Source organism: Mycobacterium sp. UNC410CL29Cvi84 (assembly GCF_000686745.1).
Classification (GTDB): Bacteria; Actinomycetota; Actinomycetes; order Mycobacteriales; family Mycobacteriaceae; genus Mycobacterium; species Mycobacterium mucogenicum_B.
The window spans coordinates 1-55,389 of sequence record NZ_JMLM01000022.1 but is presented as its reverse complement, the minus strand read 5'-3'; the positions used below and the strand labels follow the sequence as shown (position 1 = coordinate 55,389).

56 protein-coding genes and 1 pseudogene are annotated in these 55,389 nt (G+C 64.8%); 31 read left to right on the top strand and 26 right to left on the bottom strand.

The genetic code is table 11. From position 1 onward, the window contains the following. Positions 1-213 precede the first annotated feature (213 nt). From BR47_RS0124745 to BR47_RS0124730, 4 genes are all read left to right on the top strand, one after another. Positions 214-639, top strand: coding sequence for an MmpS family transport accessory protein (locus tag BR47_RS0124745; protein ID WP_029121126.1), 426 nt, complete (start codon positions 214-216; stop codon positions 637-639). Further along, complete coding sequence (locus BR47_RS0124740; RefSeq protein ID WP_029121125.1) at positions 636-3,539, top strand: MMPL/RND family transporter; 2,904 nt, start codon at positions 636-638, stop codon at positions 3,537-3,539. The genes BR47_RS0124745 and BR47_RS0124740 overlap by 4 nt, the downstream gene beginning before the upstream one ends. A 217-nt stretch (positions 3,540-3,756) precedes the next feature. Further along, positions 3,757-4,488 (top strand): cutinase family protein, encoded by a 732-nt coding sequence (locus tag BR47_RS0124735; protein ID WP_029121124.1) that lies wholly within the window; start codon positions 3,757-3,759, stop codon positions 4,486-4,488. Between the two features lie 125 nt (positions 4,489-4,613). After that, positions 4,614-5,285 (top strand): HAD family hydrolase, encoded by a 672-nt coding sequence (locus BR47_RS0124730; protein WP_020104310.1) that lies wholly within the window; start codon positions 4,614-4,616, stop codon positions 5,283-5,285. Positions 5,286-5,318: 33 nt separating this feature from the next. On the opposite strand, the gene BR47_RS0124725 is transcribed toward BR47_RS0124730, so the two are convergent. Beyond that, positions 5,319-6,476 carry a T6SS phospholipase effector Tle1-like catalytic domain-containing protein gene (locus BR47_RS0124725; protein ID WP_020104309.1) on the bottom strand — a complete coding sequence of 386 codons (1,158 nt, stop codon included), beginning with the start codon at positions 6,474-6,476 and terminating at the stop codon, positions 5,319-5,321. A gap of 53 nt (positions 6,477-6,529) precedes the next feature. Between BR47_RS0124725 and BR47_RS33320 the strand changes: the two genes are divergently transcribed. Both BR47_RS33320 and BR47_RS0124720 read left to right on the top strand, forming a co-directional pair. After that, positions 6,530-6,826 (top strand): hypothetical protein, encoded by a 297-nt coding sequence (locus BR47_RS33320; protein WP_141772303.1) that lies wholly within the window; start codon positions 6,530-6,532, stop codon positions 6,824-6,826. Between the two features lie 241 nt (positions 6,827-7,067). Further along, complete coding sequence (locus BR47_RS0124720; protein WP_138158495.1) at positions 7,068-7,931, top strand: hypothetical protein; 864 nt, start codon at positions 7,068-7,070, stop codon at positions 7,929-7,931. 89 nt (positions 7,932-8,020) lie between these two features. Here the strand turns inward: BR47_RS0124720 and BR47_RS0124715 are convergent, their stop codons facing one another. Next, on the bottom strand, positions 8,021-8,509 hold the full coding sequence (locus tag BR47_RS0124715) for a MarR family winged helix-turn-helix transcriptional regulator (protein ID WP_020104307.1): 489 nt from the start codon (positions 8,507-8,509) through the stop codon (positions 8,021-8,023). Positions 8,510-8,729: 220 nt separating this feature from the next. Between BR47_RS0124715 and BR47_RS0124710 the strand changes: the two genes are divergently transcribed. Beyond that, positions 8,730-9,146: a DUF5313 domain-containing protein gene (locus BR47_RS0124710; protein ID WP_020104306.1), complete on the top strand. Its 417-nt coding sequence runs from the start codon at positions 8,730-8,732 to the stop codon at positions 9,144-9,146. 20 nt (positions 9,147-9,166) lie between these two features. Here BR47_RS0124710 and BR47_RS0124705 read toward each other — a convergent pair whose 3' ends face one another. Continuing rightward, on the bottom strand, positions 9,167-9,727 hold the full coding sequence (locus tag BR47_RS0124705) for a TetR/AcrR family transcriptional regulator (RefSeq protein WP_029121123.1): 561 nt from the start codon (positions 9,725-9,727) through the stop codon (positions 9,167-9,169). A 92-nt stretch (positions 9,728-9,819) separates the two neighbouring features. Here BR47_RS0124705 and BR47_RS0124700 point away from each other — a divergent pair, with 92 nt between their 5' ends. Beyond that, a complete protein-coding gene (locus tag BR47_RS0124700; protein WP_020104304.1) occupies positions 9,820-10,281 on the top strand; it encodes a nuclear transport factor 2 family protein in 462 nt (153 codons plus the stop codon). Between the two features lie 120 nt (positions 10,282-10,401). Here the strand turns inward: BR47_RS0124700 and BR47_RS0124695 are convergent, their stop codons facing one another. From BR47_RS0124695 to BR47_RS0124670, 6 genes are read right to left on the bottom strand one after another with little or no spacing between them, the layout of a single operon-like run. Then, on the bottom strand, positions 10,402-11,490 hold the full coding sequence (locus BR47_RS0124695; protein WP_029121122.1) for an NADH:flavin oxidoreductase/NADH oxidase: 1,089 nt from the start codon (positions 11,488-11,490) through the stop codon (positions 10,402-10,404). Then, a complete protein-coding gene (locus BR47_RS0124690) occupies positions 11,490-12,458 on the bottom strand; it encodes an amidohydrolase family protein (RefSeq protein WP_029121121.1) in 969 nt (322 codons plus the stop codon). The genes BR47_RS0124695 and BR47_RS0124690 overlap by 1 nt, the downstream gene beginning before the upstream one ends. Next, entirely contained in the window at positions 12,455-12,892 is a 438-nt protein-coding gene (locus tag BR47_RS0124685) for a cupin domain-containing protein (protein WP_029121120.1), read from the bottom strand. The genes BR47_RS0124690 and BR47_RS0124685 overlap by 4 nt, the downstream gene beginning before the upstream one ends. 28 nt (positions 12,893-12,920) lie before the next feature. Then, a complete protein-coding gene (locus BR47_RS0124680) occupies positions 12,921-14,111 on the bottom strand; it encodes an FAD binding domain-containing protein (RefSeq protein ID WP_029121119.1) in 1,191 nt (396 codons plus the stop codon). Further along, positions 14,108-15,463 (bottom strand): MFS transporter, encoded by a 1,356-nt coding sequence (locus BR47_RS0124675; RefSeq protein ID WP_020104299.1) that lies wholly within the window; start codon positions 15,461-15,463, stop codon positions 14,108-14,110. Before BR47_RS0124675 ends, BR47_RS0124680 begins: the two co-directional genes overlap by 4 nt. Positions 15,464-15,491: 28 nt before the next feature. Continuing rightward, complete coding sequence (locus tag BR47_RS0124670; protein ID WP_020104298.1) at positions 15,492-16,985, bottom strand: aldehyde dehydrogenase; 1,494 nt, start codon at positions 16,983-16,985, stop codon at positions 15,492-15,494. Between the two features lie 106 nt (positions 16,986-17,091). Between BR47_RS0124670 and BR47_RS0124665 the strand changes: the two genes are divergently transcribed. The 3 genes from BR47_RS0124665 to BR47_RS0124655 all read left to right on the top strand — a co-directional run bounded on the left by BR47_RS0124665 (position 17,092) and on the right by BR47_RS0124655 (position 20,144). Beyond that, positions 17,092-18,891 (top strand): helix-turn-helix domain-containing protein, encoded by a 1,800-nt coding sequence (locus BR47_RS0124665; protein ID WP_029121118.1) that lies wholly within the window; start codon positions 17,092-17,094, stop codon positions 18,889-18,891. A gap of 145 nt (positions 18,892-19,036) precedes the next feature. After that, positions 19,037-19,363 (top strand): DUF732 domain-containing protein, encoded by a 327-nt coding sequence (locus tag BR47_RS0124660; protein WP_029121117.1) that lies wholly within the window; start codon positions 19,037-19,039, stop codon positions 19,361-19,363. A gap of 94 nt (positions 19,364-19,457) precedes the next feature. Further along, on the top strand, positions 19,458-20,144 hold the full coding sequence (locus BR47_RS0124655) for a hypothetical protein (protein ID WP_029121116.1): 687 nt from the start codon (positions 19,458-19,460) through the stop codon (positions 20,142-20,144). Positions 20,145-20,258: 114 nt separating this feature from the next. Here the strand turns inward: BR47_RS0124655 and mbp1 (BR47_RS0124650) are convergent, their stop codons facing one another. The 3 genes from mbp1 (BR47_RS0124650) to BR47_RS33315 form a co-directional block, all read right to left on the bottom strand. Then, positions 20,259-20,507 (bottom strand): microaggregate-binding protein 1, encoded by a 249-nt coding sequence (mbp1, locus tag BR47_RS0124650; RefSeq protein WP_020104294.1) that lies wholly within the window; start codon positions 20,505-20,507, stop codon positions 20,259-20,261. A 148-nt stretch (positions 20,508-20,655) separates the two neighbouring features. Next, positions 20,656-21,882, bottom strand: a complete 1,227-nt coding sequence (locus tag BR47_RS0124645; RefSeq protein WP_020104293.1) for an AI-2E family transporter — start codon at positions 21,880-21,882, stop codon at positions 20,656-20,658. 38 nt (positions 21,883-21,920) lie between these two features. Beyond that, on the bottom strand, positions 21,921-22,076 hold the full coding sequence (locus tag BR47_RS33315; protein ID WP_020104292.1) for a hypothetical protein: 156 nt from the start codon (positions 22,074-22,076) through the stop codon (positions 21,921-21,923). A 170-nt stretch (positions 22,077-22,246) separates the two neighbouring features. Here BR47_RS33315 and glgX point away from each other — a divergent pair, with 170 nt between their 5' ends. The 3 genes from glgX to BR47_RS0124625 all read left to right on the top strand — a co-directional run bounded on the left by glgX (position 22,247) and on the right by BR47_RS0124625 (position 25,893). Next, the gene (glgX, locus tag BR47_RS0124635) at positions 22,247-24,400 is read left to right on the top strand and encodes a glycogen debranching protein GlgX (RefSeq protein ID WP_029121115.1); all 2,154 of its coding nucleotides are present in this window, start codon (positions 22,247-22,249) and stop codon (positions 24,398-24,400) included. Between the two features lie 95 nt (positions 24,401-24,495). Continuing rightward, a complete protein-coding gene (locus BR47_RS0124630) occupies positions 24,496-25,248 on the top strand; it encodes a TetR/AcrR family transcriptional regulator (RefSeq protein ID WP_029105882.1) in 753 nt (250 codons plus the stop codon). A 198-nt stretch (positions 25,249-25,446) separates the two neighbouring features. Beyond that, a complete protein-coding gene (locus BR47_RS0124625; protein ID WP_020104289.1) occupies positions 25,447-25,893 on the top strand; it encodes a response regulator in 447 nt (148 codons plus the stop codon). Positions 25,894-25,918: 25 nt separating this feature from the next. On the opposite strand, the gene BR47_RS0124620 is transcribed toward BR47_RS0124625, so the two are convergent. Together BR47_RS0124620 and mbp1 (BR47_RS0124615) are read right to left on the bottom strand one after the other, a co-directional pair. Further along, positions 25,919-26,590 (bottom strand): hypothetical protein, encoded by a 672-nt coding sequence (locus BR47_RS0124620; RefSeq protein WP_029121114.1) that lies wholly within the window; start codon positions 26,588-26,590, stop codon positions 25,919-25,921. Between the two features lie 237 nt (positions 26,591-26,827). Beyond that, a complete protein-coding gene (gene mbp1, locus BR47_RS0124615; RefSeq protein WP_020104287.1) occupies positions 26,828-27,073 on the bottom strand; it encodes a microaggregate-binding protein 1 in 246 nt (81 codons plus the stop codon). A 269-nt stretch (positions 27,074-27,342) separates the two neighbouring features. On the opposite strand from mbp1 (BR47_RS0124615), the gene BR47_RS33600 reads away from it, so the two are divergent. The 6 genes from BR47_RS33600 to BR47_RS0124585 all read left to right on the top strand — a co-directional run bounded on the left by BR47_RS33600 (position 27,343) and on the right by BR47_RS0124585 (position 32,317). Next, complete coding sequence (locus BR47_RS33600; protein WP_090562983.1) at positions 27,343-27,498, top strand: hypothetical protein; 156 nt, start codon at positions 27,343-27,345, stop codon at positions 27,496-27,498. A gap of 275 nt (positions 27,499-27,773) precedes the next feature. After that, positions 27,774-28,193: an ATP-binding protein gene (locus BR47_RS0124605; RefSeq protein WP_029121113.1), complete on the top strand. Its 420-nt coding sequence runs from the start codon at positions 27,774-27,776 to the stop codon at positions 28,191-28,193. Next, positions 28,190-28,939 (top strand): SigB/SigF/SigG family RNA polymerase sigma factor, encoded by a 750-nt coding sequence (locus BR47_RS0124600; protein ID WP_020104284.1) that lies wholly within the window; start codon positions 28,190-28,192, stop codon positions 28,937-28,939. The genes BR47_RS0124605 and BR47_RS0124600 overlap by 4 nt, the downstream gene beginning before the upstream one ends. Before the next feature lie 167 nt (positions 28,940-29,106). Beyond that, positions 29,107-30,300, top strand: a complete 1,194-nt coding sequence (locus tag BR47_RS0124595; protein WP_036427727.1) for a PP2C family protein-serine/threonine phosphatase — start codon at positions 29,107-29,109, stop codon at positions 30,298-30,300. Further along, positions 30,297-31,874 carry a sensor histidine kinase gene (locus tag BR47_RS0124590; protein ID WP_029121111.1) on the top strand — a complete coding sequence of 526 codons (1,578 nt, stop codon included), beginning with the start codon at positions 30,297-30,299 and terminating at the stop codon, positions 31,872-31,874. The genes BR47_RS0124595 and BR47_RS0124590 overlap by 4 nt, the downstream gene beginning before the upstream one ends. Beyond that, positions 31,871-32,317: a response regulator gene (locus BR47_RS0124585; RefSeq protein ID WP_020104281.1), complete on the top strand. Its 447-nt coding sequence runs from the start codon at positions 31,871-31,873 to the stop codon at positions 32,315-32,317. Before BR47_RS0124590 ends, BR47_RS0124585 begins: the two co-directional genes overlap by 4 nt. A gap of 2 nt (positions 32,318-32,319) precedes the next feature. Here the strand turns inward: BR47_RS0124585 and BR47_RS0124580 are convergent, their stop codons facing one another. Both BR47_RS0124580 and BR47_RS0124575 read right to left on the bottom strand, forming a co-directional pair. Then, the gene (locus BR47_RS0124580; protein WP_029121110.1) at positions 32,320-32,778 is read right to left on the bottom strand and encodes an ATP-binding protein; all 459 of its coding nucleotides are present in this window, start codon (positions 32,776-32,778) and stop codon (positions 32,320-32,322) included. 41 nt (positions 32,779-32,819) lie between these two features. Beyond that, positions 32,820-33,203: an STAS domain-containing protein gene (locus BR47_RS0124575; protein ID WP_020104279.1), complete on the bottom strand. Its 384-nt coding sequence runs from the start codon at positions 33,201-33,203 to the stop codon at positions 32,820-32,822. Between the two features lie 469 nt (positions 33,204-33,672). Between BR47_RS0124575 and BR47_RS31335 the strand changes: the two genes are divergently transcribed. Together BR47_RS31335 and BR47_RS0124565 are read left to right on the top strand one after the other, a co-directional pair. After that, the gene (locus BR47_RS31335) at positions 33,673-34,185 is read left to right on the top strand and encodes a DUF1707 domain-containing protein (RefSeq protein ID WP_081633577.1); all 513 of its coding nucleotides are present in this window, start codon (positions 33,673-33,675) and stop codon (positions 34,183-34,185) included. Between the two features lie 277 nt (positions 34,186-34,462). Next, positions 34,463-35,461, top strand: a complete 999-nt coding sequence (locus tag BR47_RS0124565) for an alpha/beta hydrolase (protein ID WP_051634984.1) — start codon at positions 34,463-34,465, stop codon at positions 35,459-35,461. 27 nt (positions 35,462-35,488) lie between these two features. Here BR47_RS0124565 and BR47_RS0124560 read toward each other — a convergent pair whose 3' ends face one another. From BR47_RS0124560 to BR47_RS0124550, 3 genes are all read right to left on the bottom strand, one after another. Then, positions 35,489-35,917: a hypothetical protein gene (locus BR47_RS0124560; RefSeq protein ID WP_020104276.1), complete on the bottom strand. Its 429-nt coding sequence runs from the start codon at positions 35,915-35,917 to the stop codon at positions 35,489-35,491. 67 nt (positions 35,918-35,984) lie between these two features. Continuing rightward, a complete protein-coding gene (locus BR47_RS0124555; RefSeq protein WP_177127429.1) occupies positions 35,985-37,268 on the bottom strand; it encodes a PucR family transcriptional regulator in 1,284 nt (427 codons plus the stop codon). Between the two features lie 121 nt (positions 37,269-37,389). Next, entirely contained in the window at positions 37,390-38,775 is a 1,386-nt protein-coding gene (locus tag BR47_RS0124550) for a TIGR00366 family protein (RefSeq protein WP_029121107.1), read from the bottom strand. Between the two features lie 347 nt (positions 38,776-39,122). On the opposite strand from BR47_RS0124550, the gene adhP reads away from it, so the two are divergent. Beyond that, complete coding sequence (adhP, locus tag BR47_RS0124545) at positions 39,123-40,190, top strand: alcohol dehydrogenase AdhP (RefSeq protein WP_036421726.1); 1,068 nt, start codon at positions 39,123-39,125, stop codon at positions 40,188-40,190. Positions 40,191-40,252: 62 nt separating this feature from the next. Here adhP and BR47_RS0124540 read toward each other — a convergent pair whose 3' ends face one another. Genes BR47_RS0124540 through BR47_RS0124530 form a run of 3 tightly spaced genes read right to left on the bottom strand, consistent with a single transcriptional unit; the run spans position 40,253 to position 43,481 of the window. After that, complete coding sequence (locus BR47_RS0124540; protein WP_020104203.1) at positions 40,253-40,909, bottom strand: MadR family response regulator transcription factor; 657 nt, start codon at positions 40,907-40,909, stop codon at positions 40,253-40,255. Next, positions 40,906-42,288: a MadS family sensor histidine kinase gene (locus BR47_RS0124535; protein WP_029121106.1), complete on the bottom strand. Its 1,383-nt coding sequence runs from the start codon at positions 42,286-42,288 to the stop codon at positions 40,906-40,908. Before BR47_RS0124535 ends, BR47_RS0124540 begins: the two co-directional genes overlap by 4 nt. Next, positions 42,285-43,481, bottom strand: coding sequence for an iron-containing alcohol dehydrogenase (locus tag BR47_RS0124530; protein WP_029105855.1), 1,197 nt, complete (start codon positions 43,479-43,481; stop codon positions 42,285-42,287). Before BR47_RS0124530 ends, BR47_RS0124535 begins: the two co-directional genes overlap by 4 nt. A gap of 197 nt (positions 43,482-43,678) precedes the next feature. Here BR47_RS0124530 and BR47_RS0124525 point away from each other — a divergent pair, with 197 nt between their 5' ends. Further along, a complete protein-coding gene (locus BR47_RS0124525; protein ID WP_029121105.1) occupies positions 43,679-44,056 on the top strand; it encodes a DUF2784 domain-containing protein in 378 nt (125 codons plus the stop codon). A 108-nt stretch (positions 44,057-44,164) separates the two neighbouring features. On the opposite strand, the gene BR47_RS32790 is transcribed toward BR47_RS0124525, so the two are convergent. Together BR47_RS32790 and BR47_RS0124520 are read right to left on the bottom strand one after the other, a co-directional pair. Continuing rightward, the gene (locus BR47_RS32790; RefSeq protein WP_231506770.1) at positions 44,165-44,614 is read right to left on the bottom strand and encodes an AMP-binding protein; all 450 of its coding nucleotides are present in this window, start codon (positions 44,612-44,614) and stop codon (positions 44,165-44,167) included. Further along, positions 44,614-45,480, bottom strand: a complete 867-nt coding sequence (locus tag BR47_RS0124520) for a fumarylacetoacetate hydrolase family protein (protein WP_029121104.1) — start codon at positions 45,478-45,480, stop codon at positions 44,614-44,616. The genes BR47_RS32790 and BR47_RS0124520 overlap by 1 nt, the downstream gene beginning before the upstream one ends. A gap of 95 nt (positions 45,481-45,575) precedes the next feature. Between BR47_RS0124520 and BR47_RS0124515 the strand changes: the two genes are divergently transcribed. From BR47_RS0124515 to BR47_RS0124500, 4 genes are all read left to right on the top strand, one after another. After that, positions 45,576-46,151 carry a TetR/AcrR family transcriptional regulator gene (locus BR47_RS0124515; RefSeq protein ID WP_081831387.1) on the top strand — a complete coding sequence of 192 codons (576 nt, stop codon included), beginning with the start codon at positions 45,576-45,578 and terminating at the stop codon, positions 46,149-46,151. 164 nt (positions 46,152-46,315) lie between these two features. Continuing rightward, positions 46,316-46,828, top strand: a complete 513-nt coding sequence (locus BR47_RS0124510; protein WP_029121102.1) for a VOC family protein — start codon at positions 46,316-46,318, stop codon at positions 46,826-46,828. A gap of 14 nt (positions 46,829-46,842) precedes the next feature. Then, positions 46,843-48,489 carry an FAD-dependent monooxygenase gene (locus tag BR47_RS0124505; protein WP_036427725.1) on the top strand — a complete coding sequence of 549 codons (1,647 nt, stop codon included), beginning with the start codon at positions 46,843-46,845 and terminating at the stop codon, positions 48,487-48,489. Positions 48,490-48,506: 17 nt separating this feature from the next. Continuing rightward, positions 48,507-51,974 (top strand): indolepyruvate ferredoxin oxidoreductase family protein, encoded by a 3,468-nt coding sequence (locus tag BR47_RS0124500; protein ID WP_029121100.1) that lies wholly within the window; start codon positions 48,507-48,509, stop codon positions 51,972-51,974. A gap of 80 nt (positions 51,975-52,054) precedes the next feature. Here BR47_RS0124500 and BR47_RS0124495 read toward each other — a convergent pair whose 3' ends face one another. Beyond that, positions 52,055-52,636 carry a malonic semialdehyde reductase gene (locus BR47_RS0124495; protein ID WP_029121099.1) on the bottom strand — a complete coding sequence of 194 codons (582 nt, stop codon included), beginning with the start codon at positions 52,634-52,636 and terminating at the stop codon, positions 52,055-52,057. Between the two features lie 179 nt (positions 52,637-52,815). Here BR47_RS0124495 and BR47_RS0124490 point away from each other — a divergent pair, with 179 nt between their 5' ends. Further along, the gene (locus BR47_RS0124490; RefSeq protein WP_029121098.1) at positions 52,816-54,057 is read left to right on the top strand and encodes a GNAT family N-acetyltransferase; all 1,242 of its coding nucleotides are present in this window, start codon (positions 52,816-52,818) and stop codon (positions 54,055-54,057) included. Between the two features lie 135 nt (positions 54,058-54,192). After that, positions 54,193-54,561 (top strand): histone-like nucleoid-structuring protein Lsr2, encoded by a 369-nt coding sequence (locus tag BR47_RS0124485; protein WP_029121097.1) that lies wholly within the window; start codon positions 54,193-54,195, stop codon positions 54,559-54,561. A gap of 12 nt (positions 54,562-54,573) precedes the next feature. On the opposite strand, the gene BR47_RS0124480 is transcribed toward BR47_RS0124485, so the two are convergent. Then, positions 54,574-54,993, bottom strand: a complete 420-nt coding sequence (locus tag BR47_RS0124480; protein WP_029121096.1) for a BlaI/MecI/CopY family transcriptional regulator — start codon at positions 54,991-54,993, stop codon at positions 54,574-54,576. 164 nt (positions 54,994-55,157) lie between these two features. Between BR47_RS0124480 and BR47_RS33880 the strand changes: the two are divergent. Continuing rightward, a pseudogene (locus BR47_RS33880) lies at positions 55,158-55,389 on the top strand (IS481 family transposase); the annotation flags it as partial.

Genomic DNA, 55,389 nt, shown 5'->3' with positions numbered 1-55,389 from the left:
CCAAGGGCTTTTCAGCGGAAATCGCATTTGCCCGCGCGGGGCAGGAATGCGGCGGGCCTGCGCCAGGTTGTAACGAAGACGACATTTAAATGGATGGACTCTATCCATTTTTTCCGTTAGGTTACCTAGCTAGATGTCCGGGGGCGCATCAACGGCGGTGTGCCTGCCCATGCCCGACGACCGCGCGGTCGGCAACTTCTGAAGAAGGCAGCGATGACAAGAGTGTTTCGACGGGCATGGCTACCGTTATTGGTGATCGTCGCGGTCGCCGGCGGCGTGGTGATCGTGTCGAATGTGCGACAGGTGTTCGGGGCGAATCCCGTCGTGATCACCGAGAAGAGCTCGGACAACGCCGAGGACTTCAACCCCAAGTTCGTCAAGTACGAGATCTACGGCACGGGTAGCACGGCCACCATCAACTACATGGACCTCGAAGGCAAGCCGCAGCGCGCCGCGGGGGTGTCTTTGCCGTGGACGTTGACGCTGTCGACCACCTTGCCTTCTGTGCAGCCCAACATCCTGGCCCAGGGCGACGGCAACAGCATCAGCTGCCGGGTCAGTGTCGATGACGTGGTCAAAGAAGAGAGGACCGCCACCGGTATGAACGCCGAAACCTTCTGCTTTGTGAAGGCCGCATGAGCGCGCCGGCCGACGAGGCCCAGACCGACGCCATCCCGGTGGTGGAGAACAAGGGGCACAAGGGGATACCGCGGTTCCTCCGCCGGTTCGCGGTGCTCATCATCCTGGCGTGGATCGGGGTCATCGCCGCGCTGAACACCGTCGTCCCGCAGCTCGAGGAAGTCGGCAAGCTGCGCGCGGTGTCCATGAGCCCGAACGACGCACCCTCGATGATCGCCACCAAGAGTGTCGGCAAGGTGTTCGACGAGTACACCACCAGCAGTTCGGTGATGATCGTGCTCGAAGGTGATCGCCCGCTGGGGGCCGACGCGCACGCGTTCTACGACAAGATGGTCAGCGATCTGCGCGCCGACACCACCCACGTACAGCACGTCCAGGACTTCTGGGGCGACACGCTGACCGCAAAGGGTGCGCAGAGCCGCGACGGCAAGGCCGCCTACGTGCAGGTCTACATCGCCGGTGACCAGGGTGAGACGCTGGCCAACGAGTCGGTCGCCGCGGTGCGCCACATCGCCACCGAAAGCCCTGCTCCGCCAGGGGTGAAGGCCTATGTGACCGGTCCCGCGGCGACCAGCACCGATCAGAACGTCGTCGGTGACAAGAGCATGGAACTGATCGAACTGGTGACCTTCGGCGTCATCGCGGTCATGCTGCTCTTGGTCTACCGATCCGTCATCGCGACCTTGCTGGTGCTGGTGATGGTGGTGCTCGAACTCTCCGGGGCGCGCGGTCTGGTGGCATTCCTGGGCTACCACAACGTTTTCGGGCTGACCACCTTCGCCACCAACCTGCTGGTGACGCTGGCGATCGCCGCGGCGACGGATTACGTCATCTTCCTGATCGGGCGTTATCAGGAAGCGCGACGGGCCGGCGAGGACCGAGAGTCGGCCTACTACACCATGTTTCACGGCACCGCGCACGTGGTGCTGGCCTCGGGCCTGACCATTGCCGGCGCCACGTTGTGCCTGCACTTCACCCGGTTGCCGTACTTCCAAACCATGGGCTTCCCGCTGGCCATCGGCATGGTGATGGTGGTCGCGATGGCCCTGACGCTGGGGCCCGCGGTGATCTCGGTCGCAACCCGCTTCGGCCGGGTGCTCGAGCCCCGAATGAACACGAGAACCGCCGGCTGGCATCGGGTCGGTACCGCGACGGTGCGCTGGCCGGGCGCCATTCTGGTCGGCGCCGTGGTGGCGGCACTGGTCGGCCTGATCGCGCTACCGGGCTATCACACCATCTACGACGACCGGATCTACCTGCCGAAGGACATCCCCGCCAACGTCGGCTATGACGCTGCGTTCCGGCACTTTTCGCAGGCCAAGATGAACCCGGATCTGATGATGGTCGAGTCCGATCACGACATGCGGAACCCGGCGGACTTCCTGGTGATCGACAAGATCGCCAAGGCGCTCAAGAACGTGCACGGAATTGCCCAGGTGCAGACCATCACCCGACCTGACGGTGACCCGATCAAGCACTCGACGATCCCGTACACCGTCGGACAGAGCGGCTCCACGCAGCTCATGAACAACGACTACACGCAGACCAATCTGAACAATCTGCTCTCGCAGGCCGACGATCTGCAGAACAGCATCGATGCCATGACCGAGATGATGAGCATCCAGAAGGATCTGGCCGCGGTGTCGCAGCGGATGGCCGACAAGATGAAGACCACCTCGGATGACATGGGTGACACTCGAGATCACCTGTCGGACTTCGATGATTTCTTCCGGCCCATGCGCAACTACTTCTACTGGGAGCCGCACTGCTTCGACATCCCGGTGTGCTGGTCCATGAGGTCGGTCTTCGAGAGCATCGACGGCATCAGCCTGATGTCCGATGACTTCCAGGCCATCGTTCCCGACATGCAGCGCATGGCCGACCTCATGCCCAAGATGGTCGCGACGATGCCGAAGCAGATCGCGTCGATGAAGCACCAGAAGCAGGTGCTGCTGAATCAGTACCAGATGCAGAAGGCGCAGCAGGACCAGACCATTGCGATGCAGAAGACCGGCACCGCGATGAGCGAGGCCTTCGACGCAGCCAAGAACGACGATTCGTTCTACCTGCCGCCGGAAGCCTTCGAGACCGCAGATTTCCAGCGCGGCCTCAAGCTGTTCATGTCGCCAGACGGCCATGCGGTGCGGTTCACCATCATTCACCAGGGCAACCCGTTGACGCAGGAGGGCACCTCGCGCATCGAACCGCTCAAGGTCGCCGCGGCCGACGCGATCAAGGGCACGCCCCTCGAGGGCTCCTCGATCTACCTCGGCGGTAGCGCAGCCATGTACAACGACATGCAGATCGGTGCCGATTACGACCTGATGATCGTCGCGGCTGCGGCGCTGATCCTGATCTTCATCATCATGTTGGTCCTGACCCGTGCGGTCGTCGCGTCGGCGGTGATCGTCGGCACCGTGGTTCTCAGCCTGGCGTCGGCCTTCGGTCTGTCGGTACTGCTGTGGCAGCACATCGTGGGTATCCCGTTGCACTGGATGGTGCTACCGATGTCGGTCATCGTGCTGCTGGCGGTGGGCGCGGACTACAACCTGCTGCTGGTCTCCCGCATCAAGGAGGAAATCCACGCCGGGCTGAACACCGGCATCATCCGCGCCATGGTGGGCACCGGTTCGGTCGTCACCTCGGCGGGCCTGGTGTTCGCCTTCACCATGATGTCCATGTCGGTGAGCAAGCTGATCATCATCGGCCAGGTCGGTACGACCATCGGTCTGGGTCTGCTGTTCGACACGCTGGTGGTGCGGTCCCTGATGACGCCGTCGATCGCCAGCCTGCTCGGACGCTGGTTCTGGTGGCCGCAGCGCGTGCGTCAGCGTCCGGTGCCGCAGCCCTGGCCGAAGCCGGTCCCGCGCGAATCCGATTCCGACCTGGCGTCCGTCTGAGGCCGGTGCGATGAGCGTCAGGCATGAACGTCAGCCGATCCGATCGGTGAGTTCTGCTTCGAGGCAGCCGATTTCGCTGCGGGGTGCGATCTCGGTCGCGTGGTGTGGATCACTGGGCGGCGGAGGATTCGATTGAGCTGAATGGGGTAGACATGAAAGAGGTGACCGCGGGGGCATCGCTGCTCCTGCTTTGGTGTCGAGTTGGGGGCGCGTCCAAATGAATCGAAATGATCGGTGGCTGATCACTGTCGCCGCAGCGGTATCGGTCACGGCTGGGGGCATCGCTGCCGCCGGCCCCGCCGCTGCGGAGGCCTGTCCTGACGTGCAGGTGGTGTTCGCCCGAGGCACCTTCGAGCCCGCCGGTGTCGGTGGCGTCGGGCAGGCCTTCGTGGATGCCCTCCGCGCCAGAACACCGGGAAAGTCGGTGGACGTCTACGCCGTCAATTACCCTGCCTCCCTTGACTTCGCGACCGCCGCCGACGGCGTGATCGACGCGAAGAACAAGGTCATGGCCACCGCGGGCGCCTGCCCGAACACCAAAGTCGTGCTCGGCGGCTACTCCCAGGGCGCGGCGGTCGCCGCGTACATCACCGAGGACAGCGTGCCGCAGGGCTTCACGTTGCCGCCCGGCCTGAGTGGGCCGATGCCGGCATCGGTGGCCGATCGCGTGGCCGGCGTCGTCCTGTTCGGGAAACCGTCCAGCGGATTCCTGCAGATGATCTACACGGGCGCGCCGCCCATCACCGTCGGCCCGCGCTACGTCGGCAAGACCGACGACGTCTGCATCCCCGAGGATCCGGTGTGCTCGCCGACCGGTGGCGATCAGGGTGCCCACGGTGCGTACCAGGCGCGTGGGCTGACCGACCGCGCCGCCGATTACGTGGCAAGCCGGGTCGGGGGAGTGGCCAAGCCGGCGCAACCGGCGGCTCAGGCTGCTGGGGTCAACTAGTCCACCGCTGTAATCGCCGCACTACCAAGGTGATTCACGGGCCGGCGGTCATCGGGCAAGGTGCTCGTCAACGCTGATCCTTCGGGTTGGCGTAGAAGGCCCTGATCGGGGGTACTCCCGGCGGTATGGCGGCACACCCAGCAGTCTTGTTCGACGTCGACGGCACGTTGGTGGATACGAATTATCTGCACGTGCATGCGTGGCTGCGCGCGTTCGCCGACGAAGACCTGTCGGTGCCGGCATGGCGCGTGCATCGGTGCATCGGGATGGACGGGACGTCGCTGATCCATGATCTGTGTCCGGATGCGTCCGATGAAACCGGGCAGAGGCTCAAGCAGCTGCACAGTCGCTACTACCGCCAGTCGGCGGGATTGATGCAGCCGTTGCCAGGCGCGCGCGACCTCTTACACGGGGTTGCCGATCTGGGCCTGCAGGTGGTGCTGGCCACGTCGGCGCCGGAGGACGAACTGGAGCTGACGCGCCAGGTCCTGGACTGTGACGACGTGGTGTCGGCGGTAACCATGTCCGGGGACGTGGACACGGCCAAGCCCGAGCCCGACATCATCAAGGTGGCACTCGACAAGGCCGGTGTCGTACCGGCGCAAGCCGTGTTCGTCGGGGATGCCGTCTGGGACGCAGTGGCATGTGCGCGGGCGGGGGTGACGTCGGTCGGTCTCCTGACCGGTGGGGTGGGTGGCGATGAATTGCGTGCCGCCGGCATGGCCGAGGTCTACGAGGATCCTGGCGCGCTACTGGCCGATCTGCGTGACAGCGCCATTGGAGCCCTGCTGGGTTGAGGGCATCGCTTTGTCGGCTGTGCGCGGACTCCGTCAAGCTCGATCGGATGCGTCGCCTCGTGACCGCCACTCTGTGGGCACGTCGATCTTGTCTGTGTGGTGCGGCCCGCCCAGGTACGCCACGAGGTTCTTCGGTTCGTAGTAGTGCGGCTTTGCTTCATGGAGTTCGACCGCGGTCGAGGCGACGGCTTCGCGGTCCCAATCAGTCGCGCCGATCGGACGGATGTATGGCGGGATGAGTCGATAGAAGAGGGTGCGCGAGTTCTCGGGAAGCTGCAGTGGGTCCGGATGTACCGAGGTCCGGCTGGCCAGGGTCGCGGTCGCGTCCGGTTCCGGGGCGTAGGCGCAGTCCCGATACGTGAACGCTTTCGGATCGAAGTAGAGGTCGTACCGCTGGGCGCGCTGGACCATCCACGGCAGCGTGATATCGCTGAGGCCGGGCGGGTCGTAGCCGCCGCCGATGTCGCAGTGCACGCCGGCGAACCACACCTGCTCGACGTGTTGGGATTTTGGTGCGTCCGGTGCCTGCTTCCAGACGGCGGGCCGAAACGGCCCGCGTTTCTCGTCGATGGCGAGCGCTTGGAACGCGGCGTGGACCCTGGTGCTCAACTCCGTGTCGTGGAACTGGAAGCGCCGGTTGAACAGGTTGACCAGGCGCAGCCCGTTCAGCGGGATGCCGAGCGCGCCGACGGTGTCCCAGACCCCGATGAAGTGGATGTCTGGCTCGTGGGAGTACGAACTTCGGAAGAGGGTCGCCTCGATGCTGCGGGGATGGCTGGTGCTGCTGCGCCCGCGATAGAAGCTGTATGCCTCGCCGATCTTGTCGGCGTATTCGCGGCGCAGAATTCCGCAATTGCGTACGAACCCGGCGGTGCTGCGTGCGGTGAACGCGCCGCGGCTGAAGCCGAAGAAGAACAGTGCGTCGCCCGGTTCGTAGTTTTCCACGAGGAAGCGATAGGTGTCGCGGACATCGCGGGCCAACCCGAGGCCGAAGGCTCCGCCGCGGACGCGTTCGTACCGGCTGGTGCCAACGCCGCGATGGTAGAACATGCGCTGCTCGCAGCCCTTCGGGTCACGGGGTGCAATCGCCAATGCGAGTTTGGTGACGTTGGTCGGGCTGGGCGCCCCACGGGAGTGTTGGTCGGGGGTGTTCCAGGTGCCATCGCAGCACACCACCAGTCGTTTGGACATCCCATCGCTCCTTCGTCGGGGATGAGGCCTAGGTTCAGAGGTTGACGGAGAGAATGGTCATCGATTTCGGTGCGTCGCGGGTGCTCGGTTTGCTCTTTCTCGCAACGACGATAGCCATCTGGAGTTCCGATTTTGGTCGATCGCGCAACACGGTTCCCAACTTGTGCGGCGTGCATCGAATCTGCCCGTCGATGCTGCGTCAGGTGCACAACAGCAATCTCAATTGTTGCTTAATCAACAATTTTCACATTGTTTTCAGCGGGTTTTCGGCACAAGCAACGAATTTGATCTTGAATCGAGCGAATATCGCTGACTGGCGGTCAGATAGCTGTTGGAACTGCGGATTATGACTCGGCGTCGGGATCGGTCGTGATCTGGCGCAAAACTCAGAATCGATCCCCGGGACCGCTCTCGACCGTCCGTGTTGTTGCGAAACGATGCCCAATAGGGCAAACAGCATATGGAGTCGTCGATATCAACTTTTTGACGTGAATCATCCACGATCTCGCGATGCCGTCAGCAAATCGACGTAGCATAGCTGTCTAGCTGTGAGTCTCGTGACTACTGCCTGTAAATGGGGTGGGTGAGCAGATGGCCGGTTCGAAGGTCGGAGAGGACCTCGCAAACGCCTATCGTTCGGCGCTACGCGAAGGTCGGGCGAGATTCGGCAATTCAAAGACGGAGTTGGCAATTCTGCGTGCGATCGTCGCCGCGTCGGCGGCGGCAACCGCCCACAGGATCCGGACTGAGATGAATGACGGGGCAGCGGTTGCCCAGCCCTTGACTGACCTAGTCCCTGACTTGCGACAGGGTGACTACGTGGGCGCAACCTTGGACGCGATCAAGGGCACCCTCATCAAGGAGGCCAAGAGTCTTGTCTTGACGGGCGCGCTGACCAAGGGCGCTCTCGCGGTCTGCCTGGCGGTCGTTGCCTTCGTCGTCGGCCGCATCATGCCCGGATTGTTCGCCGCTGGCCAGACCACTGGCGCTGGACTCGTTGCTGGGTTCATCTCACTGCTGAGTCTCGGCGGGGCGGGCATATACATGATCAGTCGCGCCGGCTACGCGATAGGCGAATCCGCGCGCAACGCGTACAACCAAGCGCAGCGCCAAAGTACAAATCGTCCGCCGCCGCGCGGAAAGATCGGGGCAGGTGCCAAAGACGTATTCGATCAGACTGTTCGGCCGACGTTGGTGCGTTCGGTCGACGCGGCTGACGTCGACAGGTTGGTCAACAACCTGCTCTTGCAGGTGCGCGGCGGCGTTGGAGCCATAGCGTGGGGGTCTATCGCGCTGCTCTTCGCGGGCTTGGCGTATTTCGGCTATGGCTTGCTGGAAGGCGGATACAACTACTGGATGTCGACTCAATCTCCCATCCCGACGCACAAATTCACTCCGGCTCGGCAGCCAAGCCCGTACTGCGAGCGACATCCCCTCAACTCACTTTGCCGTTAGCTACCGGTGCGAAAGGCTTGAACGCAGCCGCTTTCGGCGCATCGTGTTGACAACCTTCGAGGCGGGTGCCCCGCGGGCGTTGCCGACCGCTACTCGGAATTCGCCGCCAGCGTGCCCGCGGCAACGGCGGCGGCGTTGATTCGGGTCAGTACTTCGTGCAGGCGTTCCAGCTCGTCGAGGTCGACGCCCAGTTGTTCGACCACCGCCGGCGGAATCTTCAGCGCGCGGCGACGCAGCGCGGCGCCTTTCGGTGTCAGCGTGATGTGCGTGGTGCGTTCATCGGTGGCGCTGCGTGTACGGCGAATGAGCTCGAGACTCTCGAGGCGTTTGAGCATCGGTGACACGGTGGCCGAATCCATCTGCAGCAGCGCAGCGATCTGTTTGACGGTCAACGGGTCTTGCTTGGCTTTCGCGTTGTCCCACAACGCCAGCAGGACCAGGTATTGCGGATGCGTCAGCCCCAGCGGTTCGAGCAGCGGCCGGTAGATCGCCAGCACCGCGCGGTTGGTGATGGCCAGTGCGAAGCAGACCTGCCGTTCCAGGGCCAGGGGGTCGACTTCTTCCGAGACAGCGGGCATGTTGCTCAGTCTATTACCAATTAGGGCCCTAACGATTTGTGCCCGTCGTGCCTGGTGATTGCCTTGCGCGGCAGGTTGATCCAACCAGCGTGACGGGACTCACCCCTGTGCTGGTCCGCTGATTGGGGCCTCTTGGAATAGGAAACTAAATGATAGTGTCCTAACTATTAGGGTACGAAGAGCATGGTGCTCGTCGATCTGATCAGTCAAAGGAGTCGTCATGGTCGCCGACAGTCCGACGTTCTGGCAGCGCATCACCTACGCCTACGGGCGTCGCTTACCGGATCACTTGCGGGATTGGGTTCGTCAAGACCTGACCGACGACGGGGCCGTGCGCCGGCACATGATCCGGTACGCCATCCCGCCGATCTTCGTACTGGCGCCGCTGTGGCTGCTGCCGGCGTCGGTGTACGTGCACTCCGAAATGACGCTGCCGATCTACTTCTGGGCCCTCGTGATGGCGTTCGTGCTCAACAAGGTGTGGCGCCGCTACCGTCTGAGCCAGCACGGCCTCGACCCGAACCTGATCGACGAAGTCCTGCGGCAGAAGCAGTCCCAGATGCACGACCGCTACGTCGAGCGCTTCGGTCCGCGACCGGAATCCGCCAAATGGCAGGCGAACAGCCGGCCGTTCTGACCGTCGGTCGGTGGGCGTCGTCATCCCAGAAGGGATTTGCTCGCTTCCCGGGCGCGCTGCGCTGCCTTGGCATCCCCAGTGATGGCGGCGGTCACGATCGCGCCTTCGGCCAATAGGCATAGGGGTTCCGGCGCCGCATCGGTGCCGGCGGTGACCCAGCCGGCAATCTGGTCATGGAACGCCTGTTTGTGGGCGCGTACCTCGGCCAGGACTGCCGGCGAGGTGGCACCCAGCTCGCCGTAGGCGTTGATCCAGGCGCAGCCGCGGAAATCGGGTTCGGCGAACCATTGCCCCAGCCAGTCGAAGACCGCCAGAACCCGTTCTCGTGGATCTGCGTGCTGTTCGACGTAGTCGGCCAGGCTGCCGCGCCAGCGGCGGTCGCGGCGTTGCAGCACGGCGACGACGAGGTCTTCCTTGGTTGCGAAGAGCCCGTAGATGCGCTTCAGCGCGATTCCCGCCGCCGCGCGGATGTCGTCCATGCCCACGGCTTGGATGCCGCGCTCGTAGAAGAGGGCCTCCGCGGCGTCCAGCAGTGCCTCGCGGTCGCGGGACTTCTGTTCGTCGCTGATCGGCGCGGGCATGTGGTTTCTCCTTGACGTCGAGAACGTTCGTTCCCTACGCTAGTCGAGTCGCGTAGAGAACGCACGTTCTCAATAAAGGAGAAGAGCAAAACATGACCGAGCAACGTCCGCCCGTCCCTCCGTTCACGAAAGAAACCGCACTCCAGAAGGTGCAGGCCGCCGAGGACGCCTGGAACACCCGCGACCCGCAGCGCGTCGCCCTCGCATACACGCCCGACTCGGTCTGGCGTAACCGGGACACCTTCGTCACCGGGCGCGAGGACATCGTGCAGTTCCTGACCGCCAAGTGGCAGCGCGAGCACGACTACGCCCTGCGCAAGACGCTGTGGGCGTTCCACGAGAATCGGATCGCCGTCAAATTCCAGTACGAGTGGCATGACGCCGCGGGGCAGTGGTGGCGCAGCTACGGCAATGAGCTCTGGCAGTTCGACGCGGACGGCCTGATGGAACGTCGTGAGGCGAGCATCAACGACGTCCGCATCGACGAGGGTGACCGGCGAATCTTCGGCCCGCGGCCGGAGCGTGATCGCGGAGTGGAACTTCCGCTCCAATAGGTGCGGTGCCATCACCGTCCGTCCGCTCGCTGCACGCGGAGGCAAGAGAAACGCCCCATGCCAGCACCTGGGCGAGATTGGCAGGCAGGGCGGGCAGGTGACGCTGCCCGCCACGGGGACTCATGCGAATGCCCGTGAGTACTGAGGTGGGTGCGGCAGTGTCACCCCGAGATGTTGCGCGGCGTCGCGGACCCAATTCGGATTGCGCAGCAAGGCACGGGCGACGAAGACTGCGTCGGCCTCGCCGCCGGAGGCGATCGCTTCGGCTTGCTCGGCCTCGGTGATCAATCCGACCGCCGCGGTGGGGATAGCAGCCTCGGCGCGAACCCTTTTCGCGAAGGGCACCTGATAACCGGGCACTACCGGGATTCGGGCATCAGGAACCGCGCCGCCGGTGGATACGTCGACCAGGTCGACCCCGGCCTTCTTCAAACCCGCGGCGAGGGCGACGGTGTCCTCGACGGTCCAGCCCGGGCGCGGGTCGTCGGTATCCCCGGCAAGCCAGTCAGTGGCGGAAACCCGGAAGAACAAGGGCAGATGCTGCGGCCATGCGGCGCGAACCGCTTCGGCGACCTGCAGCGCGAATCGCATTCGGTTGTCGAGCGATCCGCCATAGTCGTCGGTGCGCGTGTTCGACTGTGGCGACAGGAACTGGTGAATGAGATAGCCGTGCGCACCGTGGATTTCGAGGACCCGGAAGCCGGCCGAGGCGGCTCGTCGGGCGGAGTCGGCGAAGCGAGCCACGATTCGTTCGATGTCACCAACGTCGAGTGCGGCGGGAACGGGATGATGTCCGAACGCGATGGCGCTGGGACCCAGTGCGGTCCAGGATTCGGCGTTCCGACTGGGGTCAGGCCAGGGTCGCCCGGTGGATGCCTTGCGGCCGGCATGCACGATCTGGATGCCCGGTACCGAACCCTGAGCGGTGATGAAGTGGGTCAAGCGCTGAAATGCCGGGATTTGCCGGTCATTCCACAATCCAAGGTCGTAGACGCTGCTGCGGCCGACGGGGTCAACGGCCGTGGCCTCGACCATCGCCAGGGCGACGCCGCCGACAGCTCGCGAACCGAAGTGCTGTAGATGCCAGTCGGTCGGGGTACCCGCCTCCGGCCCGTCGACGACGCCGGAGAACTGCATCATCGGTGACATCCAGGCTCGGTGAGCGAAGGTGACATCGCGAAGGGCGAGCGGTGTGAACAGAGTCGACATCAATTCACTCCCAAGAAGGTTCGAGCCGCACGGATCAGTGCGTCCTCATCGGGTCCGTATTTGACCGCGAACCGAACCGGGTCCGATTCGGCCATGTCGAAGGGGTAGTCGCTGCCGCAGACGACTTTGTCCCTCCCTGCGACCTTGCCGAGCAGTTCGAGCTGCGGGGAGTCATGGGTGACGGTGTCGAAATACAGATCGGCAACGACGTCGGACGGCAATCGGCTGCCTCCGCCGCGGACATCGGCGCGTGCGCGCCAGCCGTGGTCCCACCTGCCGAGCAGGCCCGGTGCGCAGCCACCTCCGTGCAGGAAGCAGATCCGTAACGCGGGCAGTTCGTCTTTGAGACCGCTCAGCACGAGATTGGCGACCGCCGTGGCGGTTTCGACGGGGTTGCCGATGAGGTTGGCCAGGTAGAAGTCGGTCCACTCCGGCCGGGCGATCTGCATCGGGTGGACCAGCACGGCGAGATCGAGCCGCGAGGCCTCGGAGATGATGTGCCGCAACGCTCCCCGGTTCAGTGAGTCGCCGTCTACCACTGGCGGTATCGCGACGCCTAGGATGCCCGCCGTGTCACGCAGCGCGGTCAATTGCACGGTGATGTCCGCCGGCTCGCCCAGGGCCACGATGCCCAGGCCGAGTAACCGTCCTTCCGACCTCTTGACGACGTCGGCCAGCGCGGTGTTGAAGGCGCCGGCGTACTCGGCGCCCGCCCCGGTGAGCGGAAAGGCGAACGGTGGTGCGGAGAGTACGCGCACTGCGATGCCGGCGCGGTCCATGTCGTCGGTGATCGCGGCCGCGTCGCTCATGGCATCGGTCGCGATCGACAGCGGGAGGTCGCCGAGATACAGCTGGCCGTCGCGGTCGTTCATCGCACCGTAAGGGGCGCCGGGTGGCAGCGCGAACAGCGCGCGGGGCAGCCAGTGGGCGTGGACGTCGATGACGCCGTCGGGAATTCGCGGGCTCATCGGGTGATGTCCAATGCATCGTTGTCACTGTCGAGGTGCTCGACGGTGGTGAAGACCAGCTCGGTTTCGCCGATGTTCTCGATGTCGTGCAGCAGGAATTCGCCTGGCCCGAAATGGAAGTGGCGGGTCTCACCGGCCTGATACGAGACTTCGCGGACGGTGCCGTCGTGGGTGTGTTGGCGACTGCTGCCCGCGTTGATCGCCGTCCAGAAGTAGTCCAGCACATGCCGGTGCGCGTGCCAGCGCTCACCCGGCGCCAGCCTGATCTCCCACACCCGAACGCGGGAGTCCTCGCTCAGCAAGCGGGATCCGACGTTTCCGTCGAAGGCGTGCTCGGCGAACTCGGTCTTGAGCCATCCCGGCCAGCTCTCGAAGTCGGTGGCCACCAACTCGCCGGCGAGCGGTAGGTCGGTCAGATAGTTGTTGTCGGTCATCATCGAATTCCTTTCGTAGTGAATGGCTTTAGCGTCCGGGGCCGTAGAGGCCGAATCGCAGATCTGGGTCGCCCGGTGTCCAGCTGTTCCGGAACTGCGAGCGTTCACCCATGTCCACCACACGGCGCAGCAAGCTGTCGCTCAGCTGCAGCTGCGCCGGTTCCCATTTCGCCAGGGCCGACACGATGTCTCCGGCCGAGGTGGCCAGCGCCTCGGACAGTGCCCAGGCGTCCGCGGCGGCTTTGGCGGTTCCGGCGGCCGCGTGCGGGCGGGAGGCGCACGCAGCGTCGCCGATCAACGCTGCCCGGCCGACAGCCATCCGCTTGGACCGCACGTCGGACAACACCTGTAGGTAGGGCTGGGGGGTCTTGAGGACCACTTCGGCCACAGCCGGCGCCAGCTGTGCCGCTGCCGCCGTGCGCAGTTCGTCGACAAAGCGATCCTGCACCTGGCCGGGATGCACCGACACCGATCCGGCGAATCCTCTTTTGTCGATGAGCAATTCGCTGAGTTCGGGGCCCGCAGGCACATTGCGGTACCAGACGTAGTTCATCAACCGGTCGGCCTCGTCGAGGCTGTGTTCACCCGGAATCGGATACATGGTGATGTGAGAGTTCGGGATCACGGTGTAGGTGATGGCATCGCCGAGCACATCACGGGTGGAGGCGGTGAGTTCGGACAGCGGGACGGTTCCGCGCCAGCCCACGTAGCCGGAGTAGACGAGTGCCGCATCGGGATCGAAACGCTCGCGTGCCGGTGAGGTGATGCCGTCTGCGAATACGATCAGGTCGGCACTGGCCATCTTGCCGCTGACGAACCGAACGGTGGCGGTGTGCTCGTCTTGGCTGAAACCACAGGCGAATTCGCCGTAGTGGTAGTGCTCGGTACCGAAGTCGGCGAGCAGTGCCCGGTAGAAAGTGCCCCACGAGGTGTAGGTCCAGCGGGCGGGCTCCCGGTGCACGGTGGCGCCGGTGGGGTCCAGGTACTGCACGTAGGAGGTGGCGGTGTGCAGGTCGGCCATGTGCTGCCGGCTGCGTTCGGTAAACCAGCGCACGGTGTCCGGTTGCAGGACGATGCCGCTACCGCGCCCGTCGAGGGGAGTGGGCGTACGTTCGTAGACGTCGACGTGAAAGCCCAAGTCGCGCAGCAATAGTGCGGCGGTCAGACCGCCGATGGATCCGCCGACGACGATCGCCGTGGCAGTGGAGTATTCGGTCATGATGCGCTCTTTTCGCTCAGCCGGACGGTGTGGGTGGCGGGGTGGTCCACGGGCATGGGTACGCCGCGGGTCTCGCGGGCGAAGGCCAGACCGATCACGGCGATGAGGCCGACTGCTGACACGGAGGCGGTGGCGATGCCGAGGTTCCCGTCGAACCACGACGAGGCGATCACCCCGGCGGTGAGGGGCCCGAGGGCCGTGACGTAACGCCCGACGCTGTTGCACACGGCCAGCGCAGTGGCGCGCACGCTGGGCGGGAACAGCTCCGGACCGTAGATGAAGGTGCCCGACAGTGCGCCGAACAACCCGAACCCCAGCAGTGGCATCGCGATGAGCAGCTCGGTGTGACTGTGGTCGAACGGAAACGTCCACGCGATGGTGGCGGCCGAGACCGTGAAGCTGATCGCGAAGGCGTTCTTGCGTCCGATCGCGTCGGCGACGAAACCCCATGCGGCGTAGCCGACTATGCCGCCGGCGTTGAACAGCATCGCTGCCACGGCGACCCGGTGGTCGGCCACGTCAGGACTGAGGCCCTCGGCCTTGGTCGCCTGCCGGATGATCTGCGGGTACCAGGTCGACACGCTCCAGAAGGCGATCAGCGCTCCGGTGGCCAGTGCGGTGCAGACCAGCATGGGGTGCAGCAGTGGCGGGCTGAACAGGCGTCGCAGTACGAATTGATCGTGGGCATGATTGTGGCCCAGTGCTTTCCGCTCTTTGCGTGCCTGCAAATGTGCGCCGATCTCGGGTGGCTCGGGTACGTAGCGGCGGATGAACCACACCACCAGGGCCGGAATACCGGCGAGCAGCATCATGGCGCGCCATCCGCGGTCGCCCATCAGTGCATAGGCGGCTGCCGCCATGAAGAACCCACCGGCGTATCCCGCCATCATCACTCCACCGGCGCGGGCGCGGAATCGGTTGCGCCAGGTCTCCGCGATCAGGGCGGCGCCCACCGGTGCCTCGACGCCCGATCCGAGGCCCGCGATGAACCGCAGAATGCCGAGCTGCCACCAGGTGTCGGCGAAGAAGGCGAGGGCGCTGAACGCCGCGTAGGTGAGGATGCCAGCAGACAACACCCGGGTGCGTCCGAAATAGTCAGCGAGTATGCCGAAAAGGATCCCGCCGGTTGCCCATCCGATGAGGAAGAGTGCGACTGTCATGCCACCGTAGAAACCGATGGTCGCGGAGGTGGTGTCGATGCCGCTGTTCGGGAGCAGCTCGTTCATGGCGGGTCCGAGTACCAGGACGTAGAGGCTGCCGGCGAAGCCATCGAGGCCCCAGCCCAGCGTGGTGCCCGCCAGGACCAACCATTGTGTTCGGGTGATGTCGTGATGCCAGCGTGCTGCGGACATGGTGTGCCTTTCGAGCTGTCGGAAATGGTCAGTTGAGGCGGCTCTGTGGTTGTCCGCCGTACCAGTCGACGTGGTCGGCGGCGGTACGCACCACGATCGTCTTGACCCAGGAGAAGTCGTCGAAAGACTCTGTGCCGGCATCTTTTCCGGAACCGGATTCTTTGATGCCGCCCCAAGGCAGCGAGGGTTCGAGGCGGTGGTGGTCGTTGACCCAGACCATGCCCGCGTTGATGTTGGCCGCTACGCGGTGGGCGCGGCTCACATCGGTGGTCCAGACCCCGGCGCCCAGCCCGTACGGGTTGTCGTTGGCCATCTGCACGCCGTCGTGCTCGCTGTCGAACGGTATGACCACGGCGACCGGCCCGAATATTTCTTCACGGGCTACCGTCATGTTCATGGTGGCGTCGGACAACACGGTGGGTTCGAGGTAGAAGCCGCCGTCGAAAGGGCTTGGCAGCGAAGGTATTTGGCCACCGGCCTTGAGGGTCGCGCCTTCGTCCAGACCGGTCTGGACAAGTGCCGTCACCTTGTCGCGCTGCCGGGCGCTGATGAGCGGCCCCATCTGGGTGTCCGGCAGTGCCGGGTCTCCGACGCGAATGGCCCGGGCACGATCGGTGAGCGCAGTGACGAATGCGTCGTAGATGCCACGTTGCACCAGGAATCGCGATCCTGCGACACAGGACTGGCCCGCCGCGACGAACGCGCTGAAGGCCGCGCCGTCGGCGGCGATCTGAGGGTCGACATCGTCGAAGAGCAGCACCGGCGTCTTGCCGCCCAGCTCGGCGGTGATGCGGGCGAACCGGGACGCTGTCGCGACGGCCGCCGACCTGCCGGCCTCGGTGCCTCCGGTGAGAGTGATCTTGGCGATGTCGGGATGGCCGGTGAGGCGCTCGCCGGCCTCGCGTGCGCCCGTGACCACATTGAGGACGCCGTCGGGTAGTTCGGCGGTGGTGACGATCTCGGCGAGGGCGAGCGTCGTCAGCGGTGTCAGCTCAGATGGCTTGACCACCACGGTATTTCCATTGGCGAGCGCAGCCGACAGGCTCCGCGCCAGGATGAGCATCGGATGGTTGAACGGCGTGATGATGCCGCACACGCCCAGCGGAAGCCGCTGCTGGTAGGTGAGGTACGGTCCGTCGCCCGGCAGCACGGCCTGGCGTTGGGCGGCCAGCAGCCCGGCGTTGTACCGGAACCATTCCGGCACGCGAGACAGCTGAGCGCGGGTTTCGGTGATCGGCCGTCCGTTGTTCTGCGCCTCGAGTGTGTAGAGCATTTCACTGGCGGACTCGATCGCGTCGGCGATGCGCAGCAGCAGTTTGGCCCGCTCGCTCCGGACCATGGCCGGCCACGGCCCATCCTCGAACGCCGCACGGGCCTTGGCGACCGCGGCATCGACCTCGCGCGCGCCCTGCTCCGGGACGGTAGCGATCACCGCCCCAGTGGCGGGGCCGAGGATCTGGCGGGTAGGAGTGCGGGCAAAGTCCGTGACCACGGACGTGGGAGCCGGTGAGATCTGGGTCATGCCAATGAGTCTCGTCACAACGCCATGGGCGTTCAATGTCAAGAAAGACATAGTTCTCGGCTGAATATGTGTACGAAGACACACGCTTTTGGGGCACACTGGGCGGATGTCTACGTCGACGGGCCGCGAACGGCCGGGGGCGGAACTGGTCACGTGGCTGGCGGCGCTGCGCACCCTCAGTGCCCTTGCCTGTGCCGAGACGGATCTGGCCGAGGTGCTCTGCCTGGTCGCCGACACCGCACGCACGCTGCTGGGCTTCGACTTCTGCGGCGTACTCATCCCCGGCGACACCCGGGACCAGCTGCTCGTACGGGGCTGGAGCGGATTGTCCGACGAGTACGTCGGGCGGGTGAACTCCGACCGTCCCATCCGGCTGGACAGCACGTCGCCGTCGAGTCGCGCTTTCCATACCGGTGAACCGGTGGCGATCCGCGATGTGCGAATCGAACCCCAATTCGCCCTATGGGCGGGCGTGGCACAGGAGCAGGGCTACCGGGCGATCATTGCCGTACCGCTCATCGCCGGTGCCGAGGTGCTGGGGACGCTCAACGGCTACTACGCCTCGGTGCACACCTTCACCCGCTACGAGGTCGAGCGGCTGACCTTGCTCGCCAACCATGCCGCGATCGCGGTGACTTCGGCGCGCCGGCTCGATGAATTGCGCACCCTGACCAATTCGCTGCGCGAGCAACGCGATGCGCTCGCGCGTTCGGAACAGATTCACGAGCGCCTGCTCGCAGTGACCTTGCGCTCAGGAGGCATCGCTGGGATCGCCGCGGCATTGAGCGACCTGATCGGCCGGCCCGTGCTCATCGACGACGCCCGGCAGGCCGAGTTGGCGCGCTCCGGCGCCGGCATCGACTACCCGGCCGCCGCAGTCCGGACCGCGACGGCCGACTCCGAGTCCGCGGCCTCGGCAACGGTCGGCGAGGCTGTCGACAGTCAGGGCGCATCGACCGGCTGGCTCGTCGCGCGGGTGCGTCTGGGTAGCGAGGTCGCGGCACGCATCTGGTTCCCCGGAAGTCCCGATTCGCTTGACCCCCTGCAGATTCGGGCGGTCGAGCACGCATCCATCGTCATCTCGGTGGAATTGCTGCGGGTGCAGACTGCGGCCGAGGTCGAACGACGGGTGCGCGGCGAGCTGCTGACCGATGTGCTGACCGAGAGTGGCCCGCCGTCGGGCCAGATTCGGGAGCGTGCCCAACGCTTGGGTCATGATCTGACCGTCGCTCACGTCGCCGTCGTCGCCACGCTGGCCGGGTCCAGCGAGTCGGCCACCCGCCGGGCCTGGCAACGCGCGCTTTCGGTGGTCACCGAGTTGGCGTCGGGGCATCAGCCGCGGCCCCTGGTGGCGATGCATGGTGGGACGCTGGTCGCGCTATGGCCCGAAACCGGTGCCGGCGATGGGTCTCCAGGTGTCAGCGTCCAGCGAGAGTTGTCCAGGCTCGCGCCGAACATCTCCGCCACGGTCGCGGTGTCGCCTGTCCACGGATCCGATTACGGCGACGCCTACCAGATCGCCAAGAGCGCGCTGGAGATCGCCGTGCGCTCGGGCCGCACCGATTCCGTCGTGACCCTGGAGCAGCTCGGCATCGTCGGATTGCTTCTGCAGCTTGATGATCCAGCCAAATTGACAGCCTTCGCCGACCGGACATTGGCGCCGGTGGTCGACTACGACGCCCGACACCGCACCGACCTCATTGCCACGCTACGAACCCACTTCGCCTGCAAACAGGACCGCACCGCGACCGCAGAAAAGCTGTTGATCCATCCCAATACGGTTGCCCAGCGCCTACGGCGCATCGAGTCGCTGTGTGGCGTGGATCTGGCCGACCCAACTATCGGCCTGCAGTTCTCATCCGCGCTCATCGTGTATGACATTGCGGAACAAGGCCACGGCAGATAGACACTGACCGTGCGCGCAGACTGGGGTGCGAGGGCGGGTCTCGGGTGAAGCCGAGGACATCGGTCCCGAGAACCGGGCTCGGGCTACTAGGCTCAGTCGTGTTGAGATTCCGCGACCCCGCGGAATCAGACGCATTGGGGGAGAAATGTCCGTCAAGATTCGCCTGACTGCCGGCGTGGTTGCCGCAGTCTCCGCGCTGTCCGTTGCCGCCGCTGCACCCGCGTCGGCATGGCCGATGCCGTTCACGCCGGAACAGCAGCGGTTCATCAACCAGGCCCGCAATGCGGGCTTCCCGGGCGATGACGACGCGATCATGCAGGCCGGGCTGCAGGCGTGTCAGATGGCGTTCAGTGGCCAGTCGCGGCCTGACGTCGTCGGCGCGCTGGCCGGGCAGTACGGCGCCGATGCGGGTCCCACCGGTGCGCTCGCGAAAGCTGCGCACGGCATCTTGTGCACGTCGGCTCCGAACTGACCCGCCGATGACTCAACCACCACCGCAACAAGGCCCATGGGATCCGCCGCCGCACGGACCGTCGGGAGGCCCACCGGGGCAACCGATCCCGCCCGTGCCAGGGCAGCCGGCGTGGCAGCCGCAGCCGGGTTGGCCGACGCCGAATCAACAACCGTGGGCCGGTCAGCCGCAGCCCAACTACGGCGCCCCGAACCCGTTTCCCGGATATCCGCCGCCGCCGCGCAAGTCAGGCGTCAAGCCGTGGATGTGGATCGTGGGCGTAGTGGTGGTGCTGGTCGTCCTCGGCGGCATCGGCAACGCGGTCCGAAAGGGACTGGGCACCACTACGACGGTCTTCGGCGCTCACCTGAAGTCGGGGCAGTGCGTCACGACCTCGGACTACGAGAAGTTCAAATTCACCTCGACCAGCTGCGAATCATCAGACGCTGTATACGAATTGGCGGGCGAGACCTCGAAGGGTCTGTGCCCCGACGGCAAGGCGCCATCGGAGGGTCCGTACTTCTACGCCACCAGCAATCAGGAGGATCCCAAGGCCCCGAGCCTGTGTTTTGCGCTGAACCTGCACGAGGGTGACTGCTACGCGCTGGATCTCACCGGCAAGAGCGTCCGGAACATCGAGTGCGCGCAGGCTCCGGCGATCGCGAACTCGCACACGGGCGTGTTCAAGGTGTCCCAGCGCGTCGACGACAGCACCGATGAATCGGCCTGTGCCACTGCGGCGAAGGCGATGGTCTTCACGACCCCGAAGCGGGTGTACTGCCTGAGCAAGCTTGTCGAGTGACGTCGCGGTGCCGTAGGTCGACCATAGCGGGAACCGCGGGGCTGTAGCGGAACATGAACGTGCGCACAGCAATTGGCCCAGCCGGGGGAACTCCCGGCTGGGCCAATCTGTGAGTCAGCGACGCTGCTGCTCAGCTTCCTGTCGGCGCTCGGCGCCTTCGGCGCCCGCGCGTGCGGCTTCCGCCTCGGCTTCCTTCTTCGCGGCGTCGCGCTGTGCATCGGCCTTGTCCTGCTGGGCCTGACCCTCACGGACCACGTCGTCGCGGCCCGTCACGGTGCCGATGACTTCCTTCGCTTTGCCCTTCACACCTTCCACCACGCCACGCACGGCTTCTTCAGGTCCGGTGTTCTGCTTCTCGCTCATGTCTGCCCTTTCGGTAGTCATGGATGGATTGCGTCAGGAGCGGTATCGCTGTGCCGCGCCCTGCTGAAAGAATTTCCGTTCCGCCCGGCGGTGAAACACCGTGGTGTTGTGACCTGCAGGACATCAGGTTGCCCGTGTGAGAGGTGAATCAGGTGCCATCGAGACGCGGGAACAACACCTCGCGGGCGATCAGCTGTACGGCCGCTGCGACCGGGATGGCCACCAACGCCCCGACGATGCCGAGCAGCGCGCCGCCGATCAGAACCGCCACCACGGTGACCAATGCGGGCACTTTGACGGCATGCCCGATGATACGGGGAACCAGCAGATAGTCCTCGAGCGCTCTGAATACGATGAAAAAGACTGCGGTAGAGAGACATACGGGCAGTGACACTGTCAGCGCCACCGCCGCCACCACCACTCCGGCGATGGTGGAGCCCACGACCGGCACCAGATCGAAAAGCCCGACGAAGATGCCGAGCAGCAGCGGGTAGGGCACATCGAAGGCGGTGAGCCACACCGCGGTGGCCACGGCGGCGATCGCCGATATCGCCACGTTGCCCAGTACGTAGGCGCCGACCTTGGCGAAGACGTCGTCGCCGATGAGTATCGCCCGGGGTCGACGGGTTTGGGGGACAAGCCGATACAACGTTGCGCGGATGCGCGGAAAATCGATCAGGAAGTACACGGTCAGCACGATGACGATGAGCATGTCCGCCAGTGCGGCGAACACCGCGGAACTGGCGGTGACGATCTCGTTGAGTATCGAGCCGCCCGAACCGTTCATCGTGTCGGTGATCCGCTGCTGAATGTGGAAGCGGTCGTTGAGCTTTCCGATCGTGGACGAGTGGCTCTGCGCTTGCTGAATGTAGTGCGGCGCCTGATGGATCAGCTGCGTGGCTTGCTGCGACAGCGGAGGAATGGCCGCTGCCACGAACGCCGCCATCAGCGCGAGAAAGATGACGAAAACCGTTGTGGTGGCCAGCCAGCGCGGCAGATGGTGGTTGACGAACCATGAGACGGCGGGTTCCAACCCCAATGCCAGGAAGAAGGCCACCCCGATCAGCACCAGCACCGACTGCGCGGCGACCAGCAGGTGCATGGCGCCGTACGTCACGGCAACGCCGGCTGCCGCCGTCATCCCGACGAAGAACGGCGAGTGCCGATCGAACCGGCGGCCCAGTTCCCCATGGGGACGGGCGTCGGTTTTCATCTCCGCGGCAACAGCTTCGGCCGCGGCGATCGGTTCCTCATCGGTGCCGTGCGGCTGCCCCACCATTTCGTGGTGCGCCGGCTGGCCGGCTTCACCTGTCTTCTCTACGTGTTTCGCCTCGTCGGGTGGTTCGCGGTTACCGCACGGCCGGGCGCTCGTCACGACAGTGCCCGCGGTGCGCAGGAATGCTTACGGCCCGGCTAGAACCACACTTTGCGTCCTGCGACCGGCCGCCCCACGGCGCCCAGGATCCACAGGACCGCCCCGATCACGACCAGAATTGCACCGATGGTCTCCAAAATCGGCACGGCCAAGGCGTATCCCAGGACCAGCAGAATAATGCCCAAGATGATCATGTGTTGCGCTCCTCGCTCGGGGCGTTGACGTCTTCGTCAAGGCCGGCGGCTTTCAGGTACCCACGTCGGCGCCCGGTCAAACCAACCGTGCAATCCCACCGCCGCGATGATTGGATGGCGCTGATCCGGGCTATCCCTCCCACCCAAGCCCTCTCGTTCGAGGAGAGCACATGACAGAGTCCGCCGACTCGGAGGACAACCGTCGCACCGAAGTATGGCCGGGCAAGGCGTATCCACTCGGAGCGACGTATGACGGCGTCGGAACGAACTTCGCCGTCTTCAGTGAGGCCGCGGAGCGGGTTGAGCTCTGCCTGTTCGCCGACGATGGCACCGAAACGCGAGTGGTGCTGCCGGAAGTCGACGGATTCATCTGGCACGGATTCCTGCCCGACGTTGTACCCGGACAGCACTACGGCTATCGGGTCCATGGGCCGTACGACCCGGCGGCGGGGCAGCGCTGCAACCCGAACAAGCTGCTGATCGATCCCTACGCCAAGGCGATCGACGGCGAATTCCGTTGGGACCAAAGCCTCTTCGGATACAACTTCGGTGACGAAGACAGCCGCAACGACGACGATTCTGCCGCCCGCATGCCGAAGTCGGTGGTGATCAACCCGTACTTCGACTGGGGGACGGACCGGCCGCCGCAGCGCGCGTACGCCGATTCGGTGATCTACGAGGCCCATGTAAAGGGGCTGACGCAGCGTCACCCCGACGTTCCCGACCGCGACCGCGGTACCTACGCAGGTGTCGCGCATCCCGCGATAATCGACCATTTGAAGAGCTTCGGCGTCACCGCCATCGAGTTGATGCCGGTGCACCACTTCGCCAACGACTCCGTGCTGATCGACAAAGGGCTGTCGAATTACTGGGGGTACAACACCATCGGGTTCTTCGCGCCGGACCCCAAGTACACGTCAGGGGTGACGCCCGGAGGTCAGGTTCAAGAGTTCAAGGCCATGGTCCGCGACCTGCACCAGGCGGACATCGAGGTGATCCTCGATGTGGTCTACAACCACACCGCGGAAGGCAACCACCTGGGCCCGACGCTGTCCTTCCGGGGGATCGACAACGCCGCCTACTACCGGCTGGTCGATGGGGAGCAGAAGTTCTACATGGACTACACGGGCACGGGAAACAGCCTCAATGCCGGTCACCCGCATGCCCTGCAGCTCATCATGGATTCGTTGCGGTACTGGGTGACCGAGATGCATGTCGACGGTTTCCGTTTCGATCTGGCGTCCACGCTGGCGCGGGAGTTCTACGACGTGGACCGGCTCTCGACGTTCTTCGAGATGGTGCAGCAGGATCCGGTCATCAGCCAGGTCAAGTTGATCGCCGAGCCGTGGGATGTCGGGCCCGGTGGTTATCAGGTCGGGAACTTCCCGCCGCAGTGGACGGAATGGAACGGCAAGTACCGCGACGCCGTGCGTGACTTCTGGCGCGGTGAGGAGTCCACGCTCGGTGAGTTCGCGTCACGGCTCACGGGATCGGCGGACCTGTATGAGCACACCTCGCGCCGGCCGGTCGCCTCGATCAACTTCGTGACCGCCCATGACGGTTTCACGCTGCGGGACCTGGTGTCCTACAACGAGAAACACAACGAGGCCAACGGTGACGACAACGCCGATGGCGAATCGAACAACCGGTCGTGGAACTGCGGTGTGGAAGGTCCGACCGACGATCCCGACATCGAGACGCTGCGGCGGCGCCAGCAGCGCAATTTTCTGGCCACCACCTTGCTGAGCCAGGGCGTGCCCATGATTTCGCACGGCGACGAACTGGGCCGCACGCAAGGGGGAAACAACAACGGCTACTGCCAGGACAACGAAATCACCTGGATCGATTGGGAATCCGCGGACACCGAGTTGACCGCGTTCATCGGTGGCGTCGCCGCAATCCGTACCGCGCACCCGGTTTTTCGGCGTCGCCGCTTCTTCAACGGTCGCCCGGTGCGCGCCCGGGGCGCGCAGGACGTCCCGGACGTCGCCTTCTTCACCCCGAGCGGCTCGGAGATGACCGACGACGATTGGAACACCGCCTTCGGCAAGTCCGTTGCGGTCTACCTCAACGGGCAGGGCATCCCGGACCTGGACGAGCGCGGGCAGCGGGTCGTCGACGACTCGTTTGTGCTGTGTTTCAACGCTCACGATGACGCCATCGAATTCGCTCTGCCGCCACAACAATTCGGCTCCAGATGGCAACTGATACTCGACACCGCCAGTGGTCTGGCCACCGTGGACGCTGAGAACACGCCGCTCGAGGCGGAAGCTACCGTGACAGTGGAAGGCCGTGCCCTCACGGTGTTCCGTACCGTTTCCTGAAAACAAGCACGCTGCCCGTGGTGACGCTCCACCATTTCGTCGCGAACTGCGGCTAGCGTTGTCCCGGAATCAGCGAGTACTGGGAGGTCGGCGCGTTGTCGGGAGCCAATGACTCCGGAGTCCCCGCAACGGCGGCGGGCGGCTCTGATGCCGTGTCCGGTGATGGCCTGCGCGATGGCCACCCGGCATTGTCGCGCGAGTTCATCCTGGACACCGCGATCGCCTTCATCGACGAGCATGGGCTGGACAAGCTGACCATGCGCCGGCTGGGCGCGGCATGCGGTGTGGAGGCGATGGCCCTGTACCGGTATGTCCACAGCAGGGGAGACCTGCTGACCGGCGTGGTCGACCATGTCGTCGACCGCTTGTACGCCGAGCAGTTGGCGGCCCGCCGGCAGGAAGACGGCTGGCAGGACTATCTGATCCGGCTTGCACACGGAGTGCGCCAGATCGCCCTGCAGCATCCCGAACTCTTCCCGCTGGTGGCCACGCAGGCACCGGAGGCGCCTTGGGTTCGCCCGCCGCTACGCAGCATGCGCTGGATGGAGAGCTTCCTCGACACCTTGCTCTCATACGGGTTCGACGACGTCGCCGCAGTGGCGGCATACCGGGCGTACACCACGTTCTTGGTGGGACAGCTCTTGCTGGAGGTATCAGCCCGCGGCGCCCAGTTGAGTCCTGCCGAGGCGATCCTCCAGGAGGCTGACCGGCCGCGAGCCAGCCTGTCGGATTACCCGCAGCTGCAGCGACTGCAACCGTTGCTCTCGGAGGACTACGGCGATACCGAGTTCGAGGAAGCGCTCGAAGCGCTATTGGATCGGCTCGAATCGAATTTGCCGCGGCGCTGAGCGGGTGTCTGATCGGAGCCCGCTGCCGGCACGCCTGTTTACAATGTAAACTGATTCTGGTTGGGGAATGTGTGCCATGGCAGGAAACTGTCGGTGGGCGCCGCAGATGGAACGCCGAACCCGCCGTGTACTCACATTCCCGGCGCGGCCGGACGATGGATCGAACGTCATCTAGGTATAGGTGGGGAAGGTGTGCATGTGACCGTGCCGCGCGACAGCAGGGCGATCGACATTCTGTTGATCGAGGACGATCCCGGCGACCAGTTGATCACCCGGGAAGCCTTCGCGGACAACAAGATCAAGAACGTCTTGCACATCGCCCACGACGGTGAGGAAGGCCTGGACTTCCTCTATCGGCGCGGTGCCCATGCGGGTGCGCCGCGACCGGACCTGATTCTGCTCGATTTGAATCTGCCCAAATACGACGGGCGGCAGTTGCTCGAGAAGGTCAAGTCGGACGTCGAACTGTGCGACATCCCCATCGTCGTGCTCACCACGTCGTCGGCGCAGGAAGACATCCTGCGCAGCTACAAACTGCATGCCAACGCCTACGTGACCAAGCCCGTCGATCTCGAGCAGTTCCTGAGCGCGGTTCGCCAGATCGACGAGTTCTTCGTTCAAGTGGTCCGGTTGCCGCGGCCCTGACAGCGGCTTGCCGTCGCGTCGCCGGCTAGATCTGCATCGCCAGACACGGCTCGGAGCCGCCGACCACGGCGGTCGTCGAGAAACCGAAGCGGTCCATCCAATGCACGCCACCCGAATCGCTGGGCGACGGCTCGCGGTCCTGCTCGGTGGACGCCAGCTGCCGCTGCAGGTCCGCCGCGCTCACCCGGCCGACGTCATCGGAGCGTTGCGCCGGTCCGAACGGTGAGGCGGTGGAATCGGCAAGGTGGTGCGCGCGGTAACGAACGACCGCGCTCCGCAACGTCGGATGCGCGGGGCGCGCCAAGGTCAGCAGGTAAAACGCCCCCGCCGCCACGGAACTGATGGCAACAACCTCTTCACCCATGCCCTCGAGCAGATCGATGAAGTCGGCCGCCTCATGGCCTCCGATCGCGTCGCCGGCAATGCCGGTGGTCACCGCGATGCCCAGGGCAGCCCGGCCGTCGCGATCGGCGGGAATGAAGCGGAACGCTCGTCCGCCCACCGACGGCAGGCTGTCGCCGGCTGGGCACTGGACCGCGCCGGCCGGCTGTTCGGTGTCGAACAGCCAGCGCAGACCCACCAGCAGTACCGGCAGGTGGACGGTTACGCCGGGTGCCGCGGCGTCGTCGGATGCTGGCTCGATCCCTGTCGCCGTCTCGTCCGCACTTCGTGGCGCCGCCATCAATTCGAGTGTCATCCCTGATTCCTTCGAGTCGGGCAACGCGCGAGTGCGTCAGCTGACTTCACAGTTACCCACTCCATCGGCGCGCAAAACACTCGGCCGGCCGCGGCGCGGACCTGTGCGTGGCCGCCGTCCTCAGGGGTCCGAAAGCTCTTTCAGCGCAACGCCTTTTCGGATCGGCGCCCAGACACGAGAGCGGCCCAGTCCAGCACGAGGCTGGACTGGGCCTTGGACTGTGCTGCAGTGCCAGCCCTAGTTCTGCTGCTCGGCTCGCTCTCGCGCCTCAGCGGCCTTGGCGCCCGCGCGTGCGGCCTCGGCCTCGGCTTCCTTCCGCGCGGCTGCACGGTGCGCGTCTGCCTTGTCCTGCTGTGCCTGGCCCTCGCGGACCAGGTCGTCACGTCCGGCCACGGTGCCGATGACTTCCTTGGCCTTGCCCTTGACGCCTTCGACGACGCCCCGGATGGCTTCCTCGGGACCGGTCTTCTTGTCCTCGCTCATGGCTACCCTTCCGCTCACGGATCGGATGATCGCACGGAGAACCGTTCCCCACGCCTGCCGAGAATTCCCAGCTCTGGCGCCCGCCAAACGGCGACTAATGCGATCTACGCCACACGGATGTGCGTGCCCCACAGGGCATTCCGTCGATCCGGTCGGGAATGTTTGAGCAGCTGATTCCCGTGGGTACGGAAGGACTGCCGGCTGACCGGCACGGTCAGACGGGGCAGGCACCGCGACTGCGTGCGCTGCCCACAACGGAAAGAGGCACCATGATTCTGGTCGGAGCTGTATTGCTTGCTCTTGGGCTGATCTTCAATATCTACCCCTTGTGGGTGGCCGGCGTTGTCGTGCTGGTGGTGGGTGCGGTTTTTTGGCTGCTTGGGGCGACCGGACGGCAGATCGCCGGCCGCCGCTACTGGTACTAGTGGGGTACGCGTCGATGGGGTCGCTTTCCCGGCGGGGAGCGGAGCCTGATCGAAATAGCCTGCGGGACAGGATGAATCGGACGGCTGCGCAGACTGCGAAGCGTGCTGATGCCGTCGCCCGACTTCGGGTACTGCCCCCGCCGACAGCGGGTGGCAGCGGGCGGTGCACGTTTGTTTGAGCAGCCATGGACAATGGGTACACAGAGTGCGACGTGGAGTGGCCTGCACAGGGACGCTGGAGGAAATACGTGGTTGAGGCAGTGGGGCAGGGCAACATGGCGTCCAGCGACCGGTCTGTTGAGTTGATTGTTGCGGCGTCTCCGGAAAGCCTGGCCGTCCTGCGGACGCTCGTGGCAGCGGTCGCCGCGTTCGAAGATTTCGATCTGGACGCCATCGCCGATATCCGGTTGGCGGTCGATGAAGCTTGTACCGGTCTGGTCCGGGCCGCGGTGCCGGGGTCGAGCCTGCGGGTCGTCGTTGATCCGTCGAATGATGCTGTGGTGATTCGTGCTTCGGCGACGTGTGTGGCCGACGCCAGCCGCGGCAGCTCGGTGGTGAAGCCGGACAGTTTCGGTTGGCACGTGCTCAACTCCCTGGCCGACGAGGTGTCGACCTTCGCCGACGAGCCGGCCATCGACGGCACCCAGGTGTTGGGTGTTTCGTTGACCTCGAGACGAGTGAGTCTGCAGCGGTGACGGCGGAGTATGCGGACGTTCTCGAGATGTTCCGTCAGCTCCAGGGGACGACCGAGGACTCAGCTGACTACATCGAGCAGCGGGACGCGATCATCGAGCGCTGTCTGCCGCTGGCCGACCACATCGCGCGGCGCTTCGAGGGCAAGGGTGAGGCGCGCGATGACCTGCTGCAGGTCGCACGCATCGGCCTCATCAACGCGGTGAAGCGATTCGACGTCGAGATGGGTTCGGACTTCGCCTCTTTCGCGGTTCCGACGATCATGGGCGAGCTGCGGCGCCACTTCCGCGACAACAGCTGGTCGGTGAAAGTGCCGCGGCGGATGAAAGAGCTGCACCTGCAGATCGGCACGGCCAGCGCCGAGATGTCGCAGCGCCTGGGGCGCGCGCCCACCGCTTCTGAGCTGGCCGCCGAGCTGGGCATCGATCGCGACGAGGTCCTCGATGGTCTGATGGCCGGGAGCTCGTACAAGACCACCTCGATCGATGGGGCTGCGGGAAGCGAGGAGCGCCCGTCTCTCGCCGAGACGCTGGGCGACGTGGACCCCGGCTTGGAAAAGGTCGAGTATCGCGAGGCGCTGCGGCCGCTGCTGGCCGAACTGCCGGAACGCGAGCGGACCGTGCTGGTGCTGCGTTTCTTCGAATCGATGACGCAGTCACAGATCGCGGCCAAGGTGGGCATCTCGCAGATGCACGTCTCGCGGTTGCTGGCGAAAACCCTGGCCCAGCTTCGGGAGAAGTTGGAGTAGCTTGCGGCAGCGTCCGGCGACGTGTGGTGCGCGTCGATGGCCCGGTGCGGTGCGGACCAACTGGTAACGTCCGCGACGGTAAGCACAGCGAAACAAGATGGTCAGCACGAGGTAGGTGGCCCCTTGGCGAAGGATGTGACCACTTGTCCATGCCGGCGGAGCCGCAGATGAACCGCTCCACTTCCTCCAAGTCGGGGCCTGCGGGAGACCGGCCGCTGTCGCTGCTGCTGGTCGAGGATGACCGCGGCGATGCCCTGCTGGTCGAGGAGCTGATCGCCGACGCCGCGATCGACATCGACTTCCACTGGTCGTCCACATTGACCCAGGCGGCGGGCGCGCTACAGACGATCCGCCCGGATTGTGTGCTGCTCGACCTGCACCTGCCCGATGCCGGTGGTGTCGACGCTCTCGATCGCCTGGGAGCCCTCGATCCGAGCCTGCCGATCGTTGTTCTCACGGGTCTGAACGACGAGCATTTCGGTGTTGCCGCTATGGCGTCCGGCGCGCAGGACTACCTGGTGAAGGGCCGCGTGGACCCGGAGACACTGCGCCGGGCGGTGCTCTATGCGATCGAGCGCAAGCGTGCCGAGGTCACCGCGGTGGATCTGCACGCCAGTCGACTGCGCGCCCAGGAGAATGCCCGCCTGGAGCGGGGTCTGCTACCTTCTCCGCTACTTCTGGACAATCCGGGCGTCGAGGTCGTCACCCAGTCCTTGCCGAGTCGGCGCGACGCGCTGATCGGGGGCGACTTCTACGACGTCGTGCAGACCCCGGACCGCACGGTGCACGTCATGATCGGCGACGTGGCCGGCCACGGACCAGATGAGGCCGCATTGGGGGTGGCGCTGCGAATCGGCTGGCGCGCACTGACTTTCGCCGGTCTGCGGGGCAACCAGCGGATGTGTCAGCTCGACCGCATCCTGACCACCGAGCGGCCCAGCCGCGGCACTTTCGCCACGCTGCTGAGTGTGGCATTGACACCCGACACCGGGCAGTTCGACGTGGTGCGTGCAGGCCATCCCGGCTTGCTCATGCACGGCGCGGGCACCGTCGACTGGCTCGAACCGACGCCCGGCCCGGCCCTGGGCCTCGGAGCCACGGAATGGCCGGTCAATCGGTTGCAGTTGCAGCCGGGCGACGGATTGATGCTGCTGACGGACGGGCTGTTCGAGGGACCTGCGGGGGAGGGCGGCGAACGCCTCGGGGAGGACGGACTGCTGGCGGCCGCGCGCTCATTGGCGCGACTGCCCGGTGCCGAGTTCGTCAAGGCGTTGATCAGTGAGACGGAGGCGCGGGCCGAGCCCTTCGGTGGTCTCACCGACGACATCGCCGTCATTCGAGTGGAGCGCTCAGTTCGATGAAGTTGACGGTGCAGGGTTGGCAGAACCTGGTTCTGGCGGCGATGGGCGCGGTGGTGCTCTCCGGCGCCGTCGGCGGTGCGCTCCTGATGAACCGGACCGACATGGTGTCGAGCGAACTGATCGAGCACCTGCAACCGGCTCGCGTGGCCGCCTACCGGTTGCAGGCCGGACTGCGTGATCAGGAAACCGCGGTCCGCGGTTATGCCAGCGCCGCCGACAGCCAGTTCCTGGCGCCGTACGACGACGGACAGCGCGCGGAAACCGCTGCGGCGCAAAAGCTCAGAAGCCTGCTCACGGGGCGCGACGCGCTCATCGCCGACCTCGACGCGATCGAGCGCGCCGCCGGTACCTGGCGCAGCACCTATGCCAAGCCGTTGATCGCCAGTGTCGTCGTGGGACGTCCGGCCGTCGTCGACAGCCGGACCAACGAGGACGGCAAGAATGCGTTCGACAACCTCCGTACGCTCTTCGATGCGCAGAACCGGCACCTGGAACAGGCACGAGACGCCGACACCGCCCGGCTGGCGTCGATTCGCCAATGGCGCGACCGAGTCCTTGCCACCATGGTCGGTGCGTTCGTCGTCATGGCGGTGGTACTGGCCATGCTGGTGCGGAGTTCGGTCACCCGCCCCTTGGGCGCACTTGCCGCGGCGTGCCGCCGCATCACGCAGGGCAAGTTCGATGAGCGCATAGTTCCCCAGGGACCCACGGACATTCGCGCGATCGCCGTCGATGTCGAGGAGATGCGGCAGCGCATCGTAGAGGAACTCGAAGCGTCCCAGTTCGCCCGTCTGGCTCTCGACGAGCAAGCCGAGGAGTTGCGTCGATCCAACGCCGAACTCGAACAGTTCGCCTACGTCGCGTCGCATGATCTGCAAGAGCCGCTGCGCAAGGTCGCGTCCTTCTGCCAGCTGCTCGAGAAGCGGTACGGCGACCAGCTCGACGAGCGCGGGATCGAGTACATCAACTTCGCGGTCGACGGCGCCAAGCGTATGCAGGTGCTGATCAACGACCTGCTCACCTTCTCGCGCGTCGGCCGGATCAACGCCACGCACACCGAGGTCGACCTGGGCGAGGTTGTCGCGTCGGCCATGCAGAACCTCGCGACCTCGATCACCGAGTCGGGCGCCGAGGTGGTGATGCCGCCGGCCGGCCTGCCGCGGGTCGACGGCGACCCCACCTTGCTCACCATGTTGTGGCAGAACCTGATCGGTAACGCGGTGAAGTTCCGGCGCGAGGGACTCGCGCCCCGGATCGTGATCGACTGCACACTCGGAACGGGTGAAGATGCCGACAATTGGGTATTCACGGTCACGGACAACGGTATTGGGATTGCCGAAGAGTTTGTGGACAAGGTGTTCGTGATCTTTCAGCGGTTGCATGGCCGAGATGCCTACAGCGGTACCGGCATCGGCTTGGCGCTGTGCAAGAAGATCGTCGAACATCACGGCGGCACCATCGGGATCGACACGTCGTACACCGATGGCACGCGGTTCGTGTTCACACTGCCGGCTACCCCGACCACCGAACCGAACGCCATCGCATCCGAGCAGCCGGAAGGAAGTCACCCATGAATGCGTCGTCAGCCGGCCGAGTGGTGGACATCCTGTTGGTCGAGGACGACCCGGGGGACGAGTTGATCACCCGTGAAGCGTTCGCCGACAACAAGATCAAGAACACTCTGCACGTTGCCCGAGACGGTCAAGAAGGTCTGGATTTTCTCTACCGGCGCGGCGTGCACGCGGACGCCCCGACTCCGGACCTCATCCTGCTCGACTTGAATCTGCCGAAGTACGACGGCAGGGAACTGCTGGAGGCGATCAAGTCCGACGAGGACTTATGTCATATCCCGGTCGTCGTCCTCACCACCTCGTCGGCCGAAGAGGACATCCTGCGCAGCTACAAACTGCATGCGAACGCCTACGTGACCAAGCCCGTCGACCTCGATCAGTTCATGAAGGCGGTGCGGGAGATCGACGAGTTCTTCGTCCAGGTGGTGCGGCTGCCGCAGCCCTGATGTCACCCGCCTGCGGCATCGGCGGCGGCGGTTTCCACGGCGTCCCATTGCAGGCGCACCTGCGTGCCGGCATCGGTCGGTTCGATCGAGGCATGGTCCGTCAGCGCCTGCATCAACGGAATTCCGCGTCCCCGGGCAGAGTTCGCGAGCTGTGCCGTAGCGGGGCGCCACCTGCCCTCGTCGGTCACGGTCACCGTCAGCAGACCTGATTGCCGGTCGAAGTCGGCGCGAACGTGCATGACACCGGGCGCGGGGGCATCGGCATACGCGGCCTCGACGGCATTGGCCAATGCTTCGTTGACGGCGAGCACGATGTCGCTCGCTTTGACCCGGTCCAGGGCGAAGTGCCCCGTCAACCAGGTCGAGAACTCCTGACGGATGGATGCCGCATGTTCGGGGATGGCCACCACGTCCGTCTTACTGAAACGTGCCCCGCTGCTCGACTGGTCCGGCTCCGTCATAGCGACCTGCTCGACCTACCTTCCGATTGACAATGACCGCTCTAGGCGGTGACAGCCGCGAGCGCCTCGTCTCGCGTGGCGAACAGCTCGATCAAGTCGGCGATGCCGACCAGCTTGAGCGGCCGACTGGTCGTGGGGCCATCGGCGACGATGACGAGCCGAACCGCCGGCGCCAACTCCGCATGCGCCGCCACCAGCACGCCCATCCCGGCAGAGGCCAGGAAGTCCACGGCACTCAAATCGACGACGACAGCCTGGGCCGTGCCGACTGCTGCCGGGCTCAGTGCGGATTCGAGCTGCGGAGCGGTGAGCATGTCCACCGTTCCGGACACCGTGACCACGCTGACCGCGCCGATCTGACTTTGTTCGACTGCGCAGCTGGCCGCGGCAGGGTTGCCGCTTCCCTGGACTGGCTGGCCTGTCATTGTCACCTCCGAGGGGCTCACACACGTAAGCCGACAGTCCAAATACTATCGGCGCTTCTGCTGCCCGCTGCACCAAACCTAGTAGGACACAGCCTGTCCGCGGTTGTGGCAAATAACATGTTTCGGCTGACTGATCGGCGGGTATTTATGAGGGCCGATTCTGTGCGTCCACGCCGGCACGGACCGACCGTTTCCGTCTGGCCGCCGTTCAATCCGATTGTGCCGCAAACCGATTGCTGTGGGGAAGTGCCCATCGGCGTGCGATCGTCCCGTCGGCTCGTCGCCCTGCTCTTCGTCGCTGATCGTTTCGCCACGCGCGCACACCCGGCGCGCTGAACTACCCCTTGCCATCCATCCATAACAGTGTTAGGAATGTCCATAACACTGTTATGGCGAATGGAGTTGCATCGTGCACCACCATGAGGACCTCCCGTTTCCCGAGCCGACGCGCCACAGTGCCGGCGGTGCCGTGACCGACACGCTCGGCACTCACATCAGGGCCGGCGATGCCGACCGCGAAGTCGTTTCTCGCCGGCTCAGCCGTGCCGTCGCTGATGGCCGGCTGACCCTGACGGAGTACGACAGTCGCCTCCAGTTGCTCTACCGGGCCGTCACCCGTGGCGAGCTCGCCGAGATCGTCTCTGACCTACCGGCCTCCGATGCGCGCGGTGAGCCCAAACGGCAATGGAGACAATCGATTCCGGCATGGGTCGTCATCATGTGGATGCCGTGGGGCGCGGTGAACCTGCTGTGCCTTGCGATCTGGCTCGCGACCGGCGCCGGCTACTTCTGGCCGTTCTGGGTAGCTGTCCCCTGGGGCTGCGCGCTGCTGATTCCCAGCGTCATTGGCGTGTTCACCAGTGGCGGCGCTCATGGGGGCCGAAATTCGACGGCGTCCGGTGCCGCTGACCTGCGGCGATCTTGCAGCGCCGCGTCCCGCCCCAGCCGCTCCGCGCAGCAATGGTCGTCAGCAGCCACCTGATGGGCGTGCTGCTCGGCGTCGCCGTAAGTGGGGCACTGCCCGTCGACCACGAGTGATCTCGCCGCGCTGTGGCGAGATCACCTGGTGCGCAAACACAGTGGTGGCGACCCGCGCCTACCTCGGCGTTTGTGACTGATCACAAACGCCGAGGCGGATACTTCGGCGCTCGGTGCAGAGACGGCAGCCACTCGGGCATCGATACTGATTCGGACAACGAGGCAGCATCGGCGCTGCCGCAGCCACCGAACGGGGCTCGTTGAAACAGGAGGGCTACAACGTGGTTGCCGCACCAGAGAATCTGATCCCGCTGGACCGGGGTAGTTCCCGTCGCGTCGAGTTCGAAGGCGGCAGCATCCAGTCGCGCATCCTCGCGCTGGCATTGAAGGCCACGGTCAAACCGGCATTGACGGTGTGGGCACTTGTGCCCGGTCTGCCCTGGCCATACCGGGCGGTCGATCACGTCGGGCGCGTGCTGCGGTCGGTCGCGGGCACCACCCGACAGCCAGTCAGCCTTGCGCGCTGTTCCGCCGAGACGACCCGCCCCGCGGCGGTGCGCGGGGACCGCTACATCGTGTACATGCACGGCGGCGCCTTTCTGGTCGGTGGCCGTCACCTGCACCGTCAGATGATCTCGCGGATTGCCGCGTCGCTGCAGAGCGAAGTCGTCGCGGTGGACTACCGCAAGCTGCCCGAACACACCATCGCCGACGGTATCGAAGATTGCATCGATGCTTATCGGTTCGCACTCGGGCGAGGTATCGCGCCGGAGAACATCGCCTTCATCGGGGACTCGGCCGGCGCCTACCTGGTGTTCATCACCGCGGTGTTCGCGGCCCGCCGCGGATTGCCGATGCCCGGCGCGATCGTCTCGATGGCGCCGCTGACCGACTTCGACCTGCAGGCCAAGATCGATGCACCCTCGGGATCAACCGATGTGCTGTTCTCGAAGGCCTTCGCCCGCGCGTTCCATCAGTTCGTCATGCGGCACAGCCCGCCGGCAGACGAGCACCGGCTGCTCGACGCGGATCTGGGTGGGCTGCCACCGTCTTTGATCCAGGTGAGCTCCACCGAACTGCTCCACCCCGACGCCGAGGAGCTGGCCATTGCACTGGCGAAAGCCGCTGTGCCGCATCAATTACAGGTGTGGCGGGACCAGGTCCACGTGTTCCAGGCCGCGGCCTCGATCGTTCCCGAAGCGGCGCGTGCGCTCGGCGAGGTGACGCGGTTCATCGAGTCGGCATTCGCCCGAAGCGCAACGCAGGAGCAGTCCGCGTAAGTCCTCAGCGGCAATCAGAGCCGCGGGTCACGGCGTGTTGAGTTTGAGGGAGTGTCCAACAGCGTCCATGACCACCCCTTTGATGTGTTCTGCAGAGGCGCGCCGGCCGAGGACTCCGTGGGTGAGGATCATGCCCGTGACCAGATCAAAGATCGCCTGAGCATCGGTGTCTGGGCAGGGTGATGACATCTCGCCTGTTCGGCATCCGACGCGAATCGCCGCGCGCAGCGGCTCGATCAACTCGTCGACGAGTGCATCGTTCTGGTCGACGTGCGGTCCAGCTCGGTTGAGCCAGATCGACGCCAACACCGAGGCTTTGGCACAGCGCTCCGCCGGGTAGATGTGGTCGATCATCGCCGCGATGTACGAATGAATGCGTTCGGTCGGACTCGTGCTCTGCGTGGCCGCGTGTCGCAACTGCCGTGCCGCGTTGCGGAGTGACTCGTGATAGTTCACAGCTGAATTCACATCTCGTTCCGTAGGCGTGCGAAAGACTCGAGTTCGATGACCATGTCCGGCCGGGCTAGTCGGGATCGCCGGGGGCCATGGCGGCGACCGCCGTACCCGCATGGTCGATGGCGTAGATGGTCATCGCCGCGGCGAGCAATCGTGATTGATGAGGATCGGTGGGGTCGTATCCGGTGATGTCCTGGATGCGCCGCAAGCGGTAGGTCAGGGTGTTCGGATGAATGAAAAGCTCTGCCGCGGCGGCCTTCCGGTCAGCACCGTGCTGTAGGTGCGCTTGGAGCGCCTGGAGTAGCCCTGGGTGATCGCACAGCGGCGCGATGTGGCGGGCGAGCAGGTCACGCGCCGGCCCGGGGCGCGTCGACTGGTACTCGAAAAGGACATCGGCCAGTTGATAGATGCCCGGTACCCGGTTCAGTTGCCTTGCCAGGCGGGTGATTTCGTCGGCCTCCGAGACCGCCGCGGGAATGGCGGCCAATGTGGCGCCGGGATGATATGCGGCGTAGATCGCGCCATCGAGTCGCTCGCTGAGCGCGGCGACCAGCGTGCCGAGGTGGGTGGCGATGGCCGAGTCGTCGCGCGGTTCCACGATGGGTGCGGGCAGCAAGATGACGCCCGTGTGGCCGTCGAACGTGTTGAGGATTTCACCGGCGCCGCGCCCGTAGAACACTTGGTTGGCGAGCCGCAACCGCCGGCGCGCCGCCAATGTCTCATGGGTGGTACGCGGTTCGTCGACGTCCACCCGGATCGCCAACACGTCGTAGCGGTCGCTGAGCTTGATGCCGACCTGCTTGGCGATCACGTCGACGCCGGGGTCGCCGTCGATGAGGCCGGCGCAGACGGCGCTCAACTGCCGGCGAGTGGTGGCCCGCACCGCAAAATCCGAGTCCTGGTAGACCTCGGTCAGCAGCACGCTGATGGTCCCGGTGAGGTCGGCGAGGTAGATGCCCAGCGCGGCGATGGTTTCCGAGTCGCCCTCGGTGGCCGATTCCAGCACGATCTCCCACAGCTTGCGGACGCCCGCGTGCAGTGCGGTGAACAGGAACGGCAGTGGAATCCCGTCTTCGGCGTGCCGTTCTGCGACCGGCAGGACAAAGGTGGCCGCCTCGGCACGCGTCACCCTGCGCCCTTCGGTGATCAGGTCAAGCCCGTACAGAAATCCGCTGATGATGTACGGGGTGACCTCGCCGTCGAAATGCTCGAGGGGCATGGGGGATGGCCACTCGATGGATTGGACCGCCTCGTGGAGCAGCGTCGTGGCGATCTCGTCGATCCGGTCCTCGATCACCTTCCGCAACGGTGCGTCCGCCGGGATGGGCGGCAGTTGAGAGGGGGACAACACGTGCCGATTGTGATCCATCACAACGCGGCGACGGAAGATGCCGGGACAAATCGGTCGAAGTTTTGTTTCCGGCACCAAAAGCGCCGCGTATTCTTCTCACGCCCGCGCGGCGTGTTGGGCGTCAGAGCACATACGGGGCGATGAGCGTGGTGGCCCCCAGCACCACGACGCCGATCAGGAACGCGACGACCGTGAAACCCATGACCTGACGGACGTTCAACTTCGCGATCGCCAGCAGCGGCAGCAGCCAGAACGGCTGGATCATGTTCGCGACGCCCTCGCCGACAGCGACCGCCATGGAGATCAGCCCCAGGTACTCCGGTGAACGCTGGCCGATCGCCAGCGCCGAGTCGACCGCGATGGGGCCCTGCACGGCCCAGTGCCCGCCGCCCGACGGGACGAAAAGGCTGATGATCAACGACCCCACGAAGGTCAGGAACGGCAGCGTGTGCTCCGTCGCGCCGTTGACGACGGCCTCGGCCAGCAGCGTCTGCAGCGGCTTGTCGGTCTTCGTCGCCTGGTAGCCGAGCAGGCCGACGAGGCCGCCGTACAGCGGGTACTGCAGGAGCAGTGGGCCGGACACCTTGGCGGCGCCGGTGAACGCCCGGATGAAGCGGATCGGCGTGCGGTGCAGCAGCGCGCTGGTGATCGTGAACAGCATGATCATCGAGGAGATGTTCAGCGCGAATCCGCTGAGCACGAAATAGGCCATGCCGGCGGCGAATACGAGGACGTTGAGGATCCAGAGGTTCTCGAGCCATTCGGCGAAGGTCTTTTTGCCGGGCGCCGGCAATCCTGCCGCAGCCCCGCTGTCCGGCTGGTTTTCGTCTTCGAACACCGCCGGATCCGGCGCCAGACTCTGCGTCGGAGCCATGCGCCAGACCGCCAGCGCGAGCAGCGCCAGCACCGCGATCGCCGACAGCCAGCTGTACGGCTGGAAGATGGTCTGGCTCAACGGAACAGTGATGCCGGTGAGCTTGTGGATCACGTTGATGGGGCTGCTGCTGTCGGTGTTGGCCAGCGCGATCGATGACGAGAGTCCCTGCGTCCAGACGATGAAGCCCATGAACGCCGCCGCGATCAGGTAGCCGAAATGCGCGTCGGTGAAACGCTTTGCGACCTGCCGGGCGACCAGCGCGCCGGCGACGAGTCCCAGTCCCCAGTTCAGCAGGGACAGCACAGCGCTGACGCTGAAACACAGCAGGGCGCCCTGCACCTGGTTGTTCGGCTTGCTCGCGATGTGGACGATGGCGCGCTTGAGGACGGGCGCCTCGGCGAGCGTGTAACCCGTCACGAGGATCAGCACCATCTGGAAGGCGAACGTGAAGATGTTCTGCGAACCCCACACGCCGCCGTACCAGGCCTTGAGCATGCCGCTGGGGGTGGCGCCGTGGACCAGAAGTGCGACCATCGCGGCGACCAGGACGGTCAGGATGACGGCGAACAGGTACGGGTCGGGCATCAGGCGTTCGACGTAGCGGACGCACAGTGCCGTCAGGGATTGCATGACGCCGCGGCGTTCGGGCTGGGTGTCCGCGCTCGTGCCCTTCGGATGTTCGCTCGTTGCCACGTGATCCACCTTCGCCGTGTCTGGTTACGGCACCCATCATGGCGGGTGCGTGGCGTCAGGGTGGCGCCTTTGCGGAACGGCTTCGTCGGTCCGGGAGCGTTCGGTCGGCGCCCGACGGCCCTGCCCGATTGGGCAGTACCCGGCCCGCCCGGGCAGGTCCGGTACTCGGCCCGATCGGGGCATGTGGCGGCACGTCACTGTCAATAGCGTTGTGTGCTATCAGCTTTGCGCCAATCAGAACCTCAAACCTTTCCCACAACAATTCTCACGAATGGAGTGAATCGATGACACAGACACTGGCCACTGAAACTGTGGCGGGACACGCCGACACCATGCGGGCCGCGGTCGTCACCGACTTCGGCATGCCGCTGCAGGTGCACGACCTGCAACTGCCGACGCCAGGCTATGGCGAAGCCCTGGTCAAGCTCGAGACATCCGGTGTCTGCCACACGGATCTACATGCGGCGCACGGTGATTGGCCGGTGAAACCGCAGCCGCCGTTCGTACCGGGGCATGAAGGCTACGGCACGGTCGTAGCACTCGGCGAGGGCGTGGTCGACCTGGCGGTCGGAGACAAGGTTGGCAACGCCTGGCTGTGGTCGGCCTGCGGCCGCTGCGAATACTGCCGGACGGGCTGGGAGACCTTGTGCGAAAGTCAGCGCAACGGTGGATATTCCGTCAACGGAAGCTTCGGCACCTACATGCTGGTCAACGCGGACTATGCCGCGCGGATCCCGGACGGCGCCGATCCACTGGAGATCGCGCCGATCCTGTGCGCCGGCGTCACCGTGTACAAGGGCCTCAAGGTCACCGACACCCGGCCCGGCCAGTGGGTGGCGATCTCCGGCATCGGCGGGCTGGGACACATCGCAGTTCAGTACGCCCGCGCGATGGGGCTTCGCGTGGTGGCGATCGATGTCGACGACGCCAAGCTCGCGCTCGCCACCCGCCTCGGCGCCGAGGTGGCCATCAACGCCCGTACCACCGACGTAGTGGAGTCGGTGCAGCAGGCCACGGGAGGCGTCCATGGTGTCCTGGTCACCGCCGTGCACCCGCAGGCGTTCGGTCAGGCGATCGCACTGGCCCGTCGCGGTGGCACCATCGTGTTCAACGGACTTCCGCCGGGCGACTTCCCGGCCCCGATCTTCGACATCGTCCTCAAGGGACTCACCATCCGCGGGTCGATTGTTGGAACGCGGCAAGACATGGCCGAGGCACTGGACTTCTACGCACGCGGCCTGATCAAGCCGACCGTCACCAGCGCGCGCCTCGACGAGATCAATGATGTGTTCGCGCGGATGGAGCACGGACAGATCGACGGCCGCATCGTCATCGATTACCGGAATGCCTAGCGGCGCATAGGGTCAACCCGCACATCTACACCAGCTGATCTAGGCCGACGAAGATCGTCGGCCTAGATCAGTCCGCGTTTACTGGCCGCGTACACGGCCTCGGCGCGCCGGCTGACGTCGAGCTTGCGCATGATGTTGCTGACGTGGAACTTGGCGGTGGTCGCCGAGATGTACAGCTGCTCACCGATCTTGTGGTTCGACAGCCCCGCCGCGAGCAGCCGCAACACTTCGATCTCCCGGTCGGTGAGCTTCTCGCGTTGATCGCCGCGGCCGCTGAGCGAGCGGACCACGGCAGCGGCGCTGCGCGAGTCGAACGCGCTCTGTCCGGCGGAGATGGCACGGATCGCCCGCACCAGTTCTGTGGTGTCGACGTCCTTGACCACGTAGCCACGCGCTCCGGCGTGCACCGCACGTACCACCAGATCCTCATCGAGGAACGTGGTCAGCACGAGCAGGCCGAGGTCGGGGTGGGCGCCGGAAAGCTTGGTGCACAACGATAATCCCTCGAAGTCCGACCCCGCGGAGAGTTTGAGGTCGACCAGCACCACATCGGGTTGCGTCGCTGCGACCATGGCCACGGCTTCCGGCTCGCTGGAGGCCTCGCCGACCACCACGAGGTCGTCTTCGCGTTCCAGCAATGACCGCAGCCCCTGGCGAAGGATGGCGTGGTCGTCCACCAGTGCAAGGCGGATGGTCCCGGTGCTGGTGTCAACGGTCATGGCACGACTCCTTCGCCCGGAGCTTCTTGTGGATCCCGCGGGATGGTGGCGACAACCCGCACGCCCCCGATACGCGAGCGGCCGACGGTGAAGGTGCCACCGTATTCGCGGCACCGTGCCAGCATGTTGGCCAGCCCGCGATGGTGTCCGTCGAGGTCCGCGACATCGGCGAGTTGGAGCCGGATCCGGAGTTTGTCCGGGTCACCGATGCCGTCGTCGGACACCGACAGGGTGACCCCGGCGGCGCGGTAGCTCAATCGCACGATGGCCCGTGAGGCGCGGCCGTGCATCGCGGTGTTGAACAGTGCCTCGCCGGCGATCCGAAGCAGGCTCCGTTCGACAGCACTGGGCAGTTCGGCGACATCCCCGTCGACCCGCAGCGTCACCCGCAGGTCTTTCGGCATGTGCACCGTGGCGAGCTGTTCGAGCAGCTCGGGGAGGCTGGAGCGGTCGGCGTCGGAGGAATGGTTGAGCGCATAGATGGCCGACCGTAGCTGGTCGATCGCCGATCGGGTCAGTGCTTTGGCGGTGTCCAGGCGCTCGGCCAGACCTGTTGGACCGGAACGTGATTCGACCTCACTTCGGCACACCTCGATCTGCATACCGGCCGACAGGACGGTCTGTGTGACGCTGTCGTGCAGTTCCCGGGCAATGCGGTGCCGCTCGGAGTCCAGTACCTGATGGCGTTGTGCCGCACCGAGTTCGCGTTGCGTTGCCAGCAGCTGCGCATTGCGTGCCTCGGATTGGGCCAACAGGGTCTGCGAGCGCTGGAACAGTTCACAGTTCTGTAGCGCCACCGCGGTCTGACTGGCGAGGATGCGCATCACCGCCTCGTCGATACCGTCGAGCAACCGGTGCGGTGGCGTCCAGGCCGCGAACGCGCCGACGACCCCGCCGTCGAGTTCGATCGGGACGTGCGAGTGGTGGTTTTCGATGACGGGTACCCGGAACTGGGCGAGCTGACCCCGAAGGACGTCGTTGAGCCGGTTCAGGACGGCATCCGGAAGGTGCGGTACCGGATGCTTGGTGCCCGACAGGCCTTCGAAGGAGTATGCGTGCCCCTCCGCGTCGAGGATGAGGTGACGGGGTCGTGCCTCCGGCAGGGCGCCGTCGGCCAGCGCCAACAACACCCATTCGGCACCGAGATGGGTGCGGGCCGCCTCGGCGACGGCACGCACCAGATTCTCGGGGCCGTTGACGGTCTGCACCAGAGCGCGTGAGATGGCGTCGAGCGCTGCGACCACCCGTTCGGTGCGTTGCGCGGCTACCCGGAACTCGGGATAGAACGTGCCTTTGCCGGAACGCACGCCGGTGAGCTGGTCCAGATCCGGGGCGGCCGCGCGTCGCGGCACCACCGGGTTGCCGGGCAGGGTCGTCATAGCGCAGCCCGGAACAGCGCGCGCAGTTGTGCGTCGTCGATGGGGCGGGGGTTGGTCGTCAGGCACGCATCCTGAAGGGCGTTGTGGGCCAACACCGGAACGTCGGCGTCACGTACTCCCAATTCGGCGAGACCGCGCGGCACGCCCACCTGTCTGGCCAGCTCTTGGAGTCGGTCGGCAAGTGCCAGTGCGGATTCCAGCTCTGGGGCGCGCTTGTCGGCGATCCCGAGGCAGGCGGCGATGGTGGCGAAAGGAGCCGGGTCGGCCTCGGCGTTGAATCGCACCACGTGGGGCAGCAGCACGCCGTTGATGACGCCGTGCGGCAAGTCGAGGAGCCCACCCACTTGGTGGCTCATGGCGTGCGCGGCGCCCAGGATGGCGTTGGTGAACGCGAGACCCGCTTCCAGCGCGGCTTGCGCCATCAGCACGCGGGCCGGCATGTCCTGCGGTCGCTCGATGGTCGTGACCAGGTTTTCGGTGACCATCACAACCGACCGCAATGCGTGGTGGTCGGTCAGCTGGTTGTGCCCGAGCGACACGAACGCCTCGATGCCGTGCGTCAGCGCATCCAGACCTGTTGCCGCGTTGAGCCATTCGGGCATGGTGGTGAGCAGTCGGGGGTCGATGACGGTGATGTCGGGGACCAGGGCACGGCCCAGGATGGTGATCTTGGTGTTGTGGGTCGTGTCGGTGACGATGCAGAACTGAGAGACGTCGGCGCCGGTACCCGACGTGGACGGCAGCACCACGAGGGGCGGGATCGGCGCCGTCGCCTTGTCGACTCCGGCGTAGTCGAGGATGTGGCCGCCGTTGGCCGCCAGGATCGCGATGCCTTTGGCCGCGTCGATCACCGAGCCGCCGCCCAAGGCAATGAGCACATCGCAGCCGTGCGACCGGTAGAACTCGTGGCCGGCCGTTACCTCGTGGTCCTTGGGGTTCGGGGTCAGCGCGCTCCACACGTGCGCCTCGACGCACTGGGCGCGCAGGTGCCCCACCAGCTCGGCCACCCAGCCGGCCTCGATCAGCCCGGGGTCGGTGACCAGCATGGGCCGCAGCCCGCCCAGGCGGACGGCGGCGTGCGCAGCCTCCGCCATCGAGTCGATACCGAACACGATCTCCGGGGCATGGAACTTCAACAGCCGCGTCGGCACGGCCGTCGCCGCCGTCGTCGCCGCGATCTGTGCGGGCGCCATCACGTCGAGTCTCACCAGACCCATTCCTCATCCGTGATCCAGGTAACACGCCCAGCCTACGGCGTGCCGCCGTCCGGACCAATGTGCACGTGGGTAGGTCGTTACCTACCCGATCGGGTAGGTACGCCGACGGTTTGCCGGTTTCCACCCCGGGTATCCAGGTCCCAGCAGCTACGCCAGTTCGAAGAGGCAGGCCGATGCCGTATTCCGCGATCGCAGCCGCGGCGGTTGCCGCACACTTCGCCTTCCTCGGCTACCTCATCGGCGGCGGATTCCTGGCGTGGCGCTGGCCGGTGACCGTCTGGGTGCACGCGTTCATCGTCGGCTGGACCGCCATCATCCTCACCGGTGTCGTCGAATGTCCGCTGACCACGGTCGAGCGGTGGGCCCGCGACCGCGCCGGGATGTCGCCGTTACCTCGGGCCGGGTTCATCGATCACCACGTCGCGGGGGTGCTGTATCCACGCGGTTGGGGAGCAGTGGCTGAAATCGTGGTGATCGCAGCAATTTTGGCGTCGTGGATCGGGCTGCGGCGCCGGCACAGTCGGACTCCGAGTCGTTCTCATGGTCATTGAGCAGGGATGCCGGACGGCCGGGTGGACACAGCCATGGAGTCTGAACCAAAGTCGTCGACATCGAAGTTGATTCCACAGCGGGACAGGCGATTTCGAAGCCCACGGTGATCAATGCCGTGATGTTGGGGAGCGCGGCGAGCACCTCACATGCCTTGTTCCAGTCATCGGCATCGAGGCTCGGTGCCGGAGCGACAAGGACATTGGCCCGGTGAGCCTGAATATGTCTATGACGTGTTCGGTCGCCAGCATCGGGTTGACGGGGTTTACGATGCCGACGGCCTGCGCGCCGAGGAATGCGGGGTAGCTCGCGGCCGTGTTGGGTAGCAGCAGACCAACCACTCCTCCGGCGGGGAGCCCGACGTCCAGGTACATGTTGGCGGCTTGGGTAACACGGCCAAGTAGATCGGCGTACGTCCAGGTTGTGGGTGTACCCCAGTTCGGACCGGCCGCAAGCAGATGTAATGCCGGTTTGTCGCCGAAGCGGGTGGTCGACCGCAGCAGAAGGTCGTACGTGGTTTCGGGCACATCCAGGTCAGGCGGCGGCCATCCGTTGGACATCATGCGGCGGACACTCGGTTGCGCAACACTCCGATGCGTTCGATGCTGACCTCGACCTCGTCGCCGGGGCGCAAGTAGCGTCCGGTGAAGAAGCCGGCTCCGCTCGGTGTACCGGTGCAAATGACGTCGCCGGGTTGAAGCGTCTGGTGTTTCGAGAAATGTGCGACCAAATCTGCGATCGGAAAGATCAAGCTACTAGTTCGATCATCTTGTCGCACTTCACCATTCACGCGGGTTTGCAGTCTCAAATCCACGCCGTCCTGGAACTCGTCTGCTGTGACGAGACAGGGGCCGAGGGGCTTGAAGGTGTCGAAGCTCTTCGCCACTCCTATCGATGCGACGGGATCGCCTGTCATGGCGCGTATTTGGATGTCGCGGGCTCCGACGTCATTGACGATAGTCAGGCCCGCCAGGTGGTCCCATGCTCGGTCGGCGGGAATCGATGCAGCCGTCTTACCGATGACGACGGCCAGCTCGCCTTCGTAGTCGATTTCGAGGGGTGCGACGGCAGGCAACTTGATCTCGTCGGATGTGCCGATGGTCGCCGATCCGGCAATGAGCTGCATGTTCGGTTCGGTGGGTAGTGCGATGTCGCCGCGACCCATGGCCGCGAAGGCCTGCAATGCCTCTTTTGCGTGGCTCGGGTAGTTGAGGCCGACGATCAGGATCTTCCCGGGCCGAATGATCGGTGCCAACAGGGTGGCTTCAGCCAGTTCGACCTCTTCGGTAACCGATGCGGCTCGCGCGGCGGCGAGGCCCGGCCCGGCCAGCAGTTCCCCGAGGTCACGGTAGGGGAGGTTGAGCAGGCCCAGTGTGCCGGCGCGATCTTCCCTGCCGATGCCACGGTCAGTTGTGTACAGCCGCATGGGTGCTCCTCAGGCCAGATGATTCTCTTGTTCGATAGTTAAGAGAATACTTGACGCTCAGTCAAGAGCCCTGGGTAGATCGGTATCATTTCCGCATGCCAAGGAACCGTCAGCAGATTCCGCGGGCCGAGCGCGAGGCGGCCATTCTCGAGCGGGCTGTGGAGCTGTTTGCGGCCCATGGATATCGGGGGACAAGCGTGGCTGCGGTGGGGCGGGCCGCCGGCGTGGCCCCGGCTGCGGTGCACTGGTACTACCCGACCAAGGACGATCTCTTCGCCGCGGCGCTCACGTCCATCTTCGACTCTCTCCGTGAACGGGTCGAGGCCGATCGGAAGATCAACGGTGACCCGTACTCGGAACTGGTGGCACTGGTATCGGACGCTCAGTCGTATCGCAGTCTGCATCGCGAGGCCTATGAGCGGATGGAAGAGTCGGAGTCGATCCGTGCCGCTTACGAGCACGTGCAGTCATGGCTCGACGAGCGGCTCCTCGCGGCGATCGAGGAACGGAATCCTGATGGTGTCGACGCAGAACTGATCGCCGACATGGCGCATGTGTTGTTCGAGGGAATCTTGATCAGCAGTCGCCGGCTGGACCGCTCGGCCGGCGAGCTGATTGCTCTCGTGTTCGAGTCGTTGGCCGCAGTGGCCGCGACGAAGCGCGGTTCGTGAGCGGCTAGGCCGTAGTCGGCTCCGGTCCTAGGTGGCCGGTCTCTTTGTGCTGCTTGGGGATTGGTGTAGCAAGTTCTCTTGACTTCCATTCATGAGAATGGTTAGCGTGTCTTGTCTCACATTCAAGAGTGGTGTGAATGCCGCTACAGCCAGGAGCTTTGACAATGCCCTCACCAGAGAAACTCGCCCACGTGGTGCTGCGTACCGGTCGTGTCCGAGAGATGACCGATTGGTACGTACGCCTGCTCGACGGCGAGGTTGCCTTCGCCAACCAGATGCTCGCGTTCATGACCTATGACGAGGAGCATCACCGAATCGCATTTGTTGCGACGGGGGCCTCGGAGCCGCCGGAGGACCGACACACCGGCTTGCACCACGTCGCGTTCACCTTCGGGTCGATGCAGGCGTTTCTTGACAACTACACCAAGCTGAAGAACGAAGGCGTGCAGCCCTTTTGGTGTGTGAACCACGGTCCGACACTCTCGATGTACTACCGCGATCCAGACGGCAACCAGATTGAGCTACAGATCGACGCGATGACCAACGAGGAGACACAGAACTTCGTCACGTCGGAAGCCTTTGCGACCAACCCGATCGGCATCACCTTCGAACCCGAGGAACTGATCACGCGGTTCGAGGCCGGTGAGCCGTTCGCTGAGTTGGTCAAGTGGCCGTGAAGGAGAGCGATTCAATGACTGCTGTGGTCATCATCGGTGCGGGTCCCACGGGATTGGCGGCAGCGTATGTGCTGGGTCGCTACGGCGTGCGCACGGTCGTGTGCGACCAGCACGACGGCATCAACCCCCATCCCCGAGCCCACGTCATCAACACCAGATCAATGGAGCTGCTTCGTAATTGGGGAATCGCTGATGACATCAGCGCCGAAGCGATCCACGTCCACGACGGCATCAGCATCTTGTGGAAGCACACTGTAGCCGGTGAGGAATTCGGTCGAATCGAGTTGGCCGAGGCGCCCGCCGAGCATCTCGCTCGGCGGCAGAACGCATCGCCGGTCGCTATGGCCTCGTGTGCACAAGACCGGGTCCAGGAGCGCCTGCTTGATGCGGTGCGGATATCTGGCATGACCGAAGTGCGCTACCGCACAAAAGTTTTGAGTATCGAAGACCGTGGCGGTGACGTCGCGGTAGCGGTGGACGCGGATGGTCGGCGGGAAACGCTCACGGCCGCCTACCTCATCGACGCCGAGGGCGCCGGCGGGCGACTGCGCGACAGCATCGGTATCGGTATGGACGGCATTCCAGAGTTTGGGCAACAGCTCAACATCTACTTCCACGCAGATTTGTCGGAATGGACAGACAAGCAAACTGAATTGCTCTTCTGGGTACTGAACTCCGAGTGCCCGGGGGTGTTCATCAGGCTGGGCGCCAACCGATGGACGTTTCACACGAGCTTCGATCCCGCGACCACGACCATCGCCGATTACACACCCGACCGGTGCCGGGAGCTGATCCGTCAGGCGGTCGGTATCTCTGATCTCGAGATCGACGTGCGCTCCGTCGGCACGTGGGTCCTTGGTGCGAGCACAGCGCGTCAGTATCGAAAGGGCCGGACATTTCTGGTTGGCGATGCCGCACATCAATTTCCACCTACGGGCGGCTTGGGCATGAACACCGGCCTCGTCGATGCCGACAACCTCGGTTGGAAGCTTGCGGCCGTTTTGCAGGGCTGGGCACCGGAGGGCCTGCTCGATACATACGAAACCGAACGCCGACCGGTTGCGCTGGCCAACGCCGAAAACAGCATCGCCAACGCGGTCAAGATGGCAGATGCAGGGATCGGCCCCAACACACGGGTTGTTGCAGAGAGACTGGAGAGTGACGATCCCGAAGTCGCTGCGGCGGAGCGTCTTCGGCTGGCTGAGGCGATACCGTACCAACGCCCGCATTTCGACTATCTGGACCTTGAGCTCGGCTATGTCTACGGACAGTCTGGCTCGGCGGGCGCGGACCCGATCAACGCTCCGGTCGTGGGCGGCCGCCTGCCGCACCGATGGGTGGCGCTGGCCGGTGAACGGATCTCCACACTGGACCTTGTCGGTGCCGGGTTCGTTCTTCTGGTCGGACCTGACGGTGCGGCATGGCTGGACGGACTATGTCGGGATGACATCGCAATTCCGCTGCAAGCGTTCGTGGTTGGGCGCGACTTGATGACCGAGGGTGATCCGCTGCCGGGGTTCGAACAGGATCGTGCGGTTCTGGTTCGGCCCGACGGCCACATCGCTTGGATCGGTACCGGCCTGACCGCGGACCACGTCAGGGAAATCAACTTCGCGCTGAGACAAGCCTGTTGCGCAGCCGATCTCGAAACGCAATCGTAGTTTTCTGAGGAGTATTCGTGCTTGACCCCGTTCCCGCACAGTTGGACCGGTACACCACAGTCCGCGGCGAGGTCCACCTCACCGGCATCCAGGCTCTCGTGCGGCTGGTCCTAGACCAGCGGCGCGACGACATCACTGCCGGCAGATCAACTGCCGCCTTCATTTCCGGCTATGAGGGATCGCCGTTGGCCGGTTACGACACCGAGCTGCTGCGGAACGCCTCGTTGCTCGACGAACACGAAATCGTCTTCGTACCAGCGGTCAATGAGGAGTTGGCGGCCACCGCGGTGCAGGGCACCCAGCTGGCTGCAATGCAACCAGACAAGCGCGTGGGCGGAGTGGCCGCAGTCTGGTACGGCAAATCGCCCGGGCTCGACCGCGCGGCCGACGCCATCCGGCACGCCAATCTCATGGGCACGCACCCTGAAGGCGGGGTGCTGGCACTGGTGGGCGATGATCCGTCGGCAAAGTCGTCCAGTGTGCCCGGGGCGTCCGAACTGCTGCTGGCAGACCTTGGCTTACCGATCCTCTACCCTGCAGATCCGCAGCAGGCCTTGGATTTCGGTCGCCACGGAATTGCGATGTCCCGGTGCAGTGGGCTGTGGGTGGCGATGAAGATCGTCACCAATGTCGCCGACGGATCCTGCACGGTGGACATGGACCCGGGGCGGGTGCGGCCGGTGGTGCCCGACCTGAAGTTCAACGGGGTGATGTACCGGCACGAAGTGACGGCGCGGTTGGCTCAACCCGGGCTGGGTGAGCTTGAGCGAAGCCGTGACGGCTCGCGGCTGGAAATTGCGCGGAGGTATGCCGCTGTCAATGGATTGAACGACATCACCCGACGCGCGGCCGGCGACCGAATCGGCGTCGTCGCGGCAGGAAAGTCCTATCTCGATCTTGCTCAAGCGATGCGGATGCTGGGGGTCGAGAGTGGAGTGCGGGTGCTGCGTCTGGGAATGATTCACCCGATCGAGCCGAACATCGTCACCGAGTTTGCCGAGGGCCTTGAGCACATCATCGTGGTGGAGGAAAAGCGACCACTGATAGAGATGGGTCTGAAGGACATCCTGTACGGGGTGACCGATTCGCCGATGATCCATGGCAAGCGGAATCCCGACGGGGACAGCATGTTTCCCACCGACGGCGAACTGGATCCGGAAGTTGTTGCCGAACACCTGGCGCCGATGTTCGCGCGCTTCGGTGTACTTGCTTCGGCACGACCGCGAACCGAACGGCGCCTGTCACTGAACCTGCCGATCGTAAGCCGCACCCCATACTTCTGCTCCGGGTGCCCACACAACATCTCGACGAAAATCCCCGATGGGTCAACGGTGGGGGCTGGGATCGGTTGTCACGCGCTCGTGACCTTGATGGATGAACGACAAGTTGGTGACGTCATCGGCATGACCCAGATGGGCGGTGAGGGCAGCCAGTGGATCGGCATGGCGCCGTTCCTGCACCGAGACCATCTGATCCAGAACCTGGGGGACGGGACCTTCCATCATTCAGGGAGTCTGGCAATTCGGGCGGCGGTGGCAGCGGGCGTGAACATCACGTACAAGTTGCTCTACAACTCCGCGGTGGCGATGACCGGCGGACAGCAGGCTGTGGGTGGCATGACCGTCAGCCAAATCTGTGCGGCCATGCTCGCCGAAGGGGTGGCGCGAATCATCGTGACCACCGATGACGTGAAGGCGTACCGGAAGGTCAAGCTGCCTCGCGGCGTTGCGGTGTGGAGTCGCGACCGCCTCAACGAGGCCCAGCTGGCCTTGGCGGACACGGCCGGCGTGACCTTGCTCATCCACGACCAGGAGTGTGCCACCGAACTCCGGCGAAAGCGTAAGCGCGGTCTTGCGCCGGAACCGGCGGAGCGCATCATGATCAACGAGCGTGTCTGCGAGGGCTGCGGCGATTGCGGGCAGAAGTCCAACTGCTTGTCGGTGCAACCCGTCGATACGGAGTTCGGCCGTAAGACCCGCATCGACCAATCTTCGTGCAACAAGGACTTGTCGTGCCTGGAGGGAGATTGCCCCTCCTTCATCACCGTCATTCCTGCCCCTGATGGCAAGCCACGGAAATCCGTTTCAACCGAATTCTGGTCCGAGTTGCCGGAGCCGCCGAAGTCGGACACCGCGACACATACCACCCGGATCACAGGTGTCGGTGGCACCGGTGTGGTGACACTGGCGCAGATCCTCAGTGCGGCTGCGACATTGGCCGGCTGGCGGGTGCGAACCCTTGACCAGACCGGATTGGCGCAAAAGGGCGGCGCCGTGGTCTCTGACATCAAGATCACCCGAGCGCCGGTCGAGGAAGCCAGCAAGGCTGCCGCGGGGGAGTGCGACCTCTATCTCGGTTGTGACCTCCTGGTCGCGGTGGACGACAAGTACTCGAGGGTTGTCGACCGTGCTCGCACCACTGCTGTGGTGTCGACGAGTGAGGTGCCGACCGGGCAGATGGTCGTCGATCCGGCTGTGTCATTTCCGGATTCGAGGCCGCTGCGCGATGCATTGCGAGATGCCGTGCGCGACAGCATCTTCATCGATGCGCGAGCGACAGTGAACCGATTGTTCGGTACCGACCAGCACGCCAACCTCCTGTTGGCGGGCGCAGCGGTCCAGACTGGTGCCCTGCCCCTGCCGCCCTCTGTGATCGAACAGGCCATCAGCCTCAATGGCGCTGGGGTGAAGGCGAATATCGCTGCGTTCCGCTACGGCCGGTTGGCAGTTGCCGACCCGACCGCCTTCGCGAAGGCGGCGGCACCACAGGAGGATCCGAGCCCGAGGAAGTCTGCCGCCGTGCAGGAGTTGGTTCGGCAGGTCGGTGCCCGCCCGGGCGGCGAACTGGAACGTCTGCTGACCATCAGGATCGCAGATCTCGTCGATTACCAAAGCCTGCGTTATGCGGGCGAATACACCCGCTATCTGGCCTTCGTCGTGCGTGCGGAACAGACGCGGATCCCGGGATCTGAAGAACTGTCCGCCTCGGTCGCGCGCGAGCTGTACAAGTTGATGGCGTACAAGGACGAATACGAGGTCGCGCGGCTGTCACTGGACCCGGCGGTGACAGCCATGGTTGCGGCCGAGTTCGGTCCGGGCGCGCGCGTTGCTTACCGATTCCACCCACCGTTCCTTCGCGCACTCGGTCTCAAACGGAAGATCTCGCTGGGGCCATGGGCCCGTCCCGCGTTTCGAATTCTGGCTTCAGGCAGGAAAATACGAGGAAGCAGAGCCGACCTGTTCGGGCTGGCGCGGGTGCGTCGGTGTGAGCGTGAACTCGTCGTCGAGTATCGCGAGATGCTCGACGAGGTGTTGAGTGGGCTGACTGACACGAACCTGGCTCTGGCAATCGAGATCGCCGACCTGCCCGACATGATTCGCGGGTACGAATCGATCAAGCTCGCCAATGTCGACCGCTACCGGAAGGCCGCGGCTCGGTTGACGGACCAATACGCCTCCGCTGGCCGCTCTCTACCGACTTCGTAACTAACCGGTGATTTGTGCACGAGAATCCGCGGCCAGCGCGGATTTTCGTGCACAAATCAGTGAGCGTGCAGAGAATTTTCCTATGCCGACCGGATGATCTGAGCCGGGTCAAGCCGGGGCAGTCGGTCTGCCCACGGATTCGCACCCGGGTAACCGATGTTGACAATCAGAACGGATTTCCACTTTCCATCAGGGAAGAACTCGCGGTCGACGGCATCCATGTCGAATCCGCCCATCGGTCCGGCTGCCAAGCCGACTGCTCTGAGTGCCATGATGAAGTACGCGGACTGCAAGGCGCCGCTGAAAATTCCGGTTTCGGAACGTAATTCAGTGTTCGCCTCGAAGAGATCGAACCGTCTGTCGATGGCCAGTACTGCGACAACAGGCGCACCGGCCGTCTTGGCCTGGTTGGAATCGAACATGTGGGGGGCCAGTCGGTCGCGAGCATCGCCCTTGCGTACGAAGAGAATTCGGAGAGGTTGTGTGTTGACTGATGTTGGCGCCCACCGCGCCAGTTCCCAGGCTTCGATGAGTTGGTCATCGGATACGGGATCGTCGGCAAAAGCGTGGACGGTCCGCGCCCGCGTGAAAAGGGTTTGCCGTCCGGCTTCGTCGAGTACCGGTAGCGGTGCGACTTGCGCGTCGCCTATTCCATCCGACATGTGGTTCCTCACTGTTGGGGGCGACCCGTGGCCGCTTTCTTGATGCATGATTAAGAGAGTCTTCATTGTCGGTCAAGACTCCGGTGAGTGCGCCGCCGACATGCTCAGAGATTCAGACTTTGTTTGCTGCAAGGAAATTCGGATGACGTGCGATATGGCCGTGTGATATCCGTTGGTACATGACTGATTTGACGCTGCGCTCTGTGAGCGACAGTGATGATTTCGATGCGTTCATGGCTACGTCGTACGGGGTTTTCCTTCAGGATCCGCAGCAGGACGAGATCGACCTGATGCGCGCCTTCACTGAGTACGACCGCATGTTCGGCTTCCACGACGGCACCCGTTGGGTCGCCACTGCCGGCGCTTTCGGCAAGGACGTGGTGCTGCCCGGCGGCGGGACCACGCCGGTGGCCGCCGTCACCGCGGTGACCGTGTCACCCAGCCACCGGCGCCGCGGCCTGCTGACCGCGATGATGCGCCACCAGCTCGAGGATGTCCGGGCACGTGGAACCGAGGCTCTGGCAATACTGTTCGCGTCGGAGGCGGCCATCTATGGGCGCTTCGGGTACGGGATGGCAGTACCGGTGGCGGAGCTCTCCGGCAACGTACGTGAGCTGGGATTCCGCGACGACGTCGAACTCGGCGACGGGTCGGTGACGCACGTCGACGCCGAGACGCTGTTGGCCAGTGGACCCGAGATTCACCAGCAGGCCATGCTGCAACGCCCCGGCTTGATGGAGCGGCCGCGCCCGTGGTGGGACAACTGGATCCATGACAACGAGGTGAGACGCAAGGACTCCGGCAAGCTTCGCTTCCTCCTGCACCACGAGCCCGACGGCACCGTCAGCGGATTCGGCATCTACCGGCCGAAGAACGGCTGGACGGACCGCGGCCAGCCCAATAGTGAAGTCCACGTTCAAGAAGTAGTGGCCACCAATCATCGTGCGTACGCGAAGATTTGGCGCTATCTCCTGGACATGGATCTGGTCAGGACGTTTGCCTACGACGGCGCTGCCGTCGATGAGCCGCTCCTCAGTCTGGTGGCAGACCGGCGTGCGCTGGCGTGCGAAGTCAGAGACGGTGTCTACGTCAGGCTGGTCGACGTGCCGCGCGCACTGGGCTTGCGCAGCTATGCCGCTCCGGTCGACGTGGTGCTGGAGGTCACGGATGGGTTGTGCCCGTGGAACACCGGTCGGGTGCGTCTGCGTGGGGGTCCTGACGGCGCCGAATGTGAAACCACCACGGCACCGGCCGATATCGCGATCTCCGTGCGCGAGCTCGGTGCGGTGTACCTCGGTGGGGTGGATCTGCAGGCGCTGGCGAGTGCCGGGTTGGTTCGCGAGTTCACGCCGGGTTTGGTGCACCGTGCCGCCGTCGCCTTCGGCTGGCCCGTCGCGCCGGGCGTGCCCGACGACTTCTAGCCGCAGTCCGTGGGGGTTCTACCACTTGAGCTTCTGAAATAAAAGAGGCGAAAGCGCATTGCCCGTCTCGTGCCGCTCCGCTAGCTTTTCCGGGGAAACACTGCAGGCCGGCGTGGTGTGGAGGTGAATGTTCCAGTGGCGAAACAGTATTCGACTGCATGGACGGACGATCTGGACGGCTCCGTCGCGGCAACGACGCTTGAGTTCTCCTTCGATGGGGTCAGATACGCGATCGATCTGTCCGAGGCGAATGCGGTGCGGATGCGGAACTGCTTCGAGCCGTATATCCGGGCGGCCAGCAGGGCGAGCCGTGGGAGCGACCGAACGAACTGGCCTGTCGAACAGGCGTCATCCGGCAAGGAACGATCACACCACCGGCAAGCACGCGAGTGGCTGCGGATGAACGGCCATGAGGTCGGTAGCCGGGGGCGGCTGCCTCAGGAACTGCTGCAGAGGTATGAAGCGGCCCGCGGGGGCAGCGAGCGATGCCTGCTCGGTGGTTGAGATCGGTCCGCACTAGGCGCTGAGTCGGGGTGTCAAACCCCCTGCGCGGCGACTGGTTCCGGGGTCCACGGCGGACAGCGCCTGGCGCAGGACATCGACCTCGTCGGCCGCGACCTGCGTGACGAAGTGGACGAGGGCCGCGTGCCGGTCGCTTTGGTCTGCAGCTTGTCCGAGCGCATCGACCATGAGACCGGCCACCAGCTCGTCGCGGCTGCGCGAAGCGAAGTAACGGTGCGCCCGGTCGTCGCGCAGTTGGTGGACGACGCCCTTGCCGGCGAGTCTGCGCAGCACCGTCATGACGGTTGTGTACGCGAGTTTGCGTTCGGCGCAGATGGCGTGATGGACCTCGCGAACGGTCAGTGGCCCGTCCGCGTCCCAGAGGTGATCCATCACCTCGCGTTCCAGATTGCCCAAGTGCCTCAGCATGGCCATCGTCCGTCCCTCTCTGGCGCCCTTTGGGATCTAGTCGCATGGGAGTCGCCCGTTCCCGCAGACCCGGTGTTATGTCTCAAGACATCGGTGACAGTTCTGCATCAGGACATCGGTGACAGTTCCGGTGGTCTTGGTGGTGACACTTCTGCCACCAGGCTCGGGCGGTGGCTGTCAATGAACCCATCGATCCTCGTGTCCGTCTGGCGATCGCGCAGTGGCCCGATGACGCGCCTCGTGGGGCGGTCTCGACGTTCTGCGTCGAGCATGGAATTTCTCGAAAGTCGTTCTACGCGTTACGTAAACGGGCCGTGACAGATGGTCAGGCTGCGGTGCTTGAACCGAGGACCCGGCGACCGAAGTCGAGTCCGTCGACACTTGGTGATGAGGTCAAGGAGC

Bases quoted from the DNA above. Each gene is read 5' to 3' on its own strand.
- BR47_RS0124745 (WP_029121126.1), top strand. From the start codon at position 214: ATGACAAGAGTGTTTCGACGGGCATGGCTACCGTTATTGGTGATCGTC.
- BR47_RS0124740 (WP_029121125.1), top strand. From the start codon at position 636: ATGAGCGCGCCGGCCGACGAGGCCCAGACCGACGCCATCCCGGTGGTG.
- BR47_RS0124735 (WP_029121124.1), top strand. From the start codon at position 3,757: ATGAATCGAAATGATCGGTGGCTGATCACTGTCGCCGCAGCGGTATCG.
- BR47_RS0124730 (WP_020104310.1), top strand. From the start codon at position 4,614: ATGGCGGCACACCCAGCAGTCTTGTTCGACGTCGACGGCACGTTGGTG.
- BR47_RS0124725 (WP_020104309.1), bottom strand. From the start codon at position 6,476: ATGTCCAAACGACTGGTGGTGTGCTGCGATGGCACCTGGAACACCCCC.
- BR47_RS33320 (WP_141772303.1), top strand. From the start codon at position 6,530: ATGGTCATCGATTTCGGTGCGTCGCGGGTGCTCGGTTTGCTCTTTCTC.
- BR47_RS0124720 (WP_138158495.1), top strand. From the start codon at position 7,068: ATGGCCGGTTCGAAGGTCGGAGAGGACCTCGCAAACGCCTATCGTTCG.
- BR47_RS0124715 (WP_020104307.1), bottom strand. From the start codon at position 8,509: ATGCCCGCTGTCTCGGAAGAAGTCGACCCCCTGGCCCTGGAACGGCAG.
- BR47_RS0124710 (WP_020104306.1), top strand. From the start codon at position 8,730: ATGGTCGCCGACAGTCCGACGTTCTGGCAGCGCATCACCTACGCCTAC.
- BR47_RS0124705 (WP_029121123.1), bottom strand. From the start codon at position 9,727: ATGCCCGCGCCGATCAGCGACGAACAGAAGTCCCGCGACCGCGAGGCA.
- BR47_RS0124700 (WP_020104304.1), top strand. From the start codon at position 9,820: ATGACCGAGCAACGTCCGCCCGTCCCTCCGTTCACGAAAGAAACCGCA.
- BR47_RS0124695 (WP_029121122.1), bottom strand. From the start codon at position 11,490: ATGTCGACTCTGTTCACACCGCTCGCCCTTCGCGATGTCACCTTCGCT.
- BR47_RS0124690 (WP_029121121.1), bottom strand. From the start codon at position 12,458: ATGAGCCCGCGAATTCCCGACGGCGTCATCGACGTCCACGCCCACTGG.
- BR47_RS0124685 (WP_029121120.1), bottom strand. From the start codon at position 12,892: ATGACCGACAACAACTATCTGACCGACCTACCGCTCGCCGGCGAGTTG.
- BR47_RS0124680 (WP_029121119.1), bottom strand. From the start codon at position 14,111: ATGACCGAATACTCCACTGCCACGGCGATCGTCGTCGGCGGATCCATC.
- BR47_RS0124675 (WP_020104299.1), bottom strand. From the start codon at position 15,463: ATGTCCGCAGCACGCTGGCATCACGACATCACCCGAACACAATGGTTG.
- BR47_RS0124670 (WP_020104298.1), bottom strand. From the start codon at position 16,985: ATGACCCAGATCTCACCGGCTCCCACGTCCGTGGTCACGGACTTTGCC.
- BR47_RS0124665 (WP_029121118.1), top strand. From the start codon at position 17,092: ATGTCTACGTCGACGGGCCGCGAACGGCCGGGGGCGGAACTGGTCACG.
- BR47_RS0124660 (WP_029121117.1), top strand. From the start codon at position 19,037: ATGTCCGTCAAGATTCGCCTGACTGCCGGCGTGGTTGCCGCAGTCTCC.
- mbp1 (WP_020104294.1), bottom strand. From the start codon at position 20,507: ATGAGCGAGAAGCAGAACACCGGACCTGAAGAAGCCGTGCGTGGCGTG.
- BR47_RS33315 (WP_020104292.1), bottom strand. From the start codon at position 22,076: ATGATCATCTTGGGCATTATTCTGCTGGTCCTGGGATACGCCTTGGCC.
- glgX (WP_029121115.1), top strand. From the start codon at position 22,247: ATGACAGAGTCCGCCGACTCGGAGGACAACCGTCGCACCGAAGTATGG.
- BR47_RS0124620 (WP_029121114.1), bottom strand. From the start codon at position 26,590: ATGACACTCGAATTGATGGCGGCGCCACGAAGTGCGGACGAGACGGCG.
- mbp1 (WP_020104287.1), bottom strand. From the start codon at position 27,073: ATGAGCGAGGACAAGAAGACCGGTCCCGAGGAAGCCATCCGGGGCGTC.
- BR47_RS33600 (WP_090562983.1), top strand. From the start codon at position 27,343: ATGATTCTGGTCGGAGCTGTATTGCTTGCTCTTGGGCTGATCTTCAAT.
- BR47_RS0124605 (WP_029121113.1), top strand. From the start codon at position 27,774: ATGGCGTCCAGCGACCGGTCTGTTGAGTTGATTGTTGCGGCGTCTCCG.
- BR47_RS0124595 (WP_036427727.1), top strand. From the start codon at position 29,107: ATGAACCGCTCCACTTCCTCCAAGTCGGGGCCTGCGGGAGACCGGCCG.
- BR47_RS0124590 (WP_029121111.1), top strand. From the start codon at position 30,297: ATGAAGTTGACGGTGCAGGGTTGGCAGAACCTGGTTCTGGCGGCGATG.
- BR47_RS0124585 (WP_020104281.1), top strand. From the start codon at position 31,871: ATGAATGCGTCGTCAGCCGGCCGAGTGGTGGACATCCTGTTGGTCGAG.
- BR47_RS0124580 (WP_029121110.1), bottom strand. From the start codon at position 32,778: ATGACGGAGCCGGACCAGTCGAGCAGCGGGGCACGTTTCAGTAAGACG.
- BR47_RS0124575 (WP_020104279.1), bottom strand. From the start codon at position 33,203: ATGACAGGCCAGCCAGTCCAGGGAAGCGGCAACCCTGCCGCGGCCAGC.
- BR47_RS0124550 (WP_029121107.1), bottom strand. From the start codon at position 38,775: ATGCAATCCCTGACGGCACTGTGCGTCCGCTACGTCGAACGCCTGATG.
- adhP (WP_036421726.1), top strand. From the start codon at position 39,123: ATGACACAGACACTGGCCACTGAAACTGTGGCGGGACACGCCGACACC.
- BR47_RS0124540 (WP_020104203.1), bottom strand. From the start codon at position 40,909: ATGACCGTTGACACCAGCACCGGGACCATCCGCCTTGCACTGGTGGAC.
- BR47_RS0124535 (WP_029121106.1), bottom strand. From the start codon at position 42,288: ATGACGACCCTGCCCGGCAACCCGGTGGTGCCGCGACGCGCGGCCGCC.
- BR47_RS0124530 (WP_029105855.1), bottom strand. From the start codon at position 43,481: ATGGCGCCCGCACAGATCGCGGCGACGACGGCGGCGACGGCCGTGCCG.
- BR47_RS0124525 (WP_029121105.1), top strand. From the start codon at position 43,679: ATGCCGTATTCCGCGATCGCAGCCGCGGCGGTTGCCGCACACTTCGCC.
- BR47_RS32790 (WP_231506770.1), bottom strand. From the start codon at position 44,614: ATGTCCAACGGATGGCCGCCGCCTGACCTGGATGTGCCCGAAACCACG.
- BR47_RS0124520 (WP_029121104.1), bottom strand. From the start codon at position 45,480: ATGCGGCTGTACACAACTGACCGTGGCATCGGCAGGGAAGATCGCGCC.
- BR47_RS0124515 (WP_081831387.1), top strand. From the start codon at position 45,576: ATGCCAAGGAACCGTCAGCAGATTCCGCGGGCCGAGCGCGAGGCGGCC.
- BR47_RS0124510 (WP_029121102.1), top strand. From the start codon at position 46,316: ATGCCCTCACCAGAGAAACTCGCCCACGTGGTGCTGCGTACCGGTCGT.
- BR47_RS0124505 (WP_036427725.1), top strand. From the start codon at position 46,843: ATGACTGCTGTGGTCATCATCGGTGCGGGTCCCACGGGATTGGCGGCA.
- BR47_RS0124495 (WP_029121099.1), bottom strand. From the start codon at position 52,636: ATGTCGGATGGAATAGGCGACGCGCAAGTCGCACCGCTACCGGTACTC.
- BR47_RS0124490 (WP_029121098.1), top strand. From the start codon at position 52,816: ATGACTGATTTGACGCTGCGCTCTGTGAGCGACAGTGATGATTTCGAT.
- BR47_RS0124480 (WP_029121096.1), bottom strand. From the start codon at position 54,993: ATGGCCATGCTGAGGCACTTGGGCAATCTGGAACGCGAGGTGATGGAT.